56 protein-coding genes (1 of these 56 only partly in view) are annotated in these 55545 nt (G+C 65.8%); 33 read left to right on the top strand and 23 right to left on the bottom strand.

Going from position 1 to position 55545, the window contains the following annotated elements; genetic code table 11:
• Positions 1 to 411: 411 nt before the first annotated feature.
• Positions 412 to 627, top strand: a complete 216-nt coding sequence (locus tag HUK65_RS11015) for a hypothetical protein (protein ID WP_179906300.1) — start codon at positions 412 to 414, stop codon at positions 625 to 627.
• A gap of 80 nt (positions 628 to 707) precedes the next feature.
• On the opposite strand, the gene HUK65_RS11020 is transcribed toward HUK65_RS11015, so the two are convergent.
• The 3 genes from HUK65_RS11020 to HUK65_RS11030 all read right to left on the bottom strand — a co-directional run bounded on the left by HUK65_RS11020 (position 708) and on the right by HUK65_RS11030 (position 2489).
• On the bottom strand, positions 708 to 1211 hold the full coding sequence (locus HUK65_RS11020) for a DUF2383 domain-containing protein (RefSeq protein WP_179906302.1): 504 nt from the start codon (positions 1209 to 1211) through the stop codon (positions 708 to 710).
• 85 nt (positions 1212 to 1296) lie between these two features.
• A complete protein-coding gene (locus tag HUK65_RS11025; protein ID WP_179906304.1) occupies positions 1297 to 1470 on the bottom strand; it encodes a DUF1328 domain-containing protein in 174 nt (57 codons plus the stop codon).
• Between the two features lie 230 nt (positions 1471 to 1700).
• Positions 1701 to 2489, bottom strand: a complete 789-nt coding sequence (locus HUK65_RS11030) for a response regulator (protein WP_327787113.1) — start codon at positions 2487 to 2489, stop codon at positions 1701 to 1703.
• A 203-nt stretch (positions 2490 to 2692) separates the two neighbouring features.
• Between HUK65_RS11030 and HUK65_RS11035 the strand changes: the two genes are divergently transcribed.
• From HUK65_RS11035 to HUK65_RS11080, 10 genes are all read left to right on the top strand, one after another.
• Positions 2693 to 2881: a NepR family anti-sigma factor gene (locus HUK65_RS11035; protein WP_179906308.1), complete on the top strand. Its 189-nt coding sequence runs from the start codon at positions 2693 to 2695 to the stop codon at positions 2879 to 2881.
• Positions 2878 to 3471 carry an RNA polymerase sigma factor gene (locus HUK65_RS11040; RefSeq protein ID WP_179906310.1) on the top strand — a complete coding sequence of 198 codons (594 nt, stop codon included), beginning with the start codon at positions 2878 to 2880 and terminating at the stop codon, positions 3469 to 3471. The genes HUK65_RS11035 and HUK65_RS11040 overlap by 4 nt, the downstream gene beginning before the upstream one ends.
• Before the next feature lie 14 nt (positions 3472 to 3485).
• Positions 3486 to 3995, top strand: a complete 510-nt coding sequence (locus HUK65_RS11045) for a DUF2231 domain-containing protein (protein ID WP_179906312.1) — start codon at positions 3486 to 3488, stop codon at positions 3993 to 3995.
• A 57-nt stretch (positions 3996 to 4052) separates the two neighbouring features.
• Positions 4053 to 5441 (top strand): ferredoxin reductase family protein, encoded by a 1389-nt coding sequence (locus tag HUK65_RS11050; RefSeq protein ID WP_179906315.1) that lies wholly within the window; start codon positions 4053 to 4055, stop codon positions 5439 to 5441.
• Between the two features lie 105 nt (positions 5442 to 5546).
• On the top strand, positions 5547 to 6899 hold the full coding sequence (locus HUK65_RS11055) for a Glu/Leu/Phe/Val dehydrogenase dimerization domain-containing protein (RefSeq protein ID WP_179906317.1): 1353 nt from the start codon (positions 5547 to 5549) through the stop codon (positions 6897 to 6899).
• Positions 6900 to 7112: 213 nt separating this feature from the next.
• Complete coding sequence (locus tag HUK65_RS11060; protein ID WP_179906319.1) at positions 7113 to 7841, top strand: cytochrome c oxidase assembly protein; 729 nt, start codon at positions 7113 to 7115, stop codon at positions 7839 to 7841.
• Positions 7838 to 8344, top strand: a complete 507-nt coding sequence (locus tag HUK65_RS11065) for a CopD family protein (protein ID WP_179906321.1) — start codon at positions 7838 to 7840, stop codon at positions 8342 to 8344. Before HUK65_RS11060 ends, HUK65_RS11065 begins: the two co-directional genes overlap by 4 nt.
• Entirely contained in the window at positions 8341 to 9000 is a 660-nt protein-coding gene (locus HUK65_RS11070; RefSeq protein WP_179906323.1) for a cytochrome c oxidase subunit II, read from the top strand. The genes HUK65_RS11065 and HUK65_RS11070 overlap by 4 nt, the downstream gene beginning before the upstream one ends.
• Positions 8997 to 11522 carry a cytochrome c oxidase subunit I gene (ctaD, locus tag HUK65_RS11075; protein WP_179906325.1) on the top strand — a complete coding sequence of 842 codons (2526 nt, stop codon included), beginning with the start codon at positions 8997 to 8999 and terminating at the stop codon, positions 11520 to 11522. The genes HUK65_RS11070 and ctaD overlap by 4 nt, the downstream gene beginning before the upstream one ends.
• Positions 11519 to 11818 (top strand): hypothetical protein, encoded by a 300-nt coding sequence (locus HUK65_RS11080; RefSeq protein ID WP_179906327.1) that lies wholly within the window; start codon positions 11519 to 11521, stop codon positions 11816 to 11818. The genes ctaD and HUK65_RS11080 overlap by 4 nt, the downstream gene beginning before the upstream one ends.
• 72 nt (positions 11819 to 11890) lie before the next feature.
• Here the strand turns inward: HUK65_RS11080 and infC are convergent, their stop codons facing one another.
• Complete coding sequence (gene infC, locus HUK65_RS11085; RefSeq protein WP_179906379.1) at positions 11891 to 12430, bottom strand: translation initiation factor IF-3; 540 nt, start codon at positions 12428 to 12430, stop codon at positions 11891 to 11893.
• A gap of 192 nt (positions 12431 to 12622) precedes the next feature.
• Here infC and HUK65_RS11090 point away from each other — a divergent pair, with 192 nt between their 5' ends.
• On the top strand, positions 12623 to 13483 hold the full coding sequence (locus HUK65_RS11090; RefSeq protein WP_179906329.1) for a hypothetical protein: 861 nt from the start codon (positions 12623 to 12625) through the stop codon (positions 13481 to 13483).
• Between the two features lie 216 nt (positions 13484 to 13699).
• On the opposite strand, the gene doeB is transcribed toward HUK65_RS11090, so the two are convergent.
• The 8 genes from doeB to HUK65_RS11130 all read right to left on the bottom strand — a co-directional run bounded on the left by doeB (position 13700) and on the right by HUK65_RS11130 (position 22379).
• The gene (doeB, locus tag HUK65_RS11095; RefSeq protein ID WP_179906331.1) at positions 13700 to 14686 is read right to left on the bottom strand and encodes a N(2)-acetyl-L-2,4-diaminobutanoate deacetylase DoeB; all 987 of its coding nucleotides are present in this window, start codon (positions 14684 to 14686) and stop codon (positions 13700 to 13702) included.
• 3 nt (positions 14687 to 14689) lie between these two features.
• Positions 14690 to 15874 (bottom strand): ectoine hydrolase DoeA, encoded by a 1185-nt coding sequence (doeA, locus tag HUK65_RS11100; protein ID WP_179906334.1) that lies wholly within the window; start codon positions 15872 to 15874, stop codon positions 14690 to 14692.
• Between the two features lie 247 nt (positions 15875 to 16121).
• Entirely contained in the window at positions 16122 to 17111 is a 990-nt protein-coding gene (locus HUK65_RS11105) for an adenosine kinase (protein WP_179906336.1), read from the bottom strand.
• Complete coding sequence (gene nth, locus HUK65_RS11110; protein ID WP_179906338.1) at positions 17108 to 17752, bottom strand: endonuclease III; 645 nt, start codon at positions 17750 to 17752, stop codon at positions 17108 to 17110. Before nth ends, HUK65_RS11105 begins: the two co-directional genes overlap by 4 nt.
• A gap of 303 nt (positions 17753 to 18055) precedes the next feature.
• Positions 18056 to 19834 carry a molybdopterin-binding protein gene (locus HUK65_RS11115; RefSeq protein WP_407692430.1) on the bottom strand — a complete coding sequence of 593 codons (1779 nt, stop codon included), beginning with the start codon at positions 19832 to 19834 and terminating at the stop codon, positions 18056 to 18058.
• Between the two features lie 449 nt (positions 19835 to 20283).
• The gene (gene mobB / locus HUK65_RS11120; RefSeq protein ID WP_179906341.1) at positions 20284 to 20793 is read right to left on the bottom strand and encodes a molybdopterin-guanine dinucleotide biosynthesis protein B; all 510 of its coding nucleotides are present in this window, start codon (positions 20791 to 20793) and stop codon (positions 20284 to 20286) included.
• On the bottom strand, positions 20790 to 21401 hold the full coding sequence (mobA, locus tag HUK65_RS11125) for a molybdenum cofactor guanylyltransferase MobA (RefSeq protein ID WP_179906342.1): 612 nt from the start codon (positions 21399 to 21401) through the stop codon (positions 20790 to 20792). Before mobA ends, mobB begins: the two co-directional genes overlap by 4 nt.
• 105 nt (positions 21402 to 21506) lie before the next feature.
• Positions 21507 to 22379, bottom strand: a complete 873-nt coding sequence (locus tag HUK65_RS11130) for a formate dehydrogenase accessory sulfurtransferase FdhD (RefSeq protein WP_179906343.1) — start codon at positions 22377 to 22379, stop codon at positions 21507 to 21509.
• Positions 22380 to 22445: 66 nt separating this feature from the next.
• Between HUK65_RS11130 and HUK65_RS11135 the strand changes: the two genes are divergently transcribed.
• The gene (locus HUK65_RS11135) at positions 22446 to 22973 is read left to right on the top strand and encodes a DUF2478 domain-containing protein (RefSeq protein ID WP_179906344.1); all 528 of its coding nucleotides are present in this window, start codon (positions 22446 to 22448) and stop codon (positions 22971 to 22973) included.
• A gap of 104 nt (positions 22974 to 23077) precedes the next feature.
• Here HUK65_RS11135 and gltB read toward each other — a convergent pair whose 3' ends face one another.
• Positions 23078 to 27616: a glutamate synthase large subunit gene (gene gltB, locus HUK65_RS11140; RefSeq protein ID WP_179906345.1), complete on the bottom strand. Its 4539-nt coding sequence runs from the start codon at positions 27614 to 27616 to the stop codon at positions 23078 to 23080.
• A gap of 64 nt (positions 27617 to 27680) precedes the next feature.
• Entirely contained in the window at positions 27681 to 29123 is a 1443-nt protein-coding gene (locus HUK65_RS11145; RefSeq protein WP_179906346.1) for an NAD(P)-dependent oxidoreductase, read from the bottom strand.
• Between the two features lie 208 nt (positions 29124 to 29331).
• On the opposite strand from HUK65_RS11145, the gene HUK65_RS11150 reads away from it, so the two are divergent.
• From HUK65_RS11150 to HUK65_RS11175, 6 genes are all read left to right on the top strand, one after another.
• Complete coding sequence (locus HUK65_RS11150; protein ID WP_179906347.1) at positions 29332 to 30135, top strand: undecaprenyl-diphosphate phosphatase; 804 nt, start codon at positions 29332 to 29334, stop codon at positions 30133 to 30135.
• 74 nt (positions 30136 to 30209) lie between these two features.
• The gene (gene rpiA / locus HUK65_RS11155) at positions 30210 to 30992 is read left to right on the top strand and encodes a ribose-5-phosphate isomerase RpiA (protein WP_179906348.1); all 783 of its coding nucleotides are present in this window, start codon (positions 30210 to 30212) and stop codon (positions 30990 to 30992) included.
• 5 nt (positions 30993 to 30997) lie between these two features.
• Positions 30998 to 32356 (top strand): glutathione-disulfide reductase, encoded by a 1359-nt coding sequence (gor, locus tag HUK65_RS11160; protein ID WP_179906349.1) that lies wholly within the window; start codon positions 30998 to 31000, stop codon positions 32354 to 32356.
• A gap of 88 nt (positions 32357 to 32444) precedes the next feature.
• Positions 32445 to 33593 carry an FtsH protease activity modulator HflK gene (gene hflK / locus HUK65_RS11165; RefSeq protein ID WP_179906350.1) on the top strand — a complete coding sequence of 383 codons (1149 nt, stop codon included), beginning with the start codon at positions 32445 to 32447 and terminating at the stop codon, positions 33591 to 33593.
• The gene (gene hflC / locus HUK65_RS11170; RefSeq protein ID WP_179906351.1) at positions 33593 to 34591 is read left to right on the top strand and encodes a protease modulator HflC; all 999 of its coding nucleotides are present in this window, start codon (positions 33593 to 33595) and stop codon (positions 34589 to 34591) included. The genes hflK and hflC overlap by 1 nt, the downstream gene beginning before the upstream one ends.
• A gap of 21 nt (positions 34592 to 34612) precedes the next feature.
• Positions 34613 to 34801, top strand: a complete 189-nt coding sequence (locus HUK65_RS11175) for a DUF2065 domain-containing protein (RefSeq protein WP_179906352.1) — start codon at positions 34613 to 34615, stop codon at positions 34799 to 34801.
• 202 nt (positions 34802 to 35003) lie between these two features.
• Here HUK65_RS11175 and HUK65_RS11180 read toward each other — a convergent pair whose 3' ends face one another.
• Together HUK65_RS11180 and HUK65_RS11185 are read right to left on the bottom strand one after the other, a co-directional pair.
• The gene (locus HUK65_RS11180) at positions 35004 to 35510 is read right to left on the bottom strand and encodes a CAP domain-containing protein (RefSeq protein WP_179906353.1); all 507 of its coding nucleotides are present in this window, start codon (positions 35508 to 35510) and stop codon (positions 35004 to 35006) included.
• Positions 35511 to 35624: 114 nt separating this feature from the next.
• Positions 35625 to 36227, bottom strand: coding sequence for a gamma-glutamyl kinase (locus HUK65_RS11185; RefSeq protein ID WP_179906354.1), 603 nt, complete (start codon positions 36225 to 36227; stop codon positions 35625 to 35627).
• A 264-nt stretch (positions 36228 to 36491) separates the two neighbouring features.
• Here HUK65_RS11185 and HUK65_RS11190 point away from each other — a divergent pair, with 264 nt between their 5' ends.
• Both HUK65_RS11190 and HUK65_RS11195 read left to right on the top strand, forming a co-directional pair.
• On the top strand, positions 36492 to 37517 hold the full coding sequence (locus HUK65_RS11190) for a TAXI family TRAP transporter solute-binding subunit (protein ID WP_179906355.1): 1026 nt from the start codon (positions 36492 to 36494) through the stop codon (positions 37515 to 37517).
• Between the two features lie 132 nt (positions 37518 to 37649).
• Positions 37650 to 39818 (top strand): TRAP transporter permease, encoded by a 2169-nt coding sequence (locus tag HUK65_RS11195; RefSeq protein ID WP_179906356.1) that lies wholly within the window; start codon positions 37650 to 37652, stop codon positions 39816 to 39818.
• A gap of 128 nt (positions 39819 to 39946) precedes the next feature.
• On the opposite strand, the gene HUK65_RS11200 is transcribed toward HUK65_RS11195, so the two are convergent.
• The 4 genes from HUK65_RS11200 to HUK65_RS11215 are packed head-to-tail and all read right to left on the bottom strand — an operon-like array spanning position 39947 to position 42251.
• Positions 39947 to 40387: a MarR family winged helix-turn-helix transcriptional regulator gene (locus HUK65_RS11200; RefSeq protein WP_179906380.1), complete on the bottom strand. Its 441-nt coding sequence runs from the start codon at positions 40385 to 40387 to the stop codon at positions 39947 to 39949.
• 1 nt (position 40388) lies between these two features.
• Positions 40389 to 41222, bottom strand: coding sequence for a carbon-nitrogen hydrolase family protein (locus HUK65_RS11205; RefSeq protein WP_179906357.1), 834 nt, complete (start codon positions 41220 to 41222; stop codon positions 40389 to 40391).
• A 4-nt stretch (positions 41223 to 41226) separates the two neighbouring features.
• Positions 41227 to 41484: a glutaredoxin 3 gene (gene grxC / locus HUK65_RS11210; protein WP_179906358.1), complete on the bottom strand. Its 258-nt coding sequence runs from the start codon at positions 41482 to 41484 to the stop codon at positions 41227 to 41229.
• Between the two features lie 44 nt (positions 41485 to 41528).
• Positions 41529 to 42251, bottom strand: coding sequence for a ComF family protein (locus tag HUK65_RS11215; RefSeq protein ID WP_179906359.1), 723 nt, complete (start codon positions 42249 to 42251; stop codon positions 41529 to 41531).
• 37 nt (positions 42252 to 42288) lie between these two features.
• On the opposite strand from HUK65_RS11215, the gene HUK65_RS11220 reads away from it, so the two are divergent.
• Complete coding sequence (locus tag HUK65_RS11220) at positions 42289 to 43128, top strand: methyltransferase domain-containing protein (protein WP_179906360.1); 840 nt, start codon at positions 42289 to 42291, stop codon at positions 43126 to 43128.
• 113 nt (positions 43129 to 43241) lie between these two features.
• Entirely contained in the window at positions 43242 to 44297 is a 1056-nt protein-coding gene (gene hemH / locus HUK65_RS11225; protein WP_179906381.1) for a ferrochelatase, read from the top strand.
• A 138-nt stretch (positions 44298 to 44435) separates the two neighbouring features.
• On the opposite strand, the gene HUK65_RS11230 is transcribed toward hemH, so the two are convergent.
• Complete coding sequence (locus HUK65_RS11230; RefSeq protein WP_179906361.1) at positions 44436 to 45173, bottom strand: glutamine amidotransferase; 738 nt, start codon at positions 45171 to 45173, stop codon at positions 44436 to 44438.
• Positions 45174 to 45430: 257 nt separating this feature from the next.
• On the opposite strand from HUK65_RS11230, the gene HUK65_RS11235 reads away from it, so the two are divergent.
• The 10 genes from HUK65_RS11235 (at position 45431) to trmB (ending at position 54746) form a co-directional block, all read left to right on the top strand.
• Positions 45431 to 46309 carry a 5-bromo-4-chloroindolyl phosphate hydrolysis family protein gene (locus HUK65_RS11235; protein ID WP_179906362.1) on the top strand — a complete coding sequence of 293 codons (879 nt, stop codon included), beginning with the start codon at positions 45431 to 45433 and terminating at the stop codon, positions 46307 to 46309.
• A gap of 51 nt (positions 46310 to 46360) precedes the next feature.
• Positions 46361 to 47545, top strand: coding sequence for a toxic anion resistance protein (locus tag HUK65_RS11240; protein WP_179906363.1), 1185 nt, complete (start codon positions 46361 to 46363; stop codon positions 47543 to 47545).
• 2 nt (positions 47546 to 47547) lie between these two features.
• A complete protein-coding gene (locus HUK65_RS11245) occupies positions 47548 to 48522 on the top strand; it encodes a DUF2927 domain-containing protein (protein ID WP_179906364.1) in 975 nt (324 codons plus the stop codon).
• Positions 48523 to 48575: 53 nt separating this feature from the next.
• A complete protein-coding gene (locus HUK65_RS11250; RefSeq protein WP_179906365.1) occupies positions 48576 to 49712 on the top strand; it encodes an SPFH domain-containing protein in 1137 nt (378 codons plus the stop codon).
• Positions 49713 to 49796: 84 nt separating this feature from the next.
• Positions 49797 to 50888 carry a primosomal protein N' (replication factor Y) - superfamily II helicase gene (locus HUK65_RS11255; RefSeq protein ID WP_179906366.1) on the top strand — a complete coding sequence of 364 codons (1092 nt, stop codon included), beginning with the start codon at positions 49797 to 49799 and terminating at the stop codon, positions 50886 to 50888.
• A gap of 15 nt (positions 50889 to 50903) precedes the next feature.
• A complete protein-coding gene (locus HUK65_RS11260; RefSeq protein ID WP_179906367.1) occupies positions 50904 to 51830 on the top strand; it encodes a carbohydrate kinase family protein in 927 nt (308 codons plus the stop codon).
• A 2-nt stretch (positions 51831 to 51832) separates the two neighbouring features.
• Positions 51833 to 52276 carry a D-aminoacyl-tRNA deacylase gene (gene dtd, locus HUK65_RS11265; protein ID WP_179906368.1) on the top strand — a complete coding sequence of 148 codons (444 nt, stop codon included), beginning with the start codon at positions 51833 to 51835 and terminating at the stop codon, positions 52274 to 52276.
• A 100-nt stretch (positions 52277 to 52376) separates the two neighbouring features.
• Positions 52377 to 52943: a hypothetical protein gene (locus HUK65_RS11270; protein ID WP_179906369.1), complete on the top strand. Its 567-nt coding sequence runs from the start codon at positions 52377 to 52379 to the stop codon at positions 52941 to 52943.
• 81 nt (positions 52944 to 53024) lie between these two features.
• Positions 53025 to 53915, top strand: coding sequence for a zinc metalloprotease HtpX (gene htpX, locus HUK65_RS11275; RefSeq protein WP_179906370.1), 891 nt, complete (start codon positions 53025 to 53027; stop codon positions 53913 to 53915).
• 108 nt (positions 53916 to 54023) lie between these two features.
• A complete protein-coding gene (trmB, locus tag HUK65_RS11280; protein WP_179906371.1) occupies positions 54024 to 54746 on the top strand; it encodes a tRNA (guanine(46)-N(7))-methyltransferase TrmB in 723 nt (240 codons plus the stop codon).
• An 86-nt stretch (positions 54747 to 54832) separates the two neighbouring features.
• Here trmB and HUK65_RS11285 read toward each other — a convergent pair whose 3' ends face one another.
• Positions 54833 to 55123, bottom strand: coding sequence for a hypothetical protein (locus HUK65_RS11285; protein WP_179906372.1), 291 nt, complete (start codon positions 55121 to 55123; stop codon positions 54833 to 54835).
• 149 nt (positions 55124 to 55272) lie between these two features.
• Positions 55273 to 55545 carry the 3' portion of a hypothetical protein gene (locus HUK65_RS11290; protein WP_179906373.1) on the bottom strand. The gene runs 108 nt beyond the window's last position, so 273 of the gene's 381 nt are visible here — the last part of the coding sequence; the start codon falls outside the window, past its right edge; the stop codon is at positions 55273 to 55275.

Raw genomic sequence — 55545 nt, forward strand, 5'->3', positions numbered from 1 at the left:
ACACCCCGAGCCTACGGCTCAGGGAGAGCAACGCCACCCTTCATCCCAAAAAGTTCAACATCGACCGGGACATTCCCGGCGGCACATCCATATGCGTGATGTTGCGCATTTCCTGACGGACTGATCCTGAACCGTGTTCAATCATCGATGATTCTTTAACCGGTGATGTTGCATGTACATCATCGAGCATGGCTGCATCCCGCCGCCCGATCATACTGCCAAAAGTTTGCCATATTTCTGGCGCTATGGTCAGGGGACTCGAAGGAATCGGCGTGATCCTGCCACAGACTGGAAATGTGAATTGAAAGATACAACCTATAGTTGTATAAATTCCACCATGAGGGCGGTTGTTTTAAAATGTACTGTTGTGTCGAGCAGAGTTCGGGCGAACTGACAGGGGCGCAACCTTCAATGGCCTTGGGAATAGTCATCATCGGGATGGTCATCGGCGCGTTGATTGCAGCTGCGGCATTGATTGCCGGCCATTCCGTCTGGATAGCACTTGCGGTTTACGCGGGTGTCGGGGCAGGGTCGGTGGTGCTGGTTGCGCTCAGCGTCCTGCTGACAAGCTGGGCCAGCAAATGCAGCACGGACACTGTCATGCGCGCACTGGCCGAGGGCGGGTAAGCTCAGCGCTCTCCGACAGCGCTCGGCACCGGCCGAGGGGCGCGCAAGTTCCCCTCGCACCAAAGCGGGCGGTTCGCCCTCTATGCTTCGTGCTTTTCCATCATCGCATCGATTTCGGCGCTATGGCGCATCAGGATCGCGTTGGTATCGATGCTCTGGCGGGATTCGCGCGCGGCGTCATAAGCCTCGATCAGATGGCGTTCGCCTTGCTTGACACGGTCCATGACGTTGTCCGACACATCCTCAAACCAGGACCGCACGGCGACGACGGCACGATTCACGGTGCCGAAGATTGACCCGTCAGCCTGTGGTTCATGCCCCATGCTCGCCAGTTGGGCGGCCAGCTCGGCCTCATGCCGACGATGCATCTCCAGGAAGTCCTCGGCCACGGGGCGATACTCGGGCGTTGCCTTTTCGGTGATCTTTTCGAATCCGCTGATTGTGTCAACCAGCCGTGTATGAACCTCGACAAGCAACTCCAGCGGGGACCGTTCGGGGCCGGGTGTGTTGCCGGGACCGCCCGGTCCGCCGCTGAGGGCCTGTGCATCCTGCGAGGGGATGCGTCCTGTGGTCTGATCGCTCATGTCAACCTCCGCTACGATGGTGGCGCCGGGCAGGCCAGTACGGCCTTTCCCGGCGCGCCAGTGTTTCATCCTGTGGGGTGCGCGGTCATACCGGGGGCTGGCCCCGCACCGCACGCGCAATCATGGCCACAAGGAACAGGACCAGGAAGACCACGAACAGGATCTGCGCGATCGAAGAGGCCGTCCCGGCGATCCCCGTGAACCCCAGCGCAGCCGCGACAAGCGCGACAATCAGAAAGGTAAGTGCCCAGCCAAGCATAAGTGACTCCTTCGCTTTTCCATGCCGCCCTTGGCGGCGTCTGCTCCATGCCGCCAGTGGCGGCGTCTGCGGAGTCAACACGTAATCACGGGCAGGGTTCCCAGCCCCCCGGACATTTGACCAGCCGCTGCGCGAATATCCGACACCGTGCTGCGCTGTCTGCCCATGCCATCAAAGAAGGGATCCGGCAGAACCGGACCCCTGTCGGAACATGCGCCGCACTGGGTGTGTCAGGCGTTCAGCGTCTGGGTCGAGGCAAAGAACATCGCCTGTGACACGGCCGAGCGCACCTGTTCCTGTTCGAAGGGCTTGGTGATCAGAAAGGCCGGTTCGGGCTTTTCGCCGGTCAGCAGCCGTTCGGGATAGGCGGTGATGAAGATTACCGGCATTTCGCCAAACTCGCGCAGCAACTCGCCCACGGCGTCGATCCCCGAGGAATCGTCGGCCAGATGGATATCGGCCAGGATCAGGTCCGGGCGTTCACGCCTGCCCAGGGCAACGGCTTCGGCCTGGGTGCGGGCAATGCCGGTCACGGTGTGGCCCATGTCGGTGACGATATTGCGGATATCCAGCGCGATCAGCGGCTCATCCTCGATGATCTGCACCCGGCCCTGAACGGATTTCGACATCTCCTGATAGGCGATGGCCACCAGTTCGCGCGCCTCATCCTCGCCCACCTGGATGATCTGGCCGATATCGCCAAAGGAAAACTCTTCGAGCGAGCGCAGCAGCAGCGCCTCCCGCGTGTTGGCGGTCAGTTGTGCCAGCAGGGTCTGGGCGCGGCCTTCGATCCCTTCGACGGGTTCCGAACCGATGGGCGCGCCAGTGGTCTGCCAGACGGTATGAAAGGCCTGAAACAGCGCCAGTTTCGGTGACAGGCTTGAATCCAGCAGCGAGCGATCTGCAAGTATCGCCTCCAGAGTTGCCGCGGCATATTTGTCGCCGGTTGACTGGCTGCCGGTCAGTGCCCGCGCGTAGCGGCGCAGATAGGGCAGTTCCTCGGCGATACGGATCGACATGGACATTACAGCTCCTTCGGCTCTTCGTTTTCGATAGGGTAGTGCCATAATCGGCGACTTCAGGCAAAAATTATGCGACACGGGGAACCAAACGCTGAAAACGGTGTTTGGTTCCGTGACACGAAAATGAATTCAGTGGATCTGTGGTGCCGCGCAACAGAACGGGGCCCTGTCCGCTGCAAACCCTGGAGCAGACAGCCGAAATGACACGCCGTGACCAGACGAAGCCCGGAAAGGCGGGTGACATCCCGCCAAATGTGTCCGAGCAGATCGACGAGAACCTCAAGCGACTCTACAGCGATGCGGCCTCCGAGGACCTGCCGCCGTCGCTGATGGAATTGCTTGATGCCTTGCGATCCCAGGATGCCCAGCACTCGGCGGGTGATCAATGACAGGTCCCGGCAAGGCGACCCAGGCCCCCGTTTCGCACAAGACCCCTGATCCGCGTGATGAAATCGTCACACATCTGCCATCGCTGCGGGCCTTTGCGCGCGGGCTCACCGGGGATGTGGCAGCGGCTGATGATCTGGTGCAGGATACCGTGGTCAAGGCCTGGACGAAATTCGACCAATATCAGGCCGGCACCAATCTGCGCGCCTGGCTGTTCACGATCCTGCGCAACACGCATCTGTCCCTGCGCCGCAAGCGCGCGCGTGAAGTGTCGGACGGTGAGGGCATCTTTGCCGCAAGACTGGCATCGAAGCCGGATCATGACGGGCGTCTGGCCATGCAGGAGTTGCACGCGGCGATGGACATGCTTCCGGTTGAACAGCGCGAGGCGCTGATCCTGGTGGGGGCCTTCGGTTTTTCCATCGAAGAGGCGGCCGAGACCTGCAACTGCGCGCCGGGCACCATCAAGAGCCGCGCCAATCGCGCCCGTCGCGCCCTGGCTGAAATCCTGAAACTGGACAAGGGTGAGCACCCGGATTCCACCGATACGCCCATTGCGGCGGTCATGGCCAACGCCTCCGGGGGTTTTTGAGGACGCTATCCCTGATGTCCCGCGCGCCTTCAGAACTTGTTGACCCGGTCGAGGAAAACCGCGCCCTGCACGAAACGGAATCGCGCATCGCCATCGCCGGGCACCCGCTGCATGCCATGCTGGTGGCCTTTCCGGTGGCACTGGCCATGTCGGTGCTGGGGGCGGATCTGCTCTATTGGTGGACGGGCGATGCGTTCTGGCCCCGGGCGGCGGGCTGGGCGGCGTTCGGCGCCTTTCTGATGGGGGTGATTGCGGGGATCACCGGCACGGTGGAACTGCTGATCGTGCGGGGCATCCGCAACCGCTCGGCCAGCTGGACGCATTTCATCCTGGCGGTGATGCTGCTGTCGGTGATCGGGGCAAACTGGGGGCTGCGAGTGGGCGACCCCGAAGGCGCCGTTCTGCCGTTGGGATTGACCATGTCAGTGCTGGCGGCCGCTCTGACGGTGGTGACGGGCTGGCACGGGGGCAAGCTGGTCTTCGACTATCAGATCGGCACCAGACGCCCGAACCCCGAGGCGTGATCCCCACCGCGGCCCTGTGCCCCGGGAACCATCACGCGCCGGGGGGGTTATCCCGGAATGACGCGAACATCCTCAACCACGATCACCGATGTGCCAAGGGCGCATCAGCCCACCCCTGACCGGCCTTTGGCGGTGTGGTTGCATGGCGGCGCCATCGTGGCGTTGGGGGTGCTGGCCATTGCCGCGCCCTTTGCCGCCCTGCACTGGGGCGAGCGTGTGGCGCCGCAGGGGTTTACCTGGGATTTCAGCATGGGGCTGGGTTTTGGCGCGCTGGCCATGGTGGCGCTGCAATTTGCGCTGACCGGGCGGCTGCGCTGGATCACGCACCCGTTTGGCGCCGATATCGTCTATCTGTGCCACCGTTACCTCAGTTGGGCGGCGCTAGGGCTGATGCTGGCGCATTTCGCGCTGCTTTATGTGTTCCACGAACCCGCGCTTGGGGTGCTCAACCCGTTGGAGGCACGGTGGGAGCTGACCGCCGGGCGCCTTGCTCTGCTCTGCTTTGCGGGGCTGGTGGTGACCTCGCAATTTCGCGGCCTGCTGCGCCTGCCTTATGAATACTGGCGCGCCCTGCATCTGGGTCTGGCCATCGTCGGCTTTGCGTCGGCGATTGCGCATGTGCTGGGTGTGGGCAATCTGACCAACACGCCCGGGAAACGCGCGCTCTGGCTGGGGGCGACGCTGGCCTGGGCCGTGATCCTGGCCTACACGCGGCTGTGGCGTCCCTGGGTGCAAGGCCGCAATCCCTGGCGCGTGGTGGCCAACACGGCGGAACCCGGCGGGGTGCATACGCTGGAACTGGAACCGCTGGGCCAGCCGTTGAAACGCTGGAAGCCGGGGCAATTCGCCTGGCTGAAGGTGGGGCGGTCGGCCCACTCCATGGTGGAACACCCGTTCACCATATCCACCGCGCCGGAAAAGGGGCCGAACCTGGCGTTCTCCATCAAGTCGCTGGGCGATCATACGGCAGAGCTGGTGCAGACCCCGGTGGGGGCACGGGCCTATGTGGATGGCCCCTATGGCGCCTTCTCCGTGGACCGGATGGCCGGGGCGCCGGGCTTCGTGATGATCGCCGGGGGTGTGGGGATCACGCCGATCCTGTCGAACCTGCATGCGTTGGAGGCGCGGGGCGATCCGCGCCCGGTGACCCTGATCTATGCCAACCCCACCCTGGAGGATGCCGCATTCCGCGAGGAACTGGACGCCATGCGCGCGCGCCTGGATTTGCGCGTGATCCATGTGCCTGAAACCAGGCCCGAAGGCTGGGACGGCGAAAGCGGCTATGTGGATGCGGAGCTGCTGCGCCGTGTCCTGCCCGAAGACACCCGCGACTGGCCGCATCTGCTGTGCGGCCCGGGTCCGATGCTTGATGCCGTGCGCAAGGCGCTACATGGCATGGGTGTTGCGGACCACCATATCGATTACGAAATCTTCGAGCTGGTGTGACATGCGCCCAAAACTTGCCCTGGCCCTTGCCATTTTTCTGACCGCGCTGGCCATCGTTCTGGCGGCATCGCTGGCTGCTGCCTCCCTCTGACCGAAAGGACCCCAATGAAGGATCGCGCCGACACATTGCTGGAAAATTTCATGTCTGGCATCGCGCATCGCCACGGCGGCGAAGCCGAGTTCCTGCGCGCGGTGGAGAGCATCGCCGCCGATGTGCTGACCATCGAAAAAGCCGACAGCGGATTCACGGCCGCGCGCGTGCTGGAGCGCCTGTGCCAGGCCGATCAGGTGATTGAATTCCGCGTCACCTGGCGCGATGACCGCGGCGCGGTGCAGGTCAATCGTGGTTGGCGGGTGCAGCAATCGAACCTGCTGGGCCCCTACAAGGGCGGGCTGCGCTGGGACCCGTCGGTGAACCTGTCGGTGCTGCGCGCGCTGGCCTTTGAACAGGTGTTCAAGAACGCGCTGACCGGCCTGCCGCTGGGGGGCGCCAAGGGCGGCGCGGATTTCGACCCTTCGGGCCGGTCTGCGGCCGAGATCGAGCGCTTCGCCCAGGCCTTCATGGCCGGGCTTGCCCCCCATATCGGCCCCGACCGTGATGTGCCCGCAGGCGATATCGGCGTCGGCGCGGCAGAGTTGGGGCTGCTCAACCGGGCCTGGATGCAGCATGCCCGGGTCTGGGGCGGGGCGCTGACGGGCAAGCCCCAAAGCCAGGGCGGCAGCGCCATGCGGGCGCAGGCTACGGGATACGGGCTGGTCTATTTCACCCAGGCCATGCTGGCCGAGGAGGGCGCCGGGATCGAGGGCAAGCGCATCGCCATTTCCGGGCGCGGAAATGTCGCCGCCCATGCCGCGCGCAAGGCCATGGCTCTGGGGGCGCGGGTAATCTCGCTGTCCGGACGCGCGGGCACCTGGCACGCAGCGGACGGGTTTTCGGCGGCTGCGCTGGACTGGCTCTTGGGCGTATCGGGGGATGCGGCGCAGACCCCGCCCAAGGATATGGGCGTGACCTTTATCGACGGCTGCAAACCCTGGGCGCTGGAGCCCGATATCGCATTGCCCTGCGCCACCCAGAACGAACTGGACCTGAAGGATGCCCGCGCCCTGGCTGATGGCGGCTGCCGCGTCCTGGCCGAAGGCGCGAACATGCCGGTGACGACAGACGCCAAGGCGCATCTGGCCAGGGCTGGCGTGATCCAGGCCCCCGGAAAGGCCGCGAATGCGGGCGGGGTGGCGCTTTCGGGGCTGGAAATGCGCCAGAATGCCGGGTTTGCCCGCTGGCCCGCCGACCAGCTGGACACCGACCTGCGCGAGATCATGTGCGCCATCCACGACCGGTTGAAGGCCGAGCGGACAAGCTGTTGCATGCCCGGCGGCGGGATCGACTATCGCCGGGCGGCCAGTGTGGCGGGCTATCGCGTGCTGGCGCGCGCCATGGTGGATGGCGGGGTGTTCTAGAAGCAAACCGCGCGCGGGCAGGGCGCAGGGAACCGCGGGCCGGGTTCAAGGGTTGTCCCGGTAACCGCCTGAAAAGGTCCAAGCTGAAAGGACAGATCCATGCGTGCGATTCTGATGTGGATGGTCGGGATTCCCCTGCCGGTGATCATCCTGCTTTTCCTGTTCGGTGTTGTCTGACACGGAATCATCGACGGAAAGGCACTTCGGACCACCATGCGGACAGAGCTTGACGCGATACACCCCTATTGCGGACCCGCGCCGGACCCTTCGGCGTGGGTGCGCGCGTGGAACCTGGACCTGGTGTTGCTGGGCGCGCTGGGGCTGGCACTGGTGTTGGGCCTGCATCTGCTGCGCCGCGAAAGCCCCGCCCGCCGACAGGCGCATGCGCTGGCCCTTGGCGCGGCGGTGTTGGCCTTTGTCTCGCCGCTTTGCGCGATGACAGTGGCGCTGTTTTCGGCCCGGGCCCTGCATCATCTGGTGATCATCAGCCTGCTGGCCCCCGCGCTGGCGCTGGCCTTTCCCTGGCGCCGGGCGCCGGTGGGTATGGCGTTCCTGGCCCTTACGGCGGCGCTGTGGCTGTGGCACCTGCCCGCGGTCTACAGCGCCGCCTGGGACAGTGTGGCGGTCTATTGGCTGATGCAGGCGGCGCTGATCCTGCCGGCCTGGGCCTTCTGGTCGGCGGTGCTGGCGCGGCCTGCGCTGGGGCAGGCGCTGTGGCTGGTGCCACTGGTGGGGCAGATGGGGCTTCTGGGCGCGCTGCTGACCTTTGCTCCGGCGCCCTTCTATCTGGAGCATCTGGCCCATGCGCCGCGGTTCGGGCTGGAGGCCCTGCAGGATCAGCAACTGGCCGGGCTGATCATGTGGGTGCCGGGCATGGTGCCGCTGGCCGTGCTGGCCGCGATCTTCGGCTGGCGGGCCCTGAAGCACGAGGTTCCGGCGTGATTGCCCTACTCAAGGCCATCCACATCGTGGCGCTGGCGCTCTGGTGCGCGGGACTGGTGCTGCTGCCGCTGCTGATCCAGCGCTACGGCCGCCGCGCCGAGATCCGCGAACAGGCCGGCTATGCCGAGTTTCGCTGGCTGACGCACCGCGCCTATGTGGGTTTTGTCACCCCCGCGGCGGTGGTGGCGGTGACGGCGGGGACGATTCTGGTCTTCGCCTTGCAGGTGCTGGACTCCTGGATGCTGGCCAAGCTGGTGTGCGTGGCGGGCATGGTGCTGGTCCATGCCTGGCTGGGTCATCTGATCGTCCAGGCGGGTGAGGGCAGGGGTGCCTACAGGCTGCCCCCCGCGGGGCTGGCGCTGCTGGCGGTGGTGCCGCTGATCGGCCTGGTGCTGTGGCTGGTGCTGGCCAAACCGGCCCCCGATGCGCTGATCGCACTCTTCCCCGAGGCGCTGATGGCGCCCCGCAACCAGCCGCTTCCCGGGTTTCTGGAGCCGCTGTGAAACGATTTGCGGCATATCCCCTGCTGGTCGCGGGCTGTTCCGGGCCGCTGTCCACGCTGGAGCCGGGCGGCCCTGCGGCGGCGGATATCGCCTGGCTGTGGTGGGGGATGCTGGCGGGTGCGGCGGTGATCACGGTGTTCATGGTGGGGCTGGTGCTGCTGGCCCTGGGCGCGCCCCGCCCGGTGCGCGAGGGCCGCTGGACCCTTGGCCTGGGTCTGGGCCTGTCCATGGTGATCCTGACCCCGGTGCTGGCGGCAGGGCTGTGGGTGGGTGAGCGGATCATCCCCCGCGATGACGGGGTGGTGACGGTCGAGGCCCACGCCTGGCAATGGAACTGGCGCTTTACCCATGCGGATGCCGAGGGCGCGCCGGTGGAAAGCGAAAACACCCTGCATATTCCCGCCGGACAGCCAGTGGACGTGCTGATCACCTCCGAGGATGTGATCCATTCCTTCTGGGTGCCCCGGCTGGCGGGCAAGCTTGATGCCATTCCCGGCCGCACGAACCGCGCAAGGATCATGGCCGATGAACCGGGGCGCTATGCGGGGCTCTGCGCGGAATTCTGCGGGCAGGGCCATGCGCGCATGCGCTTCGATGTGGTTGCCCATGCCGACTGGCCGCCGGTGCTGAACGGTGACGGAACGGAGGCAAAATGACCGACGCTCCCGTCACATCCGCCCCCGCAGACGCGGCAAGCGATATCCCCCGCAACCCGCCTCAGCGCAGCCTGACCCTGCATCGGGCGCTTGCCCGCGTCTGGGCCAATGACCGCGGGCTTTGGGGACAGATCACCGCCGTCAGTCACACCACGCTGGGGTTGCGCTTCATGGCCACGGCGCTGGTCTTCTTTGCCATCGGCGGGATCCTGTCGATGCTGATCCGCGCGCAACTGGCCACGCCGCAGGGCGCGTTTCTGGACACGGAACTTTATAACCAGATCTTCACGATGCATGGCAGCATCATGATGTTCCTGTTCGCCATTCCCATGCTGGAGGGGTTGGGCATCTGGCTGCTGCCCAAGATGCTGGGCACGCGCGACATGGCCTTTCCGCGTCTGACAGCACTCGGCTACTGGTGTTACCTGTTCGGCGGTCTCATCATGCTGTCAGCCCTGCTGTTCGGGGTGGCACCGCGGGACGGCTGGTTCATGTACACGCCGCTGTCGGATGCCACGCATTCCCCCGGCATCAATGCCGATGTCTGGCTGCTGGGGGTCACTTTCGTGGAGATCTCGGCCATTGCGGCGGCGGTGGAGATCACGGTGACGATCCTGCGCCAGCGCGCGCCGGGGATGAAGCTGACGGCGATGCCGCTTTTTGGCTGGTACATGTTGGGGACCAGCGTGATGATGCTGGTGGGCTTTCCGCCACTGATTGCCGGATCGGTCCTGCTGGAGATCGAGCGCGCCTTTGACTGGCCGTTCTTTGACCCCGCGCGCGGGGGCGATCCGTTGCTGTGGCAGCATCTGTTCTGGCTGTTCGGCCATCCGGAGGTCTATATCATCTTCCTGCCGGCCGCGGGCGTCATGTCGATGATGATCCCCATCCTGAGCCGCACGACCATCCTGGGTTATGGCGCGATCGTTGCGGCGGTGCTGGGGCTGGTGTTCCTGTCCTTCGGCCTGTGGGTGCATCACATGTTCACCGTGGGCATCCCGCATATGGCACTGGCGTTCTTTTCGGCGGCCAGCGTGCTGGTGGCGGTGCCGACGGCGGTACAGGTCTTTGCCTGGATCGGCACCATGTGGAAGGGGCGCCCGCAGCTGGTGCTGCCCATGTATCACATCCTGGGCTTCTTCCTGACCTTTGTCATGGGCGGGCTGACGGGGGTGATGCTGGCGATTGTGCCCTTCAACTGGCAGGCTCATGACACGGCATTCGTCACCGCGCATCTGCATTATGTGCTGATTGGCGGGTTCGTGTTTCCGATGATGGCGGCGGCGACCTACTGGATGCCGCTGATCACCGGCAAGCGGCGCATCGACGGGCTGGGCGAGGCCGCGTTCTGGGTGATCCTGATCGGCTTTCACGGCACGTTCTTCATCATGCATCTGACCGGGCTTCTGGGGATGCCGCGCCGGATTGATGTCTACCCCGACAACCCGGAATGGATCTGGCTGAACCTGACCTCGTCGATCTTTGGCTTTGTGCTGACCATCGGTTTTGCCATGTTCGCGCTGGACCTGATCCTGCAGGCAACCCTGGGCAAGCGCGCCGCGCGCGATCCGTGGGAGGCGCCGACGCTCGATTGGGCGATGCCGGTGCCTGCGCCGAATTACAACTTCGCCTCGCTTCCCCTGCCGGAGCAGGCGGCGTGCGGCGCGGCGCAGGCGGCGCTGACACTTGCGCGGGGCGAAGGGGTCTTGCCCGGCGCGCCGCGCGGCCGTCGCGAGGTTCTGGTCAGCACTGTCAGCGGTGCACGCCCACTGCATGTGGCGGTGCTGCCGGGGAATACCGCGCTGCCGCTGGCGCTGTCGGCCAGTATCGGGGGGTTCGTGTTGCTGATGCTGGCAGGGCTTTATGCGTTGGCGGGGGCGGCGCTGGTGCCTGTGGCGGTGCTGATTTGGGTCTGGGCGCGCGGCATGGCGCCATCGGGTGACATGGCCCAGGTGCAGGCCGCGCCGGGTCTGCGTCTGCCGGTGCATTTCCGCGCCGGGGTCACGCTGGGGCAAAGCGGGCTGGTGGCGTTTCTGGTGGCCAACGGGACGCTCTTCGCCTCGCTTCTGTTCGGGCTGGCGTTTCTGGAGGTGGTCACGCCGGGGCCTGCGGCGCCCTCGGCCTCGGTCGAGCATCTGACCATGGGATGGGCCATGGGCTTCGTCGTTGCGACGGCGGGCCTGGGCGTTCTGGCGGCGCGCGCCAGCGGGTCCGGGGCGGCGCTGGCGGGGCTGCTGGTCAACCTGCTGGCGCTCGCGGGGGTTCTGTGGATCGGCGCCCAACTGGATGACCCCACGCGCCACGCCCGCGACGCGCTGCGCGCGGTGGTGGCGGGCTATGTGGGGCTGCACCTGCTGGTGGCCGCAGGCATGGCCGGCTTCGTGCTGGATCAGCTGCGCCGGGGCGAGATCACGCCCGATACCCCCGGTGCCGCGCCTGCCTGGCGGCTGTGGCAGGAGTTCACCGCCGTCACCACGCTGATCACGGCGCTGGTGATCCTGGTCCAGGCCGGTGTGGTATGAGATGGCTTGGCCTCTCGCTGCTGGGGCCTTTGCTCTGGGCGCTGCTTTTCGTGGCGGTCTATGGCGCTCATGGCATGGCCTGCGCAGGCGTGACCGGCCCCGAAGGGCTGGGAACCGGCGCACGGCTGACCATGGTGGGGCTGTGGCTGGCCGGGCTGCTGGCCCATGGGGCGTTGCTGCTGGCCTTGCCACATGGAGCGGGGCTGCAGCGGTTCCTTCCGCGCGCCGGTGCCTGGATCGGGCTGGGTGCGAGCGCCGTTACCCTGTTTCCGGTGGTGTTGGTCACCAGTTGCTGAACACCTACTGGCACGCGCGGAAACGCAAACGCCCCCGCGCGGGCGGGGGCGATCAACGCGCGGCGGGCAATGTCAGCGCGGGGCGATCATCATGATCATCTGCCGCCCTTCCAGCTTGGGCATGTTTTCCACCTTGCCCTGTTCCCCCACATCCGAGGCGACCCGGTTCAGAAGCTCCATGCCCAGCTGCTGATGCGCCATTTCCCGGCCACGGAAACGCAGGGTGACCTTCACCTTGTCGCCCGCTTCCAGAAAGCGCATCACATTGCGCATCTTCACATCGTAATCATGGGTGTCGGTCCCGGGGCGGAACTTCACCTCCTTGATGTCGATGGTCTTCTGCTTCTTGCGGGCCTCTGCCTCGCGCTTCTGCTGTTCATACTTGAACTTGCCGAAGTCCATGATCTTGCAGACCGGCGGGGAGGCGTTCGGCGAGATCTCGACCAGGTCCAGACCCGCTTCCTGCGCCATCTGAAGCCCCACCTCGGGGCGGACGACTCCGACATTTTCGCCATCGGCGCCAATGAGCCTGATCTCCGGGGCGCGGATGCGTTCATTGACCCTGGGGCCGGTGTCACGCGTTGGCGGGGCGTTGTGAGGTCTGCGGGCTATGGTCTGTGTCCTTCAATTGCGATACTGCAGCGTGCAAATTATCCTTCCTTAAGGCACCTTTCAAGCGCGAATGCATGGCGTGGCGGCATGATGACGCCGATCTTGACGGGCTGTGAATTGCAATCGGCGTTTCCTTGGCCTAGGGCAGTCGCATGACGCCACGCTGGGCGCACGCAATGCAAGGATTTTGCCATGAAACGTGGATTGCTGGTTGGTCTGGTGGTTCTGGTTGCGGGGATCGGCATGTGGCTGGGAACGCGCCCCGCCGCGCCGCCACCGCTGGAGCCGGTCTCGGCCCCCGAGCCGGAACCCGAAGTGACGCCCCCCGAGGCCATCGAACCCGAGGAACCGGAACTCGAAACAACCGAGGAACCCGCCACCGAGCCTGATTCGTTCGAGGCCGAACTGGAAGCCGAGGCCGAAGCGGAAGCGGCAGAAGAGTTGCCCCTTGCCGGGGACGATCCTATGGCCGAAGACGCCGATCCCGCTCTGACGGACCCGGAAGCCCCTGACACGGAAGCCCCGGAAGCTGAGGCCCCTGAAGCTGAGGCACCTGCACCCGAGGCGGCGGATACCGAAACCCCGGAGGCTGAGACCACAGAAACCGAGGGCCTGGACACCGAAGCTGCCGAGCAGGATGCCATTGACCCCGAGGCGGTCGAGCCGGTTGCCCCCGAAACGGAGACAACCGAGCCCGAAACCCTGCGCCCGGAGGCCATCGAACCCGGCACCACGGCCACGGAACCGGTGGACCCCGGTGGGATCGACCCGGATATGGCCGACCCTGAAACCCTGGCCCCTGACGCCGAGGCACCCGATGCCGCCCCGGTGGATGACGAAACGGTCGAGGCCGTGGACGAAGCCCTGAGCGACGGCCTGCCTGAAACCCTGCCCGAGGATGGCGCCCGCGCCTTCGTGCAGGAGCTTCTGGACCAGGCGGATATGGGCACCATGCAGCGCACCACGCTCAACACCCTGCTGCGCGCTGCCGGTGAAGACCGCGACGCGCTGGAAGGCGTCTATCGTCAACTGCGCGCGTTGCTCGGCGAATAACCGCGACCCTTCGCAGGAACGCCAAGCCCAGGATACATGGACCCGGCCCCCTTTGGTGGCCGGGTCCATTCGTTTCACGCCGACCGTGGCTGCCGCCTGGTGCGCGGCACAGGGGTCAGCGCCGCGCGCCCCCGAGGCGCGAAGGGTGGGTGGGTGGGCGCGCCTCGGGGGCGCTCCCCACCGCTGCCGCAGGCGCCCTTGCCGGGTGGGTCTGCCTCAGCTGTCCAGCGGGACCGCCACCACGCCCAGACAGTCACCCGGCTGGATCAGGCCCGGAAAATGCCGTGCCACCAGCACACCGTCACGCCCGGCGTGAAAGACTGTGGCCTTCTGCCCCGGACGCCCCAGCGGCCAGACCTGCGCGATCGGCGCCCCCTTGGCAACCATGGCACCCAGATCGACCAGCGGCTCCATCATCCCGGCGGTGTCGCAGAAGGTGAAGCAATCGGCATCGGGCATGTCGATCATTCGCGTCGGCGCCATTTCCGGTGCTTCGGACAGAATGCCCATATGGCACAGAAGGTTGCGCACGCCCTTGCGGGCAATCGCCAGGCTGACCGCGGTGGCGCTGCCGCCGCCGCCCAGTTCGGTGGTGACAAAGACCTTGCCCTGGCTCTCGACCTCGGTATCCAGCATCCCCACCGCATCGATCTCCAGCATGATCGCCGACCAGGGCGCGTTGAAGGCTGCCATGGCGGCCTCGCAGGCGGCCTGCTGGGCCTTGTCCTCCAGCACATGCACGGCAGCAAAGGGCAGGAAATCCAGGGTCCGCCCGCCCGAATGCAGGTCACAGACCAGATCGGCCTCTGGCACCAGAATGCGGCTGACATAATCCGCAATCTTCTGCGTGACCGTGCCATCCGCCCGCCCCGGAAAGGCGCGGTTCATGTTCCCGCCATCAATGGGCGATGTGCGTTTGCCCGCGGCCACCGCCGGCTGATTCAGCGCGGGCAGAATGATCACCCGCCCGCGAATTGCCCCCGGGTTCAGTGTGGCGGCCAACTCATGCAGGGCGATCAGCCCTTCGTATTCATCGCCGTGATTTCCGGCCACGAACAGCGCCGTCGGCCCGTCACCGTTGCGGATCACCGAAATGGGGATCATCACCGAGCCCCAGGCACTGTCATCGCGCGAATAGGGCAGCCGCAGAAAGCCGTGATGCGCGCCGTCCTGATCCAGTGGTATGGTCGGAGTGATCGCCATGGCTCAGTCCTTCACGAATATCTGCCGGGGCGTGTTGCACAGACATTCCGGCCCGTGTTCGGTAATCAGGATCGGCTCGGTGATCTCCAGCCCGCCATCCTCCAGCCACAGCGCGGGCATGAAATGAAACACCATTCCCGGCTTGAGTTCGGTCATCGCACCGCGCCGGAAGGACATGGTTCGCTCGCCCCAGTCCGGCGGGTAGCTCAGACCGATGGAATAGCCGCAGCGGCTGTCCTTTTCGAAGCCGCGCTTGTTCAGGGCCGCGTTGAAGGCGTTGGCCACGTCCTCGCAGCGGTTGCCGGGATAGGCCTGCGCCAGGCCCGCCTCCATGGCCGTCAGCACGGCCTCTTCGGCGTGGCGATACAGATCCGGTGGCGGGCCGAAGAACAGGGTGCGCGACTGCGGGCAATGGTAACGCCGATGCGCCCCCGCGATCTCGAAGAAGGTGGATTCGCCGCGTCGCATGGGGCGGTCATCCCAGGTCAGATGCGGCGCCGTCGCATCCAGCCCCGAAGGCGCCATGGGCACGATCGCCGGATAGTCACCCCAATGGCCGTCTGCCCCTTCGATCCCCGCGCGGCTGATCTCGGCCACCAGCTTGTTCTTTGGCATGCCGGGTTCGGCCACGTCCAGAATGACTTGGTGCATGCGCTCGACGATCCGGGCCGCGCGGCGCATGTATTCGATTTCCGAATGCGACTTGATTGAGCGCTGCCAGTTCACAAGCCCCGTGGCATCGACGAAATTCGCCTCATGCAGGTGGTTGACCAGCGTCTGATGCGCCGCGGCCGAGTAATAGTAATTGTCCAGCTCCACCCCGATCCAGCCGGTGTTCCAGCCCCGGTCGATGATCAGCGCGGCCAGTGCCTCCATCGGGTGTTTCTGCGGGTTCTGAACATAGCTGTCGTCATAGCCGACAATGCTGTCATCATCCTTCATGAACACGGTGCGCAGGGCGCCTGCGGCATCCATGGCGCGGCCCCACCACACGGTGGGACCCTCCAGCGGCAGGATGACGGCCTGATGCACATAGAAGGACCAGCCGTCATAGCCGGCGATGTAGTTCATGTTGGACGGGTCGGTGATCACCAGCAGGTCCAGGCCGCGCAATTCCATCTCGGCGCGGGTGGCGGCGATACGGGCTTCGTATTCGGCATCGGTGAAATTGGGATTGGTCGTGGTCATGAAGCCTCCGGCTCTGTCGCGCCCCGGCCGGGGCCCCCGGGCGGCGGGGTATCCGGGATGCGCCGAACGATGCAGGGTATGCGGACGATGCAACAGGCGCGCAGGGCCTGCCCGGACTCTGTGCACTGTTCCGGACGTCAGTTTCAAGCCTCTGGCGCCGGATTTTCCTGGCTTGAGGCGCGGTGTGGTGCTGAATTGCCCCGGCGCAGCCCTCGCGATCGATCCCGGTGACCCTCTGGTGGCCGGGCTAGATCAGCCCGGCATCGCGCATCCGCGCGCCCACATCAGTGACAGGACGCGCGCCCAGATGGCCGATGACCTCGGCCGCGGCCATGCAGCCCATGCGCGCCGCGGTTCCCATGTCATGCCCCTGCACCAGACCCAACAGGAACCCGGCGGCGAACTGATCGCCCGCGCCGGTGGCATCGACCGGGGTCACGCGGTCCACGGGCACATCCGTCACGCGCCCGTCATGGATCACCCGCACCGGATCGCCCGAGCGGGTGCAGACCACCAGCGGACAGTCGCGCGCCGCGCGTGCCAGTGCGTCATCCAGATCATTGGCCTGATAGAGCGAGACCCATTCAGCCTCGTTACCGATGACGAAATCCATGTCACCTGCGACCAGCGCCTGAAAGTCGGTGCGGTGGCGGTCCACGCAGAACGGGTCCGACAGCGCGATGCCCGCGCGCCCGCCGGTTCCCCGGCAGGCCCGCGCGGCCTTCAGGAAGGCTTGTTTGCCCTTGTCCTTGTCGAACAGATAGCCCTCCAGGAACACCATCTCGCTGTCGGCCATAACGGTCTCATTCACGTCATCAGGCCCCAGTTCCGCCGAGATGCCCAGATAGGTGTTCATCGACCGCTCGCCATCGGGCGTGACAAAGATCATGCAGCGTGAAGTCGGCAGCGCCGCGCCCGCCGCCGGCGGGTTGGGGAAATCCGTGCCCTGCGCCGCCATGTCGGCCGCATAGCCCCGGCCCAGATCATCATCAGCCACCAGCCCGGTAAAGGCCGTGCGCAACCCCAGCTTGCCCAGTCCCGCCAGCGTATTCGCCACCGACCCGCCGGGCGCGGTGTCCCGGGCGGACATGGCGGCGAACAACGCCTCGGCACGGTCGCGTTCGATCAGCTGCATGATGCCCTTGCGGACGGTATGGTCATCCAGAAACCGGTCCGGCACAGTGCTGAGCACATCGACGACGGCATTGCCGATCCCGGCCACCTGATAGGTCTTCACAGGGTCTTCTCCTCATAGGCACAAAGGTCGCGGATCAGGCAGGCCCCGCAGGCGGGCTTTCGCGCCTTGCAGACGTAGCGCCCGTGCAGGATCATCCAGTGATGGGCGTGCAGCTGGAACTCGGCCGGGATGTGATCCTCGATCGCGCGTTCCACGGCCACCACATCCCGCCCCGGCGCGATGCCGGATCGATTGCCCAGCCGAAAGATATGCGTATCCACCGCCTGCGCCGGAAAGCGCCACCACATGTTCAGCACCACATTGGCAGTCTTGCGCCCGACGCCGGGCAAGGATTGCAGGGCGGCGCGCGATGACGGCACCTGCCCGCCGTAGTGCTCGACCAGGATGCGCGACAGCTTGATGACGTTCTTGGCCTTGTTGCGATAGAGGCCGATGGTGCGGATATGCGCGATCAGCCCCTCTTCGCCCAGGGCAAGCATTTTCTCGGGTGTGTCGGCGATGGGAAACAACGCCGCCGTGGCCCGGTTTACCCCGGCATCGGTTGCCTGCGCACTCAAGGCCACCGCAACCAGCAGGGTAAAGGCGTTGAGATGGTGCAACTCGCCCTGCGGTTCCGGCTCCGCAGCCTGGAACCGGCGAAAGATCTCGTGGATCGTGGGATAGTCAAGTTGCGCAGCCATCCCCTGTGCTATGCAACGCCAATGCCGCAGGAACAAGCCCCATCAAACACCGAAACCACCAGGGGCAGGGCAAAGACACCGATCCAGCCACAGGGTCAGATGGCAGGGGGGTGCTCCCGCCCCCTGATCCCGCCGCAGGTGCCCTGCGGCAGGTCAGGCGTTGGGCCGGGCCCGCGCGCCTTGCGCGCGGGCCCGGCCCAACGGGATGAGGCGCGCAAGCGCCGAAGACGGGCGGGAGTGCCACCTCTGCTTTTCCGCGAATGGCCGACAAGGGTGCGTGGGTGCCCTGGCGGCTGGAGGTGTCTATCCCAGCCCGAAGCTTGTGTAAGGCAGGTAGCGCACCATGTCGCCGGGGGCGATGGTGGCCGCACCATCGGGCAGTTCCACGAGTCCCTCGGCCCAGCTCAGCCCGCTGATCCGTCCCGACCCTTCCGAGGCAAAGACCTCGGCCGTGCCATCGGCGCCCAGGCGCGCGCGCAGGAATTCCCGGCGTCCCGGTTTCTTGCGCTTGGAAAACGCCGCCGGAACCTGGAAGCCCTGTGGCTCCAGCCACCCCGCCCCGGACAGCAGCGACAGCGCCGGGCGGCCAAAGATCAGGGTGCAGACCAGTGCGGCCACCGGGTTTCCGGGCAGGCCGATCACCGGTACGCGCTGTCCCCCGTCTCCGGGCCAGAGCGCCAGCGCCAGCGGGCGCCCCGGCTTCAGCGCAATCCGCCAGCTCGACAGCTGCGCACGCTCCCGCAGCAGCCTTGAGACATGATCCTCATCCCCCGCCGACGCGCCGCCCGAGGTCAGGATCACATCCGCCTCGGCCGCGCCCCGGTCCAGCCGGGCCGCAATCTCTGCCGCGTGATCCGGCGCATGGCCCAGATCCACCGGCGCATGGCCCCAGCGGCGCGCGACCTCCAGCAGCATGGGTCGATTGGCGTCGAAGATCTGATGCGGCGCCGCTTGTGCGCCCGGGTCGGACAGCAATTCATCCCCCGTGGACAGAACCCCCACCCGCAGAGGCCGCAGCACCCGCACCCGTCCCACACCCAGGGCCGAAAGCAGGGCCAGATCCGCCGGTGTCAGCCGCCGCCCACGCGGAAGGGCAGGGCCCCCGGCCTCCACATCCTCACCTGCGCGGCGGCTGTTGGCGCCACGCCTGACGGGGCCGTCAAAGGCGACCCGCGCGCCATCCGTCGCGCAATCTTCCTCCAGAACCACACTGTCCACGCCTTTGGGCAGGATCGCCCCGGTCAGGATACGCACCGCCGATCCCATGGGCACTGCGCCCTTCAGCGGCTGCCCGGCAGCGGCCCTCGCCTGCAGGAGGGGGAGTTCATAGGGACCGGACCCATCTAGCGCTGCATGGGCAAAGCCATATCCATCGACAGCGGCATTGGCCTGCGGCGGGTTGGAGCGCCGCGCGCTGATATCCGTGGCCAGAACCCGCAGTCCGGCGGCGGCGGTGGGTAGGTCCTCGGTATCGGTGATGGGCACCAATGCGGCGCGCAGACGTGCCAGCGCATCCTCCACCGGCACCCAGTCCACGCCTTGCGGCATGGCGAAGCAATCATTGCGCAGCCGTGGCGGGGTCAGCCGGTGTGGCGCGGTCGCAGGGGCGTCTGTGTCTTGCGGAGGCAGGGCGGCTGCGCCCACCGCGCGGGCTGCCGCGCGCAGATCCGCTTCGGCCCCAGCGCCCAGGATCCAGCCTTCCTCGGCCAGCGGTGCGGTGGGGTCGGCGGCATCGAACAGCCCCCCCAAAGCCCCCTCCTGCGCCAGCCGCGCCAGTGCCAGGGCCAGCATGCGCACCTGCACCGCATCCCGCACCGGCCAATCGTGGCGACCGGCTTTCCCGTGTCTGGGCGGCGAGAGCGCGGCGATCTCCGCGCGCAGCATCGATGGAAACACCTCGGTCACGACCACCGGGGCCGCCTGCGCCGCCTCGAACGGCCAGACGGCGACCTGCCCGGCAAAGGCTGCGCGCAACCGCCACAGCACCGGCAGGCCAGTCAAGACCTGGCTGCCAACCGAACCTGCCCCCCCCAGCTTCCAGACCGATTGCGCACCCTTCGCCCGCGCGTCGGTGACCCGCATCTCAGCCAGCCCATGCCCGCGCCGCTCCGATCCCTTCAGCGGCAGCCCCGGCCAGGTCTGGCCCGGGGGATGAAACCAGAGCGGCCCAAGGCCCGGCAGCGCTCGGTTGATCCGCGCTGCGACCTCAAACCTGTTGTTTCGGTTGCGCCTGTCATCTTCCACCTGCGCGGCCAACCATTCCCAGACCGCCAGCGCCTCGGCCCGTCCGGTCAGCGCTGCGGCAAACCCTGCCGGGTAGCCAAAGGCGAAATCGACGCCGATCAACACCCGCTCACCTGCGTCAAGCGCCGCACTGATCAATGCGCGCAGGTGGGCCTCAGCCTCGGCACGGGTTGGCGGGTTCCAGCTTTCAACCGCGTCCCCCCGGGCCTGCGCGATCCAGAGGGAATCGCCCCCTCTAACCGCCCGGCCCGCGGCCGACCAGTCCACAACCACGATCCGATCAAAGCTCAAGACGCCACCTCGCCCAGGCCCACCTCGGTCAGGATGAACCGGGCAATGGCCGCCGTGTCATCCAGATCGAACACCGGCACCGCCAGCCCGTCATGCCCCACATCCGAGGCCACCGCCCGGATGGTCGGATTGTCCGGTGCCAGCAGTCCCCGCCCGGCAGCGGCCCGGTGGCACTCGACCTTCGGGTGTGCCGCCCGCTTCCAGCCTTCGATCAGCACCAGATCCACCGGCGCCATGCGCGCCAGCAGGTCCTCCAGCGGCGGCTCGGGCGCGCCGCGCAGCTCGGCCATCAGCGCCCAACGGCGGGGCGAGGCCAGCAAGACCTCCTGCGCGCCCGCCACGCGGTGCCGGTAACTGTCCGTCCCTGCCTGATCCACATCCGTGTGATGATGCGCATGCTTCAGCGTCGAAACACTGAACCCACGCCCAGAGATCTCGGCCACCAGACGTTCCATCAACCCGGTCTTGCCGGTGTTCTTCCAGCCGGTGACCCCGTAAACCCTCATGCCCGGACCGCCAGCGCTTCCGCCGCCTCCAGATCCTCGGGCGTGTTGACATTGAAGAACGGATCGAACCCTTCAGCGCCAAATTCGGCGGTGCCCGCCCCATGCGTGTCGGTCCAGATCACCACCTTGCGCAAGCCCCCCTCCAGCGCCGCGCGCAGATCATCGCGCAACGCCACTGGCCACAGCCCGAAGGTCGGATGCCGCCACAGCTTGCCCTCGGCGTCCCGGCTTGCCGCCAGCGCCAGCCCCGAAGGCCCCGCCGCCGCTTGCAACCCCGCCACCAGATCACGCGGCAGGAACGGCGTATCGGCGGCGGCACTGACCACCGCATCGGCCCCCTTAGCAGCGGCCCAGTCCATCCCCGCCAGAACCCCCGCCAAAGGCCCCGGCCAATCCGGCAGGCTGTCCGCCAGCACCGGCAGGCCCAGCCCCGCAAACCGCGCCGGGTCGCCATTGGCATTCAGCGCCATGCCCCCCACCTGCGGCCCCAGCCGATCAACCACATGATCAATGATCCGCTGCCCGCCCAAAGGCAGCATCCCCTTGTCGCCGCCGCCCATGCGCGTGGCCCGCCCGCCAGCCAGGATCACACCCAGAACCCTGCTCATGCGCCCGCCCCTTCACCTTTGCAAAAATATCCTCGGGGGGAGTCGCCCGGAACGGGCGACGGGGGGCAGACAGCCCCCCAGCCACGCCCGCCACCAGCGCAGCGCTCAGTCACCCTGCGCCCCCTTGCGCCTGTGGCGGCGATCTTCCTCGCCCGCTGCGGCCGGGTCGGCGTCGCGGATCAACCGCCCTTCGCCCGAAAGGCAGACAAACCGCTGCCCCCGCATCCGCCCGATCAGCGTCAACCCCACCTGCTGCGCGATCTCCACCCCCCAGGCGGTGAAGCCTGAGCGCGAGGCCAGCGCCGGGATCCCCATCTGCGCCGTCTTGATCACCATCTCCGAGGTCAACCGCCCCGTGGTATAGAGGATCTTGTCGCCCCCATCGACCCCGTTGCGGAACATCCAGCCGGCGATCTTGTCCACCGCATTGTGCCGGCCCACATCCTCCATATAGACCAGCATCCGGTCACGTTCGCACAACACCGTGCCATGGATCGCGCCTGCTTCCAGGTAGAGCGAGGGCGTGGTGTTGATCGCCTTGGACAGCGCATAGAGCCAGCTGGTGCGCAGCTCCGCCTGCGGCAGGGTCAGCCCCTCCAAGCCCTCCATCATGTCGCCGAACACCGTGCCCACCGCACAGCCTGAGGTGCGGGTTTTCTTCTTCACCTTCTCCTCGTAGCTGGTCGCGCGCTCGGTGCGCACCACCACCACCTCCAGATCGTCGTCATAGTCCACACCCGTCACCACATCATCGGCGCGCAACATCCCCTGGTTGCGCAGGAACCCCACTGCCAGATATTCCGGGTAGTCGCCGATGGTCATGGCGGTGACGATCTCCTGACTGTTGAGGAAGATCGTCAAGGGGCGCTCCTCGACCACGGAGATCTCGGTCTCGGCACCGGTCTGGTCATGGCCGCGCACCTTGCGGGTCAGGCGCGGGTCGTCGGGGAGGGGCAGAATTGGCAGGGCGGTATCCATGTGCGGCCTTTATCCTTGGTGTGGCATAATGTATCCAACCCCCACGCACAGACAAGGGGCCGAAGGATGCTGGGATATGTGGTGACCGATCAACGCGGCGTGTTGGATGACATGCTGGCGGATATCGCGGACCGGCTGCAGGCTGAAGGCATCCGCCTGGCCGGAGCGATCCAGACCAACACCGCCCCCACGCCCGGCGCGCGCTGTGACATGAACCTGCGCATCCTGGGCGCCGCGCAATCGGTCTGCATCAGCCAGCAGCTTGGCCCCCATGCCACCGGCTGCCGCCTGGATCCCGGCGCATTGGAACACGCCGTGGCCCATGTGGAACAGAGCCTTGCCACCGGGCCGCAACTGCTGATCGTCAACAAGTTCGGCAAGGCTGAAATGGACGGGCGCGGCTTTCGCCCCGTGATCGGCCAGGCGCTGGCCGCGGGCATTCCGGTGCTGACCGCCGTGGGGCGCGGGGGGTTGCCCGGGTTCGACAGCTTTGTCGAAGGGTTCGGCCTGCGCCTGCCCTTTGACAGCGGCGCGGCCCTTGACTGGTGCCGCAATGCGATTGCCGAGGCCGCGCTGGACGGTCCGGCGGCCTGACCGGGCCGCCTTCGCGCGCCCGGCACCGACCGAGACCCCAAAGACCCCTGTAACCCCCACAGCACCGGCGCTGACCCATCCGGGACCAGCGCCATGCCCCGGCATCACTCTGCAGGCAGGGCCTGCGGTTCGTGGCTCAGCGGGTGTTCCAGATGCGACAGCATCTCCTTGGGGCAGATCTGGATGAAACGGTCCTTCTCCACATCCCAGCGGCGCAGGATCTCGGCGGCGCGGGCACTTTCGGTCTCGGCCGCGTGGCGTTCGATCAGCCCTTTGAGCTGCGCCTCCCAATGGTCCACCGTGACCTTGCACTGCACCAGCGTTTCCAGGTTCATCAGCTCCAGCGCGGTGCCATCCGGATCATGGATATAGGCCATGCCGCCGGTCATCCCGGCCCCGAAATTGGCGCCGATGCTGCCCAGGATCACCGCAACCCCGCCGGTCATGTATTCGCAGCCGTTGGACCCGCAGCCTTCGATCACCACATGCGCGCCGGAATTGCGCACCGCAAAGCGTTCCCCCGCGCGCCCGGCGGCGAAGAGATGCCCCGCCGTGGCCCCGTAAAGCACCGTGTTGCCGATGATGGTATTCTCATGCGCCACCAGCGGCGAGGACATGCGCGGACGCACCACCACCGTGCCCCCCGACAGGCCCTTGCCCACATAGTCATTGGCGTCGCCAAAGACCTCCAGCTTGATCCCCGGCGCCAGGAACGCGCCCAGCGACTGCCCGGCACTGCCCGCCAGCTTCACCGTCAGGTGATCCGGCTGCAGATTGTTGCGCATCCCGAAGCGGCGCACCAGATGGCTGGACGCCCGGGTGCCGATGGTCCGGTCAGTGTTGCGCACCGCATAGGACAGCTGCATCTTCTCGCCATCCTCGAAGAACCGCGCGGCATCGCGGATGATTTCCGCGTCCAGCGTATCCGGCACGCTGTTGCGCGGCTTGTCACGGTCATAGCGGATCTTGTCGGCGCCATCGACGGTGATCAACAGCGGGTTCAGGTCCAGGTCATCCAGATGCGCGGACCCACGGCTGACCTGCGCCAGCAGATCCGCCCGGCCGATCACCTCATCAAGCGAGCGCGCGCCGATCTCGGCCAGCACCTCGCGCACCTCCTGCGCGTAGAAGGTGATCAGGTTCACCACCTTGTCGGCGGTGCCGGTGAACTTGGCGCGCAGATCCTCGCGTTGGGTGCAGACGCCGACCGGGCAGGTGTTGGACTGGCACTGGCGCACCATGATGCAGCCCATGGCGATCAGGGCGGCGGTGCCGATGCCGTATTCCTCGGCCCCCAGCATGGCGGCGATGACAATGTCACGCCCGGTGCGCAGGCCCCCGTCGGTGCGCAGCGTCACCCGGTCGCGCAGCTTGTTCATGGCCAGAACCTGATGCGCCTCGGACAGCCCCATTTCCCAGGGCAGGCCCGCGTATTTGATCGAAGTCGCGGGCGAGGCCCCGGTGCCGCCATTATGCCCCGAAATCAGGATCACATCGGCCTTGGCCTTGGCCACCCCGGCGGCGATGGTGCCGACGCCGGATTGCGCCACCAGCTTTACCGTCACCTTGGCGCGCGGGTTGATCTGTTTCAGGTCATAGATCAGCTGCGCCAGATCCTCGATCGAGTAGATATCATGATGCGGCGGGGGCGAGATCAGCGTGACCCCCGGCGTGGAATGGCGCAGCTTCGCAATCAGCTTGGTCACTTTCATGCCCGGAAGCTGGCCACCCTCGCCGGGCTTGGCGCCCTGTGCAACCTTGATCTCCAGTTCCTCACACGCATTCAGATATTCCGCCGTGACCCCGAACCGCCCCGAGGCCACCTGCTTGATCTTGGCAGACGGATTGTCGCCATTGGGTTCGGGGTGGAAATGCGCCGGATCCTCGCCGCCCTCACCGCTGTCGGACTTGGCGCCGATGCGGTTCATGGCGATGTTCAGCGTCTTGTGCGCCTCGGGCGAGAGCGCGCCCAGCGACATCCCGGGGGTGACGAAGCGCTTGCGGATGGCGGTGATACTCTCCACCTCCTCGATCGGCAGGGGGCGGCCCAGCGGCTTGATGTCCAGCAGGTCACGGATGTGGATCGGCGGGTTGGACTGCATCATCTCGCTGTAGCGTTTCCACAGCGCAAAGGAGGCCTGATCGCAGGCGCTCTGCAGCAGATGCATGGAGCGCGCTTCCCAGGCGTGCTTTTCGCCCGACCGCCGCGCCTTGTAGAAGCCGCCGATGGGAAGGATGTTCTCGCCGCCGCGCCAGCCCTTGGCGTGGATCTGCTCGACCTTGCGCTGCAGCCCGTGCAGCCCGATCCCCGAAATCCTTGAGGGCATGCCGGGGAAGTATTCGGCCACCAGCGCGCGGGACAGACCCACAGCCTCGAAGTTCAGCCCGCCGCGATAGCTGGAAATCACCGAGATTCCCATCTTGGACATGATCTTCAGAAGGCCTGCATCGACGGCCGCGCGGTAGCGGCGCATGGCCTCCAGCAGCGTGCCTTCGATCAGCCCGCGGTCAATGCGGTCAGCGATGGTTTCCTGCGCCAGATAGGCATTCACCGTGGTCGCCCCGCAGCCGATCAGTACCGCAAAGTAATGCGGGTCAATGCATTCGGCCGAACGCACATTGATCGAACAGAAGGTCCGCAGCCCCTTGGCGGTCAGCCAGCTATGCACCGCGCTGGTGGCCAGGATCATGGGCATGGGCACGCGGTCCGGGCTTTGGTGTTCATCGGTCAGCACCAGATGCCCGGCGCCGGAACGCACGGCATCCTCGGCCTCGGCCCGGATGCGCTCAAGCCCGGCGCGCAGGGCGTCCTCGCCCGCGTCCACGGCGAATGTGCAGTCGATGGTCACAACATTGGCGCCCAGCTCGCGCACCATGACATCGAATTCGCCATTGGCCACGAAGGGGCTTTCCAGCACCACGATCTCGGTCTGGCTGCTGTCTTCGTCCAGCACGTTCTTGAGGTTGCCGAACCGGGTTTTCAGGCTCATCACCCGAAACTCGCGCAAGGAATCGATGGCCGGGTTGGTGACCTGGCTGAAATTCTGGCGGAAGTAATGCGACAGCGGCCGATACATCTGGCTGAGCACCGCCGCCGGCGTGTCATCGCCCATGCTGGCCACGGATTCCTTGCCATCCTCGGCCATGGGGGCAAGGATCTGTTCGATCTCCTCCATGGTGTAGCCTGCGGCGACCTGACGGCGGCGCAGCTCCGTGCGGTCCAGCTGGCCGGTTTCGGGGACATCGCGCAGCCGCGCGTTCAGGTCCACAACCTTTTCAACCCATTCGCCAAATGGCTGGGCAGCGGCCAGGCGGTTCTTGATTTCCGTGTCATGGTAGAGCTTGCCCTCGGCCATATCCACGGTGATCATCTGCCCCGGCCCCAGCGCGCCCTTCTCGCGCACGCTCAGCTCATCCACCGGGACCATGCCCGCTTCGGACCCGGCGATCAGCAGCCCGTCACCGGTGACGACATAGCGCATGGGGCGCAGGCCGTTGCGGTCAAGCCCGGCGCAGACCCAGCGGCCATCGGTCATGGCCAGGGCGGCGGGACCGTCCCATGGCTCCATCACGGCGTTGCAATAATTGTACATGTCACGCCAGGCATCGGGCATTTCCACGGCCTGCTTGGACCAGGCTTCGGGGACCAGCATGGTCTTGGCCATGGGCGCGCTGCGGCCTGCGCGGACCAGAACCTCGAACACCGCATCCAGCGCCGCCGAATCCGACGCGCCCGAGGCCACGATGGGCTTGATATCCTCGGCCATATCGCCGAACGCGCCAGAAGCCATGCGGATCTCATGGCTTTTCAGCCAGTTGAGGTTGCCCTTCAGGGTGTTGATCTCGCCGTTATGGGCCAGCATGCGGAAGGGCTGGGCCAGCCACCACTGGGGAAAGGTATTGGTGGAATAGCGCTGGTGATAGATGGCAAAGGCGCTTTCAAACCGTTCATCGCGCAGATCGGGATAGAACTCGGCCACCTGTTCGGCCAGCATCATCCCCTTGTAGATGATCGACCGGCAGGAGAGCGAGCACAGATACAGCTCGTTGATCTGTGCCTGCGCGGCGGCCTTTTCGATCCGGCGGCGGATGACATAAAGCTCGCGCTCGAAGGTTTCCTCGTCGGTGCCCTTGAGGTTGCGGATCAGGATCTGTTCGATCTCGGGGCGGGTGGCATTGGCCTTTTCGCCCAGCACGGCGGTATCCACCGGGACATGGCGCCAGCCATAGATGCCATAGCCCATGCGCAGGACTTCGGTTTCCACGATGGTCCGGCAGCGCTCCTGGGCGCCGAAATCGGTGCGCGGCAGGAACACCTGGCCCACGGCGATCAGCTGATCGGGGCGGGGTTCATGGCCGGTGCGGCGGATCTGGTCATAGAAGAAATTGACCGGGATCTGCACATGGATCCCCGCGCCATCGCCGGTCTTGCCGTCGGCATCCACGGCACCGCGGTGCCACACGGCCTTGAGCGCGTCGATCCCGTTGACCACCACCTGCCGCGAGGGCTTGCCGTCGATGGCCACCACCAGCCCCACCCCGCAGGAGGAATGCTCATCTTCGGGCTTGTAAAGGCCGTGTTTGGCGACCAGCGCGCGGCGGGCCTGTTCTTCGGCGCTCCAGGTCGAAGGAAGCTTGGTCATGGCGGGTTCCTTTCGGACATCGGGTCGGCGGGGCCGCCCGGAATGGCAAGGGATGGGGGGCGGATTACTCCGCCGCCACCTGCGCGGGCTGTTCCAGATAGGCCAGGATGCTGTCGGCGGCCTCGCGCCCGTCACGGATGGCCCAGACCACCAGCGATGCGCCCCGCACGATATCGCCCACGGCCCAGACGCCGGGCAGATCGGTTTCATGGGTGTTGAACCTGGCCTTGATGGTGCCCCAGCGGGTGACGGTCAGTTCCGGCACGTTCCAGAGCGCGGGCAGGGCTTCGGGCTCGAACCCCAGGGCCTTGATCACCAGATCCGAGGCTTCGGTGTAATCGGCGCCCTCGATCACCTCGGGGGAGCGGCGGCCGGTGGCATCGGGGGCGCCCAGGCGCATCTTCTGCACGATCACGCCCGATACGGCCCCGTCATCATCGGTGACAAAGCCGCGCGGGGCGGTCTGCCAGACGAATTCGACGCCCTCTTCCTCGGCGTTCTGGGTTTCGCGCTGGCTGCCGGGCATGTTGGCGCGGTCCCGGCGATAGAGGCATTTGACCGACACCGCGCCCTGCCGCACGGCGGTGCGCACGCAATCCATGGCCGTGTCGCCGCCACCGATGACCACCACGCGGCGGCCCTTGGCGTTCAACTCGCCCGAATCAAATTCCGGCACCTCATCGCCAAAGCTCTTGCGGTTCGATGCGGTGAGATAGTCGATCGCCCGCACCACGCCGGGGGCACCCACATTCGGCGCCTCCAGATCGCGGGACTTGTAGACACCGGTGGCGATCAGCACCGCGTCATGCTTGCCGCGGATGGCGTCAAAGCTGATATCCTCGCCCACATTGCAGTTGAGGACAAACTCCACCCCGCCATCGGCCAGCTGGTCGATCCGCTGCATGACCACGGGCTTCTCCAGCTTGAAGCCGGGGATGCCGTAGGTCATCAGCCCGCCCGCGCGGTCATAACGGTCATACACGGTGACCTGGATGCCCGCACGGCGCAGCCGGTCGGCAGCCGCCAGCCCGCCGGGGCCCGCACCGATGATCCCCACCGACTCGCTGCGTTCCTGCGCGGGGCGGATGGGCTTGACCCAGCCCTTTTCCCACGCGGTATCAGTGATGTATTTTTCCACCGCGCCGATGGTCACGGTGCCATGCCCGGCCTGTTCGATGACGCAATTGCCTTCGCACAGGCGGTCCTGGGGGCAGATGCGGCCGCAGATCTCGGGGAAGGTGTTGGTTTCCTGGCTCAGCTCATAGGCTTCTTCCAGGCGGCCCTGCGCGGTCAGCATCAGCCAGTCGGGGATGTTGTTGTGTAGCGGGCAATGGGTCTGGCAATAGGGCACGCCGCACTGGCTGCACCGCCCGGCCTGTTCCTCGGCCTTCTCGGTCAGATACTGGCCGTATATCTCGCCGAAATCCTCGGTCCGGATTTCGGGCGGGCGTTTGAGCGGCATTTCCTTTTCTACCGATATAAAGCGAAGCATCTGACTCTGGGTCATGCTGGGTCCTCCTGGCTCCGTTCGGGTCTATTAAGACCACGGCGCGCAGAAGAAAAGACATAATTGCTGACCTAATATTCAGTTTCTGGCCGCCCTGCGGCCATTCGCTGAGAAAAAATGCAAAAAATAGGTCACAATAGCTGACATATAATTCCGCTTTCGCCGTATCTCAGCATCAGTATGGTGCGCGCAAAACGTCGGAGCAGTCATGTCCTTTCTTCATATTTTCATGCTGGCGGTGATTCAGGGCCTGACCGAGTTTCTGCCGGTCTCGTCCTCGGGGCATCTGATCCTGCTGCCGGCGCTGACCAACCTGGAGGATCAGGGCCTGGTCATCGATGTGGCGGTGCATGTGGGCACGCTCTTTGCCGTGTGCTGGTATTTCCGCGCCGATGTGGCGCTGGCGGTGCGCGGGGTGCCGCGGATGCTGCGCGGGCAGATCGACACCCAGGGCGCCTGGCTGGCGCTGTGCCTGACCATCGCCACCATTCCTGTGGTCATCGCAGGGCTGATCTTTCACCTGCTGGGGATCATGGAGATGCTGCGCAGCGTGGCGGTGATCGGCTGGGCCATGATCATCTTCGGCATCGTGCTGTATCTGACCGACCGTTTCGGCACCACCACCCGCAACGCCGAGGACTGGTCCCTGAAACACGCCCTCTATGTGGGGCTGTGGCAGGCGGTGGCGCTGATTCCCGGCACGTCACGCTCGGGGATCACCATATCGGGGCTGCGGGCCATGGGGTATAACCGCCACGGCGCGGCCAAGGTGGCGATGCTGATGTCCATTCCCACGATCATCGCCTCGGGCGGGTTGATGGGCATCGACGTGGTGCGGATGGCGGATTGGCAGGCGGCGCGCGACGGGGCGATTGCGGCCTTCATCGCCTTCTTTGCGGCTTGGGCGGCGTTGGTTTTCATGATGAAGCTGCTGCGCACGGTCAGCTTCACGCCCTATGTGATCTACCGGCTGATCCTGGGCAGTGTGCTGCTGGTGATCGCCTATAGCTGAGGTCGATTCGCCCTCGAATCCCCGGCCGAATGCCCCTATAACCCCGCCAGATCGACAGGCGGAGACCCAGAGCCATGACCGACCAGTTGTCCCCGGTGGACCGCGCGAAATATGCCGCCGCCGTCTGCGCCGCCGATATGGTGGAAAGCGGGATGCGCTTGGGTCTGGGCACCGGCTCAACCGCCGCCTGGATGGTGCGCCGACTGGGCCACCGGGTTCAGGAGGAGGGGCTGCGCATCACCGGCGTGCCGACCTCCAGCCGCACCGCCGAACTGGCCCGGCAGGTGGGAATCGATGTCGTCAGCCTTGATGAGGCCCGCTGGCTGGACATGACCATCGACGGCGCCGATGAATTCGACCCTGAACTGGCACTGATCAAGGGCGGGGGCGGCGCGCTGTTGCAGGAAAAGATCGTGGCCACGGCCTCGGACCAGATGGTGGTGATCACCGATGCCGCCAAGGAGGTGCAGCATCTGGGCGCCTTTCCCCTGCCGGTCGAGGTGATCCCCTTTGGCTGGCAGGCCTCCAAGGCGCTGATCGAGGAAATCCTGGGCACGCTGGATGTCATGGGCACCACCGCCAGCCTGCGCATGGAAGGCGACCGGCCCTTCATCACCGATGAGGGCAACCACATCCTGGACCTGGGCCTGGGGCGGATCGGCAATGCGCGGCAATTGTCGCTGGTGCTCAACCAGGTGCCGGGCGTGGTGGAAAACGGGTTGTTCATCGATATCTGCGATATCGTGCTGATCGGCCATGCTGACGGGCGGGTGGAGCGGCGCGACATGACCACCGGCCGGGTCAGCGCCGAAACCGTGCAGATCGACATGGGCAACAACGCATTCAAGGATATCTGACACCCATGGCATTCGACTATGACCTGTTTGTAATCGGAGGCGGCTCGGGCGGGGTGCGCGCGGCCCGGGTGGCGGCGGCGGAACATGGCGCAACTGTGGCGCTGGCCGAGGAATACCGCATGGGCGGCACCTGCGTGATCCGCGGCTGCGTGCCAAAGAAGCTGATGGTCTTTGCCTCGGGCTTCCCCGAGGCGGTGGCCGATGCGCAGGCCTATGGCTGGGACGCGCAGATCGGCGCCTTTGACTGGCCGCGCTTCCGCGCCGCGCTGGATGCCGAACTGACCCGGCTGGAAGGGATCTACCGGAGCAATGCCGAAAAGGCCGGCGTGACCCTCTTCGACAGCCGCGCCACCTTGGTCGACCCGCATACGGTGGCGTTGGCGGATGGACGGCAGGTGACGGCGAAACACATCCTGATCGCCACCGGCGGGCGACCGTTCATCCCTGAAAAATGGGCCGATGCCGGCTGCATGACCTCGAACGAGGTGTTCCGGATGGAGGCGCTGCCCGAAAGCATCCTGATCGTCGGCGGCGGCTATATCGCCAGCGAATTTGCCTGCATCCTCAACGGGCTGGGAGTGAAGGTCACGCAATTCTACCGCGGCGCCCAGATCCTGCGCGGCTTTGACGAGGAAGCCCGCGGCCATATCGCCGACCAGATGCAGGCGGACGGGATCGACCTGCATCTGGGCACCGACATCATGGAGATGGAGCGGCGCGACGGGCGCACCTGGGTCAAGGCGACAACCGGGCTTGATGCCACCTATGATGCGGTGCTGTTTGCCACCGGACGGGTGCCCAACAGCGACGGCCTGGGCCTGGAGGCACTGGGGCTGGAACTGTCGCGCAACGGGGCCATTCCGGTCGATGCCCACAGTCAGACGGCGATCCCGTCGATCTTTGCGGTGGGCGATGTGACCGACCGGGTGAACCTGACGCCGGTGGCCATCCGCGAAGGCCATGCCTTCGCCGATACGGTCTTTGGGGCGACCCCGCGCAGCGTCGATCACAGCCTGATCGCCAGCGCGGTCTTTACCCGGCCCGAACTGGGCACCATTGGCCTGAGCGAGGAAGTCGCCCGCGAGCAAGAGCCCATCCACGTCTATTGCGCGGCATTTCGCCCCATGCACAGCCTGTTTGCAGGGCGAAATGACCGTGTTTTGATGAAGCTGGTGGTATCGCAGGATACCGACAAGGTGCTAGGGTGTCATATTGTCGGCGATGATGCGGGCGAACTTATCCAGCTTGCCGCCGTGGCCATTGGCATGGGGGCGACCAAGGCCGATTTCGATCGCACGGTGGCCGTGCATCCCACAATGGCCGAGGAACTGGTCACCATGCGCGCTCCGGTGCGCTCAACCTGAGGTCAAGTCGAACTCTGCTTGATTTCGCATCAGACCTTTCCAAGTTGTCCTTGGATATCCAAAACGAAAACGTGAAGGAAAAGACCGAATGTCTGGAAACAACGGTGGACCCTGGGGAGGGGGGGGCGGCAACCGCGGTGGCGGTGGCGGCCCGCGCGGGGGTTCCGGCGGCGGGCGCGGCCCCGGCGACCAGGGCCCCAATATCCCTGAAATCGATCAGATCGTGAAAAAGGGCCAGGAGCAGCTGAAGGTGCTCATGGGCGGCCGTGGCGGCGGCGATGGCGGTCGCGGCGGTGGCTCGGGCGGGCCGGGTTTCTCAAAGCGCGGCGTCCTGCTGGGCCTTGTGGGTCTGGGCCTGATCTGGCTTGTGGCGTCGGTCTATACCGTCAAGCCCGAGGAACGCTCGGTCGAACTGATGTTCGGCCAGTATTACCGCACCGGCGCGCCGGGGTTGAATTTTGCCCCCTGGCCGGTCGTCACCCATGAGATCGTGCAGGTCACGACAGAGCGTGTGACCGAAGTGGGCACCGGCACCGCGCCTCTTGACCAAGGCCTGATGCTGACCCGTGACGAAGCCGTGGTGGATATCGAATTCCAGGTGGTCTGGAATATCACCGACCCGGCGCGGTTCCTGTTCAACCTGGCCGATCCGCGCGAAACCGTGCGCGCGGTGTCCGAATCCGCCATGCGCGATATCATCGCGCGTTCGGAACTGTCGCCGATTCTGAACCGGGATCGGGGTTCCATTGCCGCCGACCTGCGCGCGGCCGCGCAATCCACGCTGGACAGCTACGAATCGGGCATCAACATCATCCGGGTGAACTTTGACAAGGCCGACCCACCGCGGGAGGTGATCGACAGCTTCCGTGAGGTGCAGGCCGCACGTCAGGAACGTGACCGGCTGGAACGTCAGGCTGACGCCTACGCCAACCGCGTTCTGGCAGCCGCGCGCGGTGAAGCCGCCCAGGTCCAGGAAGAGGCCGAAGGTTACCGCGCCCAGGTGGTCAACAACGCCCAGGGTGAGGCCAGCCGCTTCGTTTCGGTCTTTTCCGAATATGTGAACGCGCCTGAAGTGACCCGCAAGCGCATGTATCTGGAAACCATGGAACGGGTGCTGGGCGACATGAGCCTGACCATCCTGGACAATGTCACCGGCGGAGGCGGCAACGGCACGGGCGTTCTGCCCTATCTGCCGCTTGACCAGCTTCAGCGCCAGCAGCCGAGGAGTGCCGACTGATGCGGAAATTCGGACTTTTCATTCCCGTCATCGTGGTCGTCGCAGTGGTGGCCGTATCGGCGCTGTTCGTTGTGGATGAGCGTGAGAACGTTCTGGTGCTGCAATTCGGGCAGGTCCGGCAGGAGATCAACGAGCCCGGTCTGGGTGTGAAGATCCCCTTCATCCAGGAAGTCGTGCGCTATGACGCCCGCATCCTGGGCCTGCGGACCCAGCCGTTGGAGATCACACCGCTCGATGACCGCCGTCTGGTGGTCGATGCCTTCATGCGCTGGCGGATCACTGATGTGCGCCGCTTCCGCGAGGCTGTGGGCATGGAGGGCATTCGCGCCGCGCAAGGAAGGATGGAGCGGATCATGAACGCCGCCATCCGCGAGGTTCTGGGCGCCGTGCCCTCCGGTGCCGTGCTGTCCGAAGACCGCACCATCCTGATGAACCGCATCCGTGACCTGGCTCGGCGCGAGGCTGAAACGCTGGGCGTGGATGTGATCGACGTGCGCCTGACCCGCACCGACCTCCCCGAGCAGAACCTGGCGGCGACTTTCGCCCGGATGCGCGCCGAGCGTGAGCGCGAGGCCGCCGACGAAATCGCCCGCGGGAACGAGGCCGCACAACGCGTGCGCGCCCTTGCGGACCGGACGGTGGTTGAACTCGTCTCCTCCGCACAGCGCGAGAGCGAGATCATCCGCGGTGAGGCCGATGCCGAGCGGAACCGGATCTACGCCGAGGCCTTCAACCTTGACCCGGAATTCTTCGCTTTCTCGCGCTCGCTCCAGTCCTACGAGCGTGCGTTGCGCGGCGAGAATGCCACCATGGTCCTGCGTCCGGATAGCGAATTCTTCGCTTTCCTGCGCGGCGACGGGCTGGATCCGGAACTGGCCGCCGCCCTGCGCGAAGCGGCCGAGGCCGGGGAGGTCGATCAACCCGAAGTCATGCAGCGCGAGGAACAGGGCGAAGAGCCCGACATCGTTCGCGAGCTGGAAGAAATGATCGGAAACTGATCCGGAACGGCTGGGGGCAGGATGCAGACCATTGTTCTTGCCCTTGGGCTGGTTCTGATCATCGAGGGGCTGGTGTTCGCACTGGCCCCTTCGCGTATTGATGAACTGCTGCGCATGCTTGCGCAGATGCCGGTGGAAACCCGGCGTCTCATCGGCCTGACCGCGCTGGCTCTTGGCGCAGCACTGGTCACGCTGTCCGGGCTGATCTAGCGTCCGGGGCCGAAGTCGGGCGCCCGCCGCTCGGTGTCGCGGGCGATCAGCGCGGCCCTGGCCGCGCTGCCGGGCCCAACGCCATGGTGGTTGCGCGCTTGCGCGCAAGCGGCCATGGGGGCGGGAGTGCCCCCCGCCCGGTACCGCGCCACCAGCAATGTCAGCTTGCCTGCGATCCTTGCACCCGAAGGCAGCCGGCCGGTCAGCACCCTGCGGCGAAAACCGTTACCCAGCGCATGCCGCGCCCGTTGCGGGGCGTGGCGATGCCCAGGCCCACGTGTGTAGTGTCCGGGCGCAGGATGTTCTGTCGGTGGCCCGCCGATTGCATCCAGACCCGGTGTGCCTGTTGTGAACTGCGCACGCCCATCGCCAGGTTCTCGGACAGGATACAACCGCGCAAACCCGCGGCGCGCACGCGTTGTGCAAAGGGCACGTTGCCGGACCCGGTGTGGCCAAAGAACCCGTTGCGCGCCATGTCGCAGGCGTGACCCTGGGCCACCCGGGCCAGGTTCGGTTCATGACGCACCGGCGCCAGCCCGCGGGTGCGCCGGTCGGCATTGATCAGATCGGTCATGCGGGCGGCCTCGCGGGGGGATACCTCGGCGCAGGCCTGCGCGCTGGACGGGGACAGGGCGACCAGCATGGCGCTTGTCACTGCGGCCAGCCCCATGCGGCGCAGGCCATGCCCGGCAGACAGAAAGAATGGCATCGGACCCTCCATACCACGGGCGCCAAGAAAAACGCCGGGCAATGGCCGATTCCGGCCAGAACCATGGCCAGAGCGTGGCGAAGATCGAAAACCCGAAGGATCAGGGCGCGCCCGTCAGGCCTGCGCCTGTTCATGCAGGCGAAAACAGGCGGCCCGTTCCGCCTGCAAGCGCGCACGCATCGCGGGCGACAGCTCCGGCGTGCCGCCGCCGCCGGGCGAGACATTCTCGCGCTTCAGCTCCAGCGGCAGGTCCAGCCGCCGGGACAGCCACAGGCAAAAGGCCTCCATCGCCTCATACCGGAACAGGGTATCCACCCCGCCCTCGCCGCGCGGCCCGCTCAGAAACCGTGACTGAACTCCCACGGCGGCCGGGGGCGGCGGCGGTTTCGACAGATAGGCGCCCACAAAACTGTCGAAATCCATACCGCGGGTGCTGCGCGGTGTGGCTGCGATGGCATCGCGCTGGCGGTAACGATACCAGCTTCCAAGCCAGTCCTCGGGCGCGCGGATCAGGGCGCAGGTTTCCATGGGCTTGTCGGTATATTGTGCCACCAGGGGCGCCACGAAGCGCATGTATCGGCGCAGGCTCATGTGTTTTACCTGTGGAAGGTTCCGAAACGCCATGTCCGCATGCGGGGCCAGCGCCGAATGCAGCGCTGTGCTGCCGGTCTTCGGAGTGGCCAGCAGGACCAGACGTTTTTCGATGAAAACCAGCACCTTGCACCCCGCTCTGGCACGGCCATGGTGGCGCGCCCGGGTCCAGATGTGCCGTCCAGGCGGCGCCCTGTCAATCCTGCGCAGGATGCTTTGGGGTGCACAGCATATGCGCAGCCAGGCCCGCCCCGCACATTTCCGAGTCAAATTTTCTTGATCCGTGGCCAAGCTTCGGCCAACCTGATCACGTCTCGGGCGTTGCGCATCTGCAGGCCGCATGACCAACGGGCCACAGAGCCCACACGTACAATCCTTGGGAGGACCCTCATGACCTTTGCACCCTTCACCCGGCGTGTCGCGCTGGCATCCGCTCTGGCGCTACCGCTTGCTGCGCTGGCGCCGAACATGGCCGAAGCTGACGACCGCAACTATGTCCTGACCACCGCCGGGACGGGCGGCACCTATTATCCTGTGGGTGTGGCGCTGGCGACCCTGGCCAAGATTCACTTGCAGAACGCGCACGGGATCGACATGTCGGCCATTTCATCGGCCGGGTCGGGGGAGAACACCGTGCTGCTGCGGGAAAACCAGGCGCAATTTGCCATCATGCAGGGGCTGTTCGGCCAATGGGCGCGCGAAGGCTCCGGCGCGTTGGAAGAGGCCGGCCCCCAGGAGAACATGCGCTCCATCGCCATGCTGTGGCCCAATGTGGAACATTTCCTGCTGCGCACGACACAGGTCGAGACCGGCACCGCCAGCGACCTGCACAACCTGAGCGGCCCGTTCTCGATCGGCGCGCGCAATTCGGGGACGGAACATTCCAACAAGTTCCTGTTGGAGAATTTCGGCATCGACTATGAAAGCTGGGATCTGGTCTATCAGGGCTTTGCGCCCTCGATCGACGCGCTGATCAACGGCACCATTGATTCGGTCAACATCAACTCGGGCATCGGGGTCGGCACCGTGACCCGCGCCAAGGCGCAGATGGGCGATGCCGTGACCCTGCTGTCCGTGACCGAGGAAGAGCTGGAGCTGTTTGACGGCGGCACCGGGCTGTATTTCTCCATCACCATCCCCGGCGGCACCTATCCTGGCATTGACGAGGATCTGGAAACCATCGCCCAGCCCAATTTCCTGGCGGTGAATGCCGATGTCCCCGAGGAAGACGTCTATCTGTTCACCAAGACGATCTACGAAAACCTGGGCTTCCTGTGCAATATCCACCCTGCGACCTGTGACATGAGCCTGGAGAACGCCATGGCCGGTCTGCCGCTGCCGCTGCACCCCGGGGCTGCGCGCTTCTACGAGGAAGAGGGGCTGACGATCCCCGAAAATATCGCGCCGGTGGACTGAGCCGCGCACATGTGCAGGGCCGGGGCAACCCGGCCCTTTCGCCATTCAGAGGCACCGGCACCCCGGGTGGACCATGTTCACGCGCGTGCTGTGCCCGTGCCGTGATCCAATGCAGCGACAGGCCAGAGCCCCATGACGCCAGACCCCAGACAGGCCGCCGATCCGCAGAAACTGGCCATTGCCGCCCAGACCGATGACAGCGATTCCGGCCAGCGCAGCCCCGACAGCGCGGCCGGCAAGGTCAGCTTCTGGTTCGGGGTCGCACTGGCGCTGGCGCATATCTGGCTGAACACGCTCAGCACCTGGTCGGAACTGTGGATCGCGGTGTTCCATTTCGCAGGTTTCGGCTTTCTGTGCGCGTTGCTGTTTCCCGCCTGGCAGGCGCGCACGCCGGGCGGGCAGCGTCTGGTGCTGGCGCTCGATGTCGTGCTGGCCATCGCCGCGCTCAGCCTGTTTGCCTATCTCTACACCAACGAGCTGGACTTCTATCGCCGCATCCAGACCACCGGCTTTGCCTGGCAGGACTGGTTCTTTACCGTCCTTGCCGTAGTGCTGGGGATCGAGTTCACCCGCCGAACCACCGGCTGGATCATTCCCATCCTGATCGTTCTGGCCTTCACCTATATCACCTTCTGGGGCAGCCAGATCTCGGGGATGCTCAGCTTCACGGGGTTGCGCACCGATACGATGCTGTTTCGGGTTTTCTATACCGATGACGGCATGTTTGGGACGGTGGCGCGGATCTCCTACAGCTTTGTGTTCATGTTCATCCTGTTCGGGGCGTTCCTCATGCGCTCGGGCGCGGGGGCGTTCATTCTTGAATTTGCGCAGGTGCTGGCGCGGCGCATGATGGGCGGGCCGGGCTTTGTAGCGATCATCGGGTCGGGGCTGATGGGGACGATCTCGGGCTCGGCGGTGGCGAATACGGTATCCACCGGGTCCATTACCATCCCGCTGATGAAACGCGCGGGCATCCCGCCCAAGACCGCCGCCGCGACCGAGGCTGCAAGCTCCACCGGGGGGCAGATCATGCCGCCGATCATGGGGGCGGGGGCGTTCATCATGGCCTCGTTCACGCAGGTCCCCTATCTGACCATCGCCGCCGTATCGGTGCTGCCGGCGGCGCTCTATTTCCTGTCGGTGGGCTATTACATCCGCATCACTGCAAAGCGGCTGAACCTGCAGCCCGATGAAGCCTCCACGCAGAAAACCCTCTGGCAGGTGTTCAAGGACAACGGGTTGTCCTTCTTCCTGCCCATCGGGGTGCTGATCGGGCTGATGATCTGGGGTTACACGCCCACCTATGCCGCCGGGATCGCCATCATCGCCGTGGTGGTGTCCAGCTGGATCACCCGCAACCCCATGGGGCCATGGGCCGTGCTGGAGGCGCTGGCGCTGGGGGCGAAGAACATGGTGCTGACGGCGGTGCTGCTGGTGGCCATCGGGGTGGTGATCACGGCGGTGACGATCTCGGGCATCGGCAATACGTTTTCGCTGATGATCGGCGCCTGGTCCGGCGGGTCGATCCTGATCGCCATCATCCTGATCGCGCTGGCCTCGCTGGTGCTGGGGATGGGGCTGCCGGTGACGGCGGCCTATATCGTCATCGCCACGCTCTCGGCCCCGGCGCTGGCGGACCTGATCACCAATGTCGAACTGATCTCGGCCATTGCGGCGGGGAATATCGACCAGTCGGTGGGGGCAATGCTGATGCTGGGCTCGCCCGATCACGCCGCCGCCATAGGCGAGCCCATGTCGCGCGAGCTGGCATCGGAGATCTTTGCCGCCGCGCCGCTGGAAATGCATCGCTTGATCATCGAACAGACGCTGTCACGCGATGTGATCCTGGCCGGGCTGCTGGCTGCGCATCTGATCATCTTCTGGCTGAGCCAGGACAGTTCGGTGACGCCGCCGGTCTGTCTGACGGCCTTTGCCGCGGCGGCGATATCGGGGTCACGGCCCATGGCAACGGGGGTGACGGCCTGGAAGATGGCAAAGGGGCTGTATATCGTGCCGCTGCTGTTCGCCTATTCGCCGATCCTGCATGGCACCACCCTGGAGAAACTGCAGATCTTCATCCTCTCGGCGGCGGCGCTTTATTGTTTTGCCGCAGCCATCGAAGGGTATATGGAGACTGCGGTGAACTGGTTCGAACGCGGGTTGCTGGTGGTGCTGTTCGGTGTGCTGATCTGGCCGGAGCTGGGGGGTATAGAATGGGCCGCCTTTGCGGTGTTCCTGGGTCTGCTGGTGGTCAATATCCTGCGTGATCAGCGCGGCAGGCGCGAGCGGGTGGCCGCCTGAAACTGCCCGGGCCCGGCAATACCTGACCTGTGCGGAAAAGCGCCCCCAAGCCGCGCCCACCCACCCACCCAGCGCGCCTGCGGCGGGCGCTGCCCGCTTTGCGGGCAGGGGGGGCGTTGCCATGGGTTTCAGTTGGCCTCAAGCGTCTGGCGCAGGGCGCGCAGAATGGGGATCACCTGGCGCGCGCGGTCGAGGCCGACGTTTTCCACCATTTCGGCAATCAACGGGGTGAGCGCGCCCAGGGCTGCATCCCGCGCAGTCTGACCGGCGGGGCTGAGCGAGACGAGTTTGCGCCGCGCATCATCCCAATCCGGGCGGATATGGATGTATCCGGCCCATTCCAGCTTTGCCAGCGTGTTGGTCATGGCGCCGCGCGTGACATGAAAGGCGCGGGCGAGTTGCGCGGGGGTGCGTTCCTCCTGCAGCCGGGCCAGCAGGTTGAGAACCCCGAAATGCGACAGCTCCATCCCCTTCGGCAGGACACGCGACAGCCGGTTGCGCGCCATCTGGTCGGCAATCAGCAATTCGCTGAACAGGGCAGCGGCGATATCCCCGGTGCGCGGATCCATGTCACGGACCTGCGAAGGGCCGGTCATGGCGGAGCGAGGGCACCCGCGCGCGTGCCGTCTGCACCGCGGTCATGTCCAGATCCACCATGAACACGCCGGGGCTTTGCCCCGCATCCAGAAGCACCTCGCCCCAGGGTGCCACTGCGATGGAATGGCCATGGGTGGTGCGTGCCTTGCCGCGCTGTGCGGAATGGGTGCCGGTCTGGGCCGGGGCCAGCACGAAACACCCGGTTTCGATCGCGCGCGCCCGCAGCAGGGTTTCCCAATGTGCCTTGCCGGTTTCAAAGCTGAAGGCGGCGGGCACCGTCAGGATCTGCGCCCCCGCCTGCGCCAGGGCGCGATAGAGATGGGGAAAGCGGATGTCATAGCAGACCGTCATGCCGATAGGCGCCAGTGGCGTATGCGCCAGCACGGCACGGTCCCCGGGGCGGAATCCTTCGGATTCGCGATAGGTTTCGGTTTCGGACACATCCACGTCGAACATGTGGATCTTGTCATAGCGTGCGGCGATGGCGCCATCCGGTCCGATCAGGAGCGAGCGGTTGGCGAAGCGGCGGTCCTGCGGGTCATCGGTTTTCAGCGCCAGCGAGCCGATGAGCAGCCACAGGCCCTGCGCCTGCGCCTCTGCGCGCAGGGCGGCCAGGGCAGGGTCTTCGTCCTCGGTGCGCAGGACGGCGTTCTGATGGCTGCGCGAGGTAGAGACGCAATTCGTCACCTCGGGCGTCAGCACCAGATCGGCGCCCCGGGCCGCGGCCTCTTGCAGGTAGCCGCGTGCCGCGTCAAGATTTGCCTGCGGATCATCGCTGCTGGTCATCTGCACAAGTGCCGCGCGCATTGGTCTATCCTTTCAGAAGCGTGTCCAGCTTCCCGGCATCGTCAAGCGCGTAAAGCTCATCGCAGCCGCCGACATGAACGCCGCCGATGAAGATCTGCGGCACCGTGCGGGCGCCGCCAGCGCGCTGAATCATCTCGGGCTTGCGTCCGGGATTTGTCAGGACATTGATTTCGCTGAATTCGGCGCCTTTGGCTTTCAACAGCCGCTTGGCGGCATGGCAAAAACCGCAAAGCGGCGAGGTATAGATTTCAACGTCTTGCATCGGCGCATCCTGGCGACAGGGGATTTGCGCGCGACTATACGGAATTATGCGCCCGGCGCAACGCGCGCCAGGGCCACCACCCGCACCGATGCCGCCCCGGCGGCGATGCAGGCCTCGGTCGCGGCGGAGAATGTGGCGCCAGCGGTCATGACATCATCGACCAGAAGGATATCGCGGCCCTGGATGCGCGCGCCGCGCCTGGGATGGGGGGCGATGGCCCCCACCACATTGTCGAACCGCCCCCGCAGTCCGCGCCCGTCCTGGGTGCCGGTGTGGCGGGTGCGCACCAGCAGGTCCGGGCAATGCTCCAGCCCCGCGGCCTGCGCCAACCCGGCCGAGAGCAGCGCCGACTGGTTGTAGCGCCGCTTTGCCAGCCGCAGCCAGTGCAGGGGGATGGGTGCCACCAGCATGCCGGGGCGCAGCATGGGCCGGGCGGCGGCGTGCAGCCAGTGCCCGGCCGCCCGGGCATAGTCATGGCGGTCATAGTATTTCAGCCCCAGGACCACGGAGCGTGATTTGTCCCCATAGAGCATGGCCGCCCGCCCCTGTTCCCAGGGCCGGGCGATGCGCAGGCAGTCATCGCATTGCACGGGGATGTCATCGGCCGCACCGGGCAGGGGCAGGCCGCAACTGTCGCAGACCAGTCCATGGATGAAATTTGCCGCGCGCCAGCACTCGGGGCAAAGCGCGTGTTCGGTATCGGTCAGCGTGTCGCAGGTCAGGCACTGCGGCGGATAGATCGCGCGCAGCAGGCTTTGCAAAACCATCCCTCTCTCCTAGATACCGCTCAACACCGGAGCTGCCATGACCCAACCGCCCGAAATCGCCGATGCCGCCGCCCTGGCCCGCAACCGCCAGCGCGCCGAGGCGATGCCTTTCCTGCATGCGCAAGCCCGCGACGAGCTTCAGGAAAGACTCAGCGAGGTTAACAGAAGGTTTACGACCCCTGCGATCATCAGCGCTCTGGCCGCGCCATGGGTGGATTTCCTGCCCGGAGCGGTGCTGGTTGCCGATGATCCGGTTCTGGCACTGGAAGAGGGTGCCCATGATCTGGTGATCCACGCCATGGCGTTGCACTGGGCTGCCGATCCGGTGGGGCAACTCGTGCAGGCACGCCGGGCGCTGAAACCGGATGGCCTGTTTCTGGGGGTGCTGTTCGGTGGCCAGACGCTGGCCGAGTTGCGCGCGGCGCTGGCGCAGGCAGAATCCGAATTGACCGGAGGCCTGTCGCCGCGCGTGTTGCCCATGGCCGAAATCCGTGATCTGGGGGCTTTGCTGCAACGCGCGGGTTTTGCCCTGCCGGTGGCGGATTCGGTGACCCTGCGCGCGGATTACCGGGACCTGCGGCATCTGGCCACGGACCTGCGCGCCATGGGCGAGGGCAACGCCCTGGCCGGACGCCGCCGCCGCCCCGCGCCCCGCGCCCTCTTTGACCGGGCCGAGGCGCTGCTGCGCGCCCATCACGCAGCGCCGAACGGGCGGATACGGATCAGCTATGACCTGATCTTCCTGACCGGCTGGGCCCCGGACGCCAGCCAGCCGCGCCCGCTGCGCCCGGGTTCCGCCAGCACACGCCTGGCCGAGGTGCTTGGAACGCGGGAAACACCGCTTCCCAGGGGCGGCTTGATCCCGCGCAAAGATTGACCCCCGGGCAAAACCCTATATGTCACCTCTGACCCGGACGCAGCCGTAACCGAGGACCCTCTGCCATGCTTGATGCTCAGCCCAGCCAGACCGCCGCCCGTTGTCCCGTGCATATGGATCAGCCCGGCGAAGGCCGCCTGGCCCATGCCAACCCGGACCACCCGCCGGTTCCGCAGGCAAGGATCGGTGTGCTGCTGGCCAATCTGGGCACCCCGGACAATTACGACTACTGGTCCATGCGCCGCTATCTGAACGAGTTCCTGTCCGACCGGCGGGTGATCGATTATTCGCCGTTTCTGTGGCAACCCCTGCTGCAACTGGTGATCCTGTCCAAGCGGCCCTTCACCAGCGGGGCGAATTACAAATCCATCTGGAACCATGACAAGGGCGAAAGCCCGCTGATGACCATCACCAAGGACCAGACCGCCAAGCTGGCCGAAACCATTGGCGCGCGCTTTGGCGACAATGTGATGGTGGATTTCTGCATGCGCTACGGCAATCCCTCGACCAAGTCGAAGGTCGCGGAAATGGTCAAGGCTGGGTGCGAGAAGATCCTGTTCTTCCCGCTTTACCCGCAATATGCGGGCGCGACCTCAGCCACCGCCTGCGACCAGTTCTTCCGCGCCTTGATGGAACAGAAATGGCAGCCCGCCGCGCGCACCGTTGCGCCCTATTTCGACCATCCGGATTACATCGATTCACTGGCGCAATCGGTGCAGAGTGCCTATGACGCCATGGACGAAAAGCCCGAGGTGCTGGTGGCCAGCTACCACGGGATGCCCAAGCGTTACCTGCTGGAAGGTGACCCCTATCACTGCCAGTGCCAGAAGACGACGCGCCTGCTGCGCGAGAAACTGGGCTGGGAGAAGGACAAGATCCAGACCACGTTCCAGTCGGTCTTTGGCTCCGAGGAATGGTTGCGGCCCTATACCGTGGACCATGTGGCCGATCTGGCCAAGCAGGGGGTGAAGCGGCTGGCGGTGGTGGCGCCGGCCTTTTCCGCCGATTGCATCGAGACGCTGGAAGAGATCAACGAAGAGATCAAGGAAAGCTTCGAGGAGGCAGGCGGCGAGCATTTCACCTATATTCCCTGCCTGAACGACGATGACGCCCATATCGCCGCGCTGACCAAAGTGATCGAGAGCAATCTGGCGGGCTGGACCGACTAACCTCGTCCTGCCGGGGGGCGCTTGTGGGTGGTGTGGAAGCGCCCTCGGGCCGCGCCCACCCACCCACCCTGCGCGCCCCGAGGGCGCTGCCCGGCGCGGGGCGCGCCGGGCTGGGCTTTTCTGGCAGGTGCTGCGCCTTCAGGCGCCGTAGCGCGCGGTGAAATTCGCCAGTATCCGGCCTGAGGCTTCGGTCATGACATCGCGGCAGGCGGCGGTCAGCGCCTCGGCCTGATCGGGGGGGAAATAGCCCTTGTCGCGGTAGATGCGGATACGCAGGGCGAAGCTTTGTCCGTCGGCTTCGGGGTGGAATTGCGTTGCATAGACGTTCTGGCCGTGGCGGATCATCTGAAAGGGGCAGCGCGGCCCCTCCAGCAGATGCACGCAGCCCTCTGGCAGATCATCCAGTGCCTCCTTGTGGCCGACCAGAATATCGAAGCGGTCGGGCAGATCGGCCAGCAGCGGGTCGGCGGCGCCCTGCGGGGTCCGGGTGGCGGTGGTGGGGCTGACGGGTTCACCATAAAGCGCCTTGGTCACCGGGGCGCCCAGGTGGTGGCCCAGGATGCCGATACCGTAGCAGCAGCCCATGAAGGGAAAATCCCGCGCCGTGATCTCGGGCATGAGCGAGAGGATCGCAGCCTCGATCCGCGCCTCGGTAGGGTTGCGGGCCTCGGGCGGGTCGCTCACGCAGCCGGGGCCGCCGCCGACGATCACGCCGGCGTAATCGTCCAGCGACAGGTCGACCGGCAGGGGCTCCTGATCCAGGCGGATGCGATGCACCTGGCCGCGATCCAGCCGCCCGCGGCGCAGGAAGGCGGTGAATTCCTCATCCGCGGCCTCAACCTCGGGGCGCAGTTGCAGGATCAGAAAAGGCTTCATGGCAGCATGTTCCAGGACAGGTCACAGTGCTTGTAACCGCCCCTCTGGTCCAAGGACAAGGCAACACCCGGTCTTGCGTGGATAATCTCTGTCCATGGGGACCTTGCGCTTTCCGAATCCGCTTGCCATGTCGTATGGTGAGCGGCAGGCGGATTTGAGCCGGGTATATTTGATGACGAACACGGGACTTCAGCGAACCAGCTTCGTGCTGCTTCTGGCGCTCATGATCTATGTCGCGGCATTCGGAGGCTGAGGACGTGGCAAGGCGGTTCGGCGGAAAATACAGCCCCGGCAGCAAGCGGGTGCCAGACTTGCCCCTCCGGGTGCATCCGGCCGGTGCGCGGGTCAACCTGCTGTTCGTGGTGCCGTTCATCTTTGCAATCCGCGCCTTCCTGCAGGATCCGGCCGGGCTGGTTCTGAACCTCGGGGTTTTTGCGCTGCTGATGCTGGCCGCCTGGCTGACCCGTGAGGGGGTGCTGGCGCAGCACGCCTATGACGCGCGCGAGGCTGCCCGCCGCCCCGCCTTTCCGCGCAAGATTGCGGGGTCGGTGCTGACGGGGGTGGCGCTGGGGCTGGCGTCTCTGGGCGCGGGGCCGGGTGCGGCGGTGCTGCTGGGCGCATTGGGGGCGGTGCTGCATCTGGGTGCCTTTGGTCCTGATCCGCTGCGCGACAAGGGGATGGACGGTGTGGACGGATTCCAGACCGACCGCGCCCTGCGCGCCACCGCCGAGGCTGAAAAGCACCTCAAGGACATGGCCGAGGCCATCCGCCGCAGCGGCGACCGCGCGCTGGTGGACCGGGTGGCCAGCTTCAGCGCCAATGCCCGCGCCCTGTTCCGCGCGGTCGAGGATGACCCCCGCCGGCTAAGCGCGGCGCGCCGATATCTGGGCGTCTATCTGACCGGCGCGCGCGATGCCACGGCCAAGTTTGCGGACCTCTATGCCCGCACCCGCGATGATACCGCCCGGCGTGAATACGCGGCGCTGCTGGATGACATGGAAGGGCGCTTTGCCCTGCGCCGCGAAACCCTGCTCGGCGATGACCGCCAGGCGCTGGATATCGAAATGGAGGTTCTGCGTGAGCGGCTGGCCCGCGAAGGGCTGCGCACCGACGCGGCCGCGCGACAGACCACCTGACAACCATGCGGCGCGGGCAAGCCCCCGGCGCCGCGACGAAGGGAGCCAAGAATGACCGACACCGTGCGCCAGAAGGCGATGGAGATCACGCCCGAGGTTCAGACCCTGGCGGACAAGGCCCTGCCCGAACCCCAGGGAGATCTGCTGACCCTGGACCAGGCCCCCGCCGACAAGGCCGAGGCGATCCGCACCCGGCTGGCCGAAATCGACATCACCGATACCGGCTCGATCATCGGGTTCGGCGCCGGCGCGCAGCTAGAATTGCAACAGATCAGCCAGTCCATGCTGACCGATGTGAAGAACAAGGATCTGGGTCCGGCAGGCGACACGCTGCGGGAAATGGTCACCACCATTCGCGGGTTTTCGGTCACCGAACTGGACACGCGGCGCCAGCGGAGCTGGTGGGAACGCCTGACCGGGCGCGCCACGCCAATGGCGAATTTCATGGCCAGATATGAAACCGTGCAGGACCAGATTGACCGGATCACCGAAGCTTTGCTGGGCCATGAAACGCGCCTGTTGAAAGATATCAAGGCGCTTGATCTGCTTTATGACAAGACGCTGGAATTCTATGACGAGCTGGCGCTGTATATTGCCGCGGGCGATACCCAGTTGCAAAAGCTGGATGCCGAGACGATCCCTGCCAAACAGGCCGAGGTTGATGCCGCGTCTGAGGCGGACAAGGTGATGATGGCGCAGGAGCTGCGCGACCTGCGCGCCGCCCGCGATGATCTGGAGCGCCGGGTGCATGACCTGAAGCTGACACGGCAGGTGACCATGCAGTCGCTGCCGTCGATCCGGCTGGTGCAGGAGAACGACAAGGCTCTGATCACGCGGATCAATTCGACGCTGGTGAACACGGTCCCCCTGTGGGAAACGCAGCTTGCGCAGGCGCTGACCATCCAGCGGTCGAAAGAGGCCGCCCAGGCCGTGCGAGAGGCGGGTGATCTGACCAATGAGCTTCTGACCCGCAACGCCGAAAACCTGCGCGAGGCCAACCGGACCGTGCGTGAGGAGGTTGAGCGCGGGGTTTTCGATATCGAGGCTGTCAAGGAGGCGAATGCCACCCTGATCGCCACGATCGAGGACAGCCTGCAGATCGCCGATGAAGGGCGCAGCCGCCGTGTTGCCGCCGCCGAGGAACTGACCCGGATGGAATCCGAATTGCGCGAGTCGCTGGCTTCGGCCAAGGCGCGGGCCTCGGGCGACGGGGCTGCGGCCCAGGCAGGCGGCTGACCATGCGGCGGGCGGCCCGGTTTCGTCACGTCTCGGCAGGGCTGGTCCCCCTTGCCTCGGCGGTGTTGCTGGCCGGGTGCGAACTGGCCCTGGTGCCTGAAGCCGACACACCGGCGCCTGCCGAAAGCCCCGCCCCGCCACCGGCGCCGGAACAGCAAGCAGCCACGCCTTCGGCCCCTGATGACACGGTGGCGCGCTACTTTGCCGGGATCGAAGCCCGCCGGATCTCGGAGGGGTTGCTGCGCACCGATGTCACCGCCGATGATGTGCCCTTCACGGCCAGGGATGTGGCCGAAAACTTTGTCCGCATCGCGCTTTACAATGAATATGTCATGGTCGATGGCCGTCCGGTGTCACGCGCCACGCCCGCAGCGCTGAGGCGCTGGCAGGCGCCGGTGCGCATGCGGTTGGAGTTCGGTGAGTCGGTGCCCCCGTCACAACGCCAGCAGGACCGGAGTGAGGTGGCAGCCTATGCCGCGCGGCTGGGTCGGCTGACCGGGCATCCGGTCAGCCTTGCGCAGGGGGACGGCAATTTCCACGTCCTGGTTCTGTCCGAGGCCGAGCGCCGCGCCATCGGCCCGCGCCTGCGCGATCTGGTCCCGGGCATTGATGATGACACCATGCGCATTGTCACTGGTATGCCGCTGAGCACCTTTTGCATGGTCATCGCCTTTTCCCGCCATGGTGGCCAGGTCTATACCGATGCCGTGGCGATCATCCGGGCCGAGCTGCAGGAGCGCACCCGCCGCGCCTGTTTCCATGAGGAACTCGCCCAGGGCCTGGGCCTGCCCAATGACAGCGTGCAGGCCCGTCCGTCGCTGTTCAATGACGCCGCCGAATTTGCCGTGCTGACCCCGCATGATGAATTGCTGCTGCAGATCCTCTATGACCGGCGCCTGCGCCCCGGCATGCGCGAGGCCCAGGCCCGCCCCATCGTCACCCGCATCGTGGCCGAGTTGATGGGCGCCGAGAGTTAGGCGATACTGCGCCCCAGCCGACCCAACCGCGCCGCAAACCACAGGAGCCGTACATGGTCTTCAACTTCCTCAAGGGTCAGTTCATCGATGTCATCGAATGGACCGACGATACGCGCAACACCATGGTCTATCGGTTCGAGCGCTATGGCAATGAAATCAAGTATGGCGCCAAGCTGACCGTGCGCGAAGGCCAGGTGGCCGTGTTCGTCCACGAAGGGCAACTGGCCGATGTCTTCACGCCCGGGCTCTATGAGCTTGAAACCAACAACATGCCGATCCTGACCACGCTTCAGCATTGGAGCCACGGGTTCAACTCGCCCTTCAAGTCGGAAATCTATTTCGTCAACACCCGCCGCTTTGGCGGCATGAAATGGGGCACCCAGAATCCGATCATGCTGCGTGACCCGGAATTCGGCCCCATCCGGCTGCGCGCCTTCGGCTCCTATGCGGTGCGGGTGTCCGAGGCATCGGTATTCCTGCGCGAGATCGTGGGCACGGATGGCGATTTCACCCAGGACAAGGTCTCGGGCCAGATCCGCAATATCGTGGTGCAGAAGGTCAGCCGCGTGCTGGCGGGCAGCGGCATCCCGGCGCTGGACATGGCCGCGAATACCAAGGATCTGGGCGATATGGTCCGCAAGGGCATCGACCCCACGCTGGATGAATACGGCCTGGATCTGGTGGAGTTCTATATCGAGAACATCTCGCTGCCGACCGAGGTTGAAAAGGTGCTGGACCAGCGCACCAGCATGGGGATCGTGGGCGATCTGGGCAAGTATCAGCAGTTTTCCGCCGCACAGGCCATGCAAAAAGCCGCCGAGGGCGGGGGCGAAAGCGGCATGGGTGCGGGCCTTGGCGCCGGGATGGGCATGGGCATGGGCATGGCGATGGCCCAGAACATGGGCCAGGCCGCCGCCGGGGGGCAGCAACCACCCGCCCAGGGTGCCGCCACACCCCCGCCGCCGCCACCACCGCCGCAGGCCACGGTCTGGCATGTGGCGGAAAACGGCCAGACCAAGGGGCCCTTTGATGCGAGCACCCTTTCGCAGATGATCCCCCAGGGCAGCTTCAGCCGCGATACGCTGGTCTGGTCACCGGGTCAGGACGGCTGGCAGAAGGCGGGCGAGGTTCCGGAACTGCAGCGGCTTTTCGCCGCCACGCCCCCGCCGCCACCACCGCCTGCGGGATGATTGGCAGCGCTGCCCTGCCGGGGCGGCGCCTTTTGCACCCAAAGACTTGCGCATGGCGCCCCTGCGCTCCAGCACGGATACCTCATGGCCACCACCGAACTTGAACACCGATTCCCCTGCGGCCAGTGCGGCGCCTCCTTGCGCTATGCGCCGGGGCAGCAAAGCCTGACCTGCGAATATTGCGGCCATGCGCAGGACATCCCCCAGCTGGATGACGAAACCCGCGTCAAGACCCTGCAATCACTGGACTATCATGACGCCGTGGCGCAGGCGCTGCCGCCATCTGAGTTTGAGGAAACGCAGGTTCTGAACTGCGGCAGTTGCGGCGCGCAGGTGGAGTTCGAACCCGATATCCATTCCGCCGAATGCCCTTTCTGCGCCGCACCCGTGGTCACCGACACCGGCACCAACCGCCATATCAAGCCGCAGGCGGTGATCCCCTTTGCGCTTTCGGAACGTGAGGCCCATGACAAGATGCGCGCCTGGCTGAAGGGGCGCTGGTTCGCCCCCAACGGGTTGCGCAAATATGCCCGTTCCGATGGCAGCCTCAGCGGGCTTTATGTGCCCTACTGGTCCTTCGATGCGCATACGCGGTCCAGCTATACCGGCCAGCGGGGCACCTATTACTATGTCACCGTGCGCGGCGCCAAGGGCAAGACCCAGCGCCAGCGGCGCGTGCGCTGGAGCCCGGCCTCGGGCACGGTGGCGCGGCAATTCTACGATGTACTGGTCATGGCCTCGGGCAGCCTGCCGCGGCCCATGGTGCGGCGGCTGGAACCCTGGACCCTGTCCGAGCTGGAGCTTTACAGCCCCCGATACCTCTCGGGCTTCCGGGCCGAGGCCTATTCCGTGGAGCTGCCCGAAGGCTTCAGGATTGGCCAGGAGCGGATGGACGAGGTCATCCGCAACGACATCCGCCGCGATATCGGCGGGGATGAGCAGCGCATCAGTGCCGTCAACACCAGCTATGCCGATGAACGCTTCAAGCATCTGCTGCTGCCGATCTGGATGGCCGCCTATCGCTACCGGGGCAAGAGTTACCGGTTCATCGTCAATGGCCAGACCGGGCGGGTGCAGGGGGAACGGCCCTGGTCGGTGTGGAAGATCGCGGGCGCAGCACTGTTAGCGATAGCATTCGTCGCGCTGGCGGCGTATATCGCCGAAATGGGGGGCTGATCGGGGGGGAAGCGGATGATCCTGTGTTGCGGCGAGGCGCTGATCGACATGCTGCCACGCGAAACCGCCGAAGGTGCGCCTGCCTTCGCGCCTGTTCCCGGTGGCGCGGTGTTCAACACGGCCATTGCCCTGGGGCGGCTGGGGGCGCAGGCGGGGTTTCTGGGCGGGCTCTCGCGCGATCTGTTCGGCCAGATGCTGCAGGACGCGCTGAGCGCCGCCCGTGTGGACAGCCGGCTAGCGCCGCGCCTGGACCGGCCCACCACGCTGGCCTTTGTCACCCTGACGGGCGGGCAGGCGCGCTATGCGTTCTATGATGAAAACACCGCCCTGCGGATGCTGCAACCGCAGGACCTGCCGGTTCTGCCGGATGCGGTGGGTGCGCTGTTCCTTGGCGGGATCAGCCTGGTGGGTGGCCCTTGCAGCGTGGCCTATCAGGCCCTGCTGGAGCGTGAGGCCGAGACCCGCGTGACCATGATCGACCCCAATATCCGCCCCGGCTTTATCCGTGATGAAGCGGCCTATCGCGCGCGGCTGGACGCGATGATGGCGCGATGCGATATCGTGAAGCTCTCGGATGAAGACCTGCGCTGGCTGCTGGGGCCCGGCGATATCGCGGAACTGGCGCCGCGGATCCTGGCGCGGGGCAGCAAGCTGGTCATCATCACCGCAGGGGCCAATGGCGCGCGCGCATGGACCGCCACGCACTGCGTGCAGGTGCCCGCCGTTGGTGCCACGGTGGTCGATACCGTGGGCGCGGGCGACACGTTCAACGCCGGTGTACTGGCCGCGCTGGACCGGGCAGGGGCGCTGGACAAGACCGTGCTGGCCAAGCTGCCCGCAGACACTATCACCGAGGCGCTGCAGCTGGGCGCGGCCGCTGCAGCTGTCACGGTTTCCCGCCCCGGTGCCAATCCGCCCTGGCGGCGTGAGCTGGAGTTTTAGCCATGCGCGCGCTTTTGCAACGGGTGTCCGAGGCCCGCGTTTCGGTCGGGGGCGAGGTTATCGGTGAGATCGGGCCGGGGCTGATGATCCTGGTCTGCGCCATGCAGGGTGACACCGAGGCATCTGCCGAAGCCCTGGCCGCAAAGACCGCAAAACTGCGCATTTTCCGCGATGACGCCGGCAAGATGAACCGATCGCTGCTGGATACGGGCGCTGCGGCGCTGGTGGTCAGCCAGTTCACCCTGGCCGCCGATACCTCCCGCGGAAACCGGCCCGGCTTCTCTGCCGCCGCGCCCCCGGATGAAGGCGAAAGGCTCTATGCCCATTTCTGCGACTGCCTTCGCGCGCAGGGTATCGCTGTTGCCACGGGTGCCTTTGGGGCGGATATGGATGTCGCGCTCATCAATCAGGGGCCGGTGACGGTCTGGCTGGAAAGCCCCGGCTGAGCGCTGCGCGTTTCCCCGCTTGCCAGAGCTTGCGCTTTGCGACAGGCTGCGCCCTGTTCCGGGCAGGTCTGGCCCGGCTTTCCATTTGCAGGGATCCTCGATGAACAAGCTGATTTCCGCCACCGCAATTGCCGCTTTCCTCTCCGTGCCCGCTGCTGCCGATCCGTTTATGGCGGCGCTGGAAACCGCGCTGGAAGCCTATCAGGACGGTGACCTGCAATATGCCGAGGATGAGCTGGCCGAGGCGCAGCGCATCCTTGCCGAGATGAAGGCGCAGGGGCTGGCCGCATTCCTGCCCGACCCGCCCGAGGGTTGGAGCCGCGAGATCGACACCGATGCCGCCGCGGGCATGATGGGCTTCATGGGCGGGGGCGTGATGGCCAAGGCGACCTACAGCGGGCCTTCGGACAGTTTCGAGCTGACGCTGATGGCCGATAACCCGATGGTCGCACAACTGGCCATGATGCTGGGCAACAGCGCCATGATCGCGCAGATGGGCGGGCAGTTGGAGCGCATCAACCGCACCCGGTTCCTGCGCGAGGATCGCAGCCTGCGCGCCATCATCGGCAACCGTATCCTGGTCACTGCCGAAGGCGCGGATTCTGATGTGATGATCCCGGTGCTTGAAGGCATGGATTTCCGCGCCATGGAGTCTTTTGGCGGCTGAAGCGTCGCCTAACAGATTGCAGCGCTGTCACAATCACCCCATATATCCGACGAACGGACCCTTTGGCATGCGGAACTTGTGATGAACGGATACGTCAAGACAGCGATGTTGATGGCCGCCATGACGGCCCTCTTCATGGGCGTCGGATATGTCATCGGCGGCGGCGGCGGGCTGGTGATCGCGCTGGCGATTGCCGCGGGGATGAACGCCTGGGCCTATTGGAACTCGGACAAGGCGGTTCTGCGCATGTACAAGGCGCAGGAATGTGGCCCGCAGGTCGCGCCCGAGTTGCTGCGCATGGTTCACCGGCTGGCCGCCGATGCCGACATGCCGCCGCCGCGGGTCTATGTGATCGACAATGACCAGCCGAACGCCTTTGCCACCGGGCGCAACCCGGAGAACGCTGCCGTTGCGGCCACCACAGGGCTGATGCGGCGCATGTCGCAGGAAGAAATCGCCGCCGTCATGGCGCATGAGTTGGCGCATATCCGCAACTATGACACGCTGATCATGACCATCACCGCGACCTTTGCGGGCGCGATCTCGATGCTGGCGAATTTCGCCTTCTTCTTTCGGGGCGGGCGCAACCAGGGCGTGGGGGGCGCGATTGCGCTGATCCTGGTGATGATCCTGGCGCCTTTGGCGGCGGCGCTGGTGCAGATGGCGATTTCACGCTCGCGCGAGTATGAGGCCGACCGCGTGGGCGCCGAGATCTGCGGCAACCCGCTGTGGCTGGCCTCGGCACTGGAAAAGATACAAGGCTTTGCCAGCCGGATTGACAATGATGAGGCCGAACGCAACCCGGCGACCGCGCATATGTTCATCATCAACCCGCTGCATGTGCACAAGCGCGACAAGCTGTTTTCCACCCATCCCAGCACGCATAACCGTATCGCCGCGCTGGAGAAGCTGGCCGCCCAGCAGGGCGCGCGGTTCAGCGGCGGTGGGGTGGCCCGCGGCCCCTGGGCCTGAACGCCACCGAAGCCCGCCGCGCATGCGGCGGGCAGCAGGCTTGACCCTGCGGCATTGCGCCGCCATACCCCGCGCGCGGACGACGCAGGCAGGCATTTGGGGGGCAGCATGAAATCCGGATCGCTCAGATCAGGGGTTCAGGGGCGGAACTTTTATGGCCGGGTTAAGGGCAAGACCCTGAAACCCGCACAGCAACGCTACATCGATGAAGACCTCTCCAAGCTGCAGATCCCGCGCGTCACGGTCGGGTCCAACCCTGAGCGAGCGCCAATAGACCCGAAAGACCTGTTCGGGGACGGCCGTCCGCTTTGGCTGGAAGTTGGATTTGGCGGCGGGGAACATATGGTGCATCAGGCGCAGGCCAACCCCGGCGTCGGCATTATCGGCTGTGAGCCGTTCCTCAACGGGGTTGCCATGGCGCTTGGCAAGATCCGGCGCGCGGGGGTTGGGAATATCCGCTTGCATGCCGGGGATGCGCGCGATCTGTTCGATGTGTTGCCGGATGCCTGTCTGGACCGTGCCTTCTTGCTGTATCCGGACCCCTGGCCAAAGGCGCGCCATCATCGGCGCCGGTTCGTGACGCCTGAACATCTGCGCCCGCTGGCGCGGGTCCTGGCGCCGGGGGCGGTGTTTCGCGTGGCAACCGACATCCCCGACTATGTGCGCCAGACCCTGGAAGAAGTGCCTGAGGCCGGGTTTGAGTGTCTGGACCATGACCTGCACAGCCCCTGGTCCGACTGGCACACAACCCGGTATGAGGCCAAGGCCCTGCGCGAAGGGCGGCAGCCGCATTATCTGACTTTCCTGCGCAAATCCCATGATGCCGCATGAAAAACGGCCCCAGCGGGGCCGTCATGCAATCTGGTTGGCCAAGGCACAGCGCAGGCAGATTTGGTCCTGCGCTGCTGACAGTCTGGTCAGTCGCCCGGCAGTGGCTCAGGCTCTGGTGCGGTGAATTCTTCGATCACCTGCGGGGTTTCAGTGGGCTGATTGGGCGATCCCACGGTGGTGCCATCGGCTGGTATGCCATCCGTGCTTTCGCTCACCGAAGCGGGCTCTGCATCCTCGGCTGTCGGTTCAGTAACCATGGTCCGGGTCAGCATCCAGAACAGCAGGCCACCGGCCACCAGAAGTGCCAGAATGATCCCGACCAGAGGGCCACGGTGTTGCTTCGCCTGCTTCTTCAGGTTCGTGTCAGGAGCGGTCATGTCGCTTCCTCCTTTCTTCGGTCAACGCTTATGGGCGCTGACAGTCGCGGGGCACGGGGCGCCCGCGATGTGTGGTGGTTCATGAAGAAAACCCACAGGTCGGAACTTGGTTCCGAAATCCGCGTGCGCTGCGGTGAAAACGCTGGATATCAGCGGCGCAGCGCTCGCAGGCAAAGCGCTATCGCCACACCGACCCCGGCGGCAAGCGCAAGCGTCTGGGCGGGGTGCTCACGCGCTTGCATGCTGGTGACGCGCGCAGCCTGTGTCGCCATGTCCGAGGCTGCCCTTGCCCCGTTGCGCCCCCCGGCCGCAGCCTTTCTGGCGGCGTTGCGGGTGACCTTTGACGCCTTTGCCAGGCTGGGACGTTCACGCGCGGCGGCATCGAGCGTCTGCGTCAGGCTGTCGATGGTGCCGCGCAGGCC

Source organism: Rhabdonatronobacter sediminivivens (genome assembly GCF_013415485.1).
Lineage (GTDB): Bacteria > Pseudomonadota > Alphaproteobacteria > Rhodobacterales > Rhodobacteraceae > Rhabdonatronobacter > Rhabdonatronobacter sediminivivens.

Bases quoted from the DNA above. Each gene is read 5' to 3' on its own strand.
- HUK65_RS11015 (WP_179906300.1), top strand. From the start codon at position 412: ATGGCCTTGGGAATAGTCATCATCGGGATGGTCATCGGCGCGTTGATT.
- HUK65_RS11020 (WP_179906302.1), bottom strand. From the start codon at position 1,211: ATGAGCGATCAGACCACAGGACGCATCCCCTCGCAGGATGCACAGGCC.
- HUK65_RS11025 (WP_179906304.1), bottom strand. From the start codon at position 1,470: ATGCTTGGCTGGGCACTTACCTTTCTGATTGTCGCGCTTGTCGCGGCT.
- HUK65_RS11030 (WP_327787113.1), bottom strand. From the start codon at position 2,489: ATGTCGATCCGTATCGCCGAGGAACTGCCCTATCTGCGCCGCTACGCG.
- HUK65_RS11035 (WP_179906308.1), top strand. From the start codon at position 2,693: ATGACACGCCGTGACCAGACGAAGCCCGGAAAGGCGGGTGACATCCCG.
- HUK65_RS11040 (WP_179906310.1), top strand. From the start codon at position 2,878: ATGACAGGTCCCGGCAAGGCGACCCAGGCCCCCGTTTCGCACAAGACC.
- HUK65_RS11045 (WP_179906312.1), top strand. From the start codon at position 3,486: ATGTCCCGCGCGCCTTCAGAACTTGTTGACCCGGTCGAGGAAAACCGC.
- HUK65_RS11050 (WP_179906315.1), top strand. From the start codon at position 4,053: ATGACGCGAACATCCTCAACCACGATCACCGATGTGCCAAGGGCGCAT.
- HUK65_RS11055 (WP_179906317.1), top strand. From the start codon at position 5,547: ATGAAGGATCGCGCCGACACATTGCTGGAAAATTTCATGTCTGGCATC.
- HUK65_RS11060 (WP_179906319.1), top strand. From the start codon at position 7,113: ATGCGGACAGAGCTTGACGCGATACACCCCTATTGCGGACCCGCGCCG.
- ctaD (WP_179906325.1), top strand. From the start codon at position 8,997: ATGACCGACGCTCCCGTCACATCCGCCCCCGCAGACGCGGCAAGCGAT.
- HUK65_RS11080 (WP_179906327.1), top strand. From the start codon at position 11,519: ATGAGATGGCTTGGCCTCTCGCTGCTGGGGCCTTTGCTCTGGGCGCTG.
- HUK65_RS11090 (WP_179906329.1), top strand. From the start codon at position 12,623: ATGAAACGTGGATTGCTGGTTGGTCTGGTGGTTCTGGTTGCGGGGATC.
- doeB (WP_179906331.1), bottom strand. From the start codon at position 14,686: ATGGCGATCACTCCGACCATACCACTGGATCAGGACGGCGCGCATCAC.
- doeA (WP_179906334.1), bottom strand. From the start codon at position 15,874: ATGACCACGACCAATCCCAATTTCACCGATGCCGAATACGAAGCCCGT.
- nth (WP_179906338.1), bottom strand. From the start codon at position 17,752: ATGGCTGCGCAACTTGACTATCCCACGATCCACGAGATCTTTCGCCGG.
- HUK65_RS11115 (WP_407692430.1), bottom strand. From the start codon at position 19,834: ATGCGGGTCACCGACGCGCGGGCGAAGGGTGCGCAATCGGTCTGGAAG.
- mobB (WP_179906341.1), bottom strand. From the start codon at position 20,793: ATGAGGGTTTACGGGGTCACCGGCTGGAAGAACACCGGCAAGACCGGG.
- mobA (WP_179906342.1), bottom strand. From the start codon at position 21,401: ATGAGCAGGGTTCTGGGTGTGATCCTGGCTGGCGGGCGGGCCACGCGC.
- HUK65_RS11130 (WP_179906343.1), bottom strand. From the start codon at position 22,379: ATGGATACCGCCCTGCCAATTCTGCCCCTCCCCGACGACCCGCGCCTG.
- HUK65_RS11135 (WP_179906344.1), top strand. From the start codon at position 22,446: ATGCTGGGATATGTGGTGACCGATCAACGCGGCGTGTTGGATGACATG.
- gltB (WP_179906345.1), bottom strand. From the start codon at position 27,616: ATGACCAAGCTTCCTTCGACCTGGAGCGCCGAAGAACAGGCCCGCCGC.
- HUK65_RS11145 (WP_179906346.1), bottom strand. From the start codon at position 29,123: ATGACCCAGAGTCAGATGCTTCGCTTTATATCGGTAGAAAAGGAAATG.
- HUK65_RS11150 (WP_179906347.1), top strand. From the start codon at position 29,332: ATGTCCTTTCTTCATATTTTCATGCTGGCGGTGATTCAGGGCCTGACC.
- rpiA (WP_179906348.1), top strand. From the start codon at position 30,210: ATGACCGACCAGTTGTCCCCGGTGGACCGCGCGAAATATGCCGCCGCC.
- gor (WP_179906349.1), top strand. From the start codon at position 30,998: ATGGCATTCGACTATGACCTGTTTGTAATCGGAGGCGGCTCGGGCGGG.
- hflK (WP_179906350.1), top strand. From the start codon at position 32,445: ATGTCTGGAAACAACGGTGGACCCTGGGGAGGGGGGGGCGGCAACCGC.
- hflC (WP_179906351.1), top strand. From the start codon at position 33,593: ATGCGGAAATTCGGACTTTTCATTCCCGTCATCGTGGTCGTCGCAGTG.
- HUK65_RS11175 (WP_179906352.1), top strand. From the start codon at position 34,613: ATGCAGACCATTGTTCTTGCCCTTGGGCTGGTTCTGATCATCGAGGGG.
- HUK65_RS11180 (WP_179906353.1), bottom strand. From the start codon at position 35,510: ATGCCATTCTTTCTGTCTGCCGGGCATGGCCTGCGCCGCATGGGGCTG.
- HUK65_RS11190 (WP_179906355.1), top strand. From the start codon at position 36,492: ATGACCTTTGCACCCTTCACCCGGCGTGTCGCGCTGGCATCCGCTCTG.
- HUK65_RS11195 (WP_179906356.1), top strand. From the start codon at position 37,650: ATGACGCCAGACCCCAGACAGGCCGCCGATCCGCAGAAACTGGCCATT.
- HUK65_RS11200 (WP_179906380.1), bottom strand. From the start codon at position 40,387: ATGGATCCGCGCACCGGGGATATCGCCGCTGCCCTGTTCAGCGAATTG.
- HUK65_RS11205 (WP_179906357.1), bottom strand. From the start codon at position 41,222: ATGCGCGCGGCACTTGTGCAGATGACCAGCAGCGATGATCCGCAGGCA.
- grxC (WP_179906358.1), bottom strand. From the start codon at position 41,484: ATGCAAGACGTTGAAATCTATACCTCGCCGCTTTGCGGTTTTTGCCAT.
- HUK65_RS11215 (WP_179906359.1), bottom strand. From the start codon at position 42,251: ATGGTTTTGCAAAGCCTGCTGCGCGCGATCTATCCGCCGCAGTGCCTG.
- HUK65_RS11220 (WP_179906360.1), top strand. From the start codon at position 42,289: ATGACCCAACCGCCCGAAATCGCCGATGCCGCCGCCCTGGCCCGCAAC.
- hemH (WP_179906381.1), top strand. From the start codon at position 43,242: ATGGATCAGCCCGGCGAAGGCCGCCTGGCCCATGCCAACCCGGACCAC.
- HUK65_RS11230 (WP_179906361.1), bottom strand. From the start codon at position 45,173: ATGAAGCCTTTTCTGATCCTGCAACTGCGCCCCGAGGTTGAGGCCGCG.
- HUK65_RS11240 (WP_179906363.1), top strand. From the start codon at position 46,361: ATGACCGACACCGTGCGCCAGAAGGCGATGGAGATCACGCCCGAGGTT.
- HUK65_RS11245 (WP_179906364.1), top strand. From the start codon at position 47,548: ATGCGGCGGGCGGCCCGGTTTCGTCACGTCTCGGCAGGGCTGGTCCCC.
- HUK65_RS11250 (WP_179906365.1), top strand. From the start codon at position 48,576: ATGGTCTTCAACTTCCTCAAGGGTCAGTTCATCGATGTCATCGAATGG.
- HUK65_RS11255 (WP_179906366.1), top strand. From the start codon at position 49,797: ATGGCCACCACCGAACTTGAACACCGATTCCCCTGCGGCCAGTGCGGC.
- HUK65_RS11260 (WP_179906367.1), top strand. From the start codon at position 50,904: ATGATCCTGTGTTGCGGCGAGGCGCTGATCGACATGCTGCCACGCGAA.
- dtd (WP_179906368.1), top strand. From the start codon at position 51,833: ATGCGCGCGCTTTTGCAACGGGTGTCCGAGGCCCGCGTTTCGGTCGGG.
- HUK65_RS11270 (WP_179906369.1), top strand. From the start codon at position 52,377: ATGAACAAGCTGATTTCCGCCACCGCAATTGCCGCTTTCCTCTCCGTG.
- htpX (WP_179906370.1), top strand. From the start codon at position 53,025: ATGAACGGATACGTCAAGACAGCGATGTTGATGGCCGCCATGACGGCC.
- trmB (WP_179906371.1), top strand. From the start codon at position 54,024: ATGAAATCCGGATCGCTCAGATCAGGGGTTCAGGGGCGGAACTTTTAT.
- HUK65_RS11285 (WP_179906372.1), bottom strand. From the start codon at position 55,123: ATGACCGCTCCTGACACGAACCTGAAGAAGCAGGCGAAGCAACACCGT.